54 protein-coding genes, 3 tRNA genes and 1 pseudogene (1 of these 58 only partly in view) are annotated in these 57057 nt (G+C 62.2%); 36 read left to right on the top strand and 22 right to left on the bottom strand.

Annotated features, from left to right (window positions below; genetic code table 11):
* Window positions 1-242 precede the first annotated feature (242 nt).
* Window positions 243-317, bottom strand: a tRNA-Asn gene (locus D0Y60_RS16065).
* 184 nt (window positions 318-501) lie between these two features.
* Between D0Y60_RS16065 and D0Y60_RS16070 the strand changes: the two genes are divergently transcribed.
* Together D0Y60_RS16070 and D0Y60_RS16075 are read left to right on the top strand one after the other, a co-directional pair.
* Entirely contained in the window at window positions 502-786 is a 285-nt protein-coding gene (locus D0Y60_RS16070) for a hypothetical protein (RefSeq protein WP_117370990.1), read from the top strand.
* Between the two features lie 63 nt (window positions 787-849).
* On the top strand, window positions 850-1326 hold the full coding sequence (locus D0Y60_RS16075) for a DUF2938 domain-containing protein (protein ID WP_117370991.1): 477 nt from the start codon (window positions 850-852) through the stop codon (window positions 1324-1326).
* A gap of 43 nt (window positions 1327-1369) precedes the next feature.
* Here the strand turns inward: D0Y60_RS16075 and D0Y60_RS16080 are convergent, their stop codons facing one another.
* From D0Y60_RS16080 to exbB, 11 genes are all read right to left on the bottom strand, one after another.
* Complete coding sequence (locus tag D0Y60_RS16080; RefSeq protein ID WP_117371176.1) at window positions 1370-1687, bottom strand: RcnB family protein; 318 nt, start codon at window positions 1685-1687, stop codon at window positions 1370-1372.
* Between the two features lie 147 nt (window positions 1688-1834).
* Window positions 1835-2098, bottom strand: coding sequence for a hypothetical protein (locus tag D0Y60_RS16085; RefSeq protein ID WP_117370992.1), 264 nt, complete (start codon window positions 2096-2098; stop codon window positions 1835-1837).
* 80 nt (window positions 2099-2178) lie between these two features.
* Entirely contained in the window at window positions 2179-2730 is a 552-nt protein-coding gene (locus D0Y60_RS16090; protein WP_117370993.1) for a hypothetical protein, read from the bottom strand.
* Window positions 2731-2790: 60 nt separating this feature from the next.
* On the bottom strand, window positions 2791-2991 hold the full coding sequence (locus D0Y60_RS16095; RefSeq protein WP_147324532.1) for a hypothetical protein: 201 nt from the start codon (window positions 2989-2991) through the stop codon (window positions 2791-2793).
* A 35-nt stretch (window positions 2992-3026) separates the two neighbouring features.
* The gene (locus D0Y60_RS24765; protein ID WP_158565499.1) at window positions 3027-3188 is read right to left on the bottom strand and encodes a hypothetical protein; all 162 of its coding nucleotides are present in this window, start codon (window positions 3186-3188) and stop codon (window positions 3027-3029) included.
* 139 nt (window positions 3189-3327) lie between these two features.
* Window positions 3328-3510 carry a hypothetical protein gene (locus D0Y60_RS16100; RefSeq protein WP_117370995.1) on the bottom strand — a complete coding sequence of 61 codons (183 nt, stop codon included), beginning with the start codon at window positions 3508-3510 and terminating at the stop codon, window positions 3328-3330.
* A 55-nt stretch (window positions 3511-3565) separates the two neighbouring features.
* Complete coding sequence (locus D0Y60_RS16105) at window positions 3566-4750, bottom strand: calcium-binding protein (protein ID WP_117370996.1); 1185 nt, start codon at window positions 4748-4750, stop codon at window positions 3566-3568.
* 435 nt (window positions 4751-5185) lie between these two features.
* Window positions 5186-6202 carry an alpha/beta hydrolase gene (locus tag D0Y60_RS16110; protein ID WP_117370997.1) on the bottom strand — a complete coding sequence of 339 codons (1017 nt, stop codon included), beginning with the start codon at window positions 6200-6202 and terminating at the stop codon, window positions 5186-5188.
* Between the two features lie 909 nt (window positions 6203-7111).
* Window positions 7112-7185: transfer RNA gene (locus D0Y60_RS16120), tRNA-Cys, on the bottom strand.
* Between the two features lie 130 nt (window positions 7186-7315).
* Window positions 7316-7744 carry a TonB system transport protein ExbD gene (exbD, locus tag D0Y60_RS16125; RefSeq protein WP_117370999.1) on the bottom strand — a complete coding sequence of 143 codons (429 nt, stop codon included), beginning with the start codon at window positions 7742-7744 and terminating at the stop codon, window positions 7316-7318.
* Window positions 7745-7748: 4 nt separating this feature from the next.
* Window positions 7749-8855 carry a tonB-system energizer ExbB gene (gene exbB, locus D0Y60_RS16130; RefSeq protein WP_245409207.1) on the bottom strand — a complete coding sequence of 369 codons (1107 nt, stop codon included), beginning with the start codon at window positions 8853-8855 and terminating at the stop codon, window positions 7749-7751.
* 325 nt (window positions 8856-9180) lie between these two features.
* Between exbB and D0Y60_RS16135 the strand changes: the two genes are divergently transcribed.
* From D0Y60_RS16135 to exoR, 6 genes are all read left to right on the top strand, one after another.
* Window positions 9181-9831, top strand: a complete 651-nt coding sequence (locus D0Y60_RS16135; RefSeq protein WP_117371177.1) for a protein-L-isoaspartate O-methyltransferase — start codon at window positions 9181-9183, stop codon at window positions 9829-9831.
* A 254-nt stretch (window positions 9832-10085) separates the two neighbouring features.
* Window positions 10086-11468 (top strand): TolC family outer membrane protein, encoded by a 1383-nt coding sequence (locus tag D0Y60_RS16140; RefSeq protein ID WP_245409208.1) that lies wholly within the window; start codon window positions 10086-10088, stop codon window positions 11466-11468.
* A gap of 173 nt (window positions 11469-11641) precedes the next feature.
* On the top strand, window positions 11642-12442 hold the full coding sequence (locus tag D0Y60_RS16145; protein ID WP_117371001.1) for a DUF2497 domain-containing protein: 801 nt from the start codon (window positions 11642-11644) through the stop codon (window positions 12440-12442).
* A 137-nt stretch (window positions 12443-12579) separates the two neighbouring features.
* A complete protein-coding gene (locus D0Y60_RS16150) occupies window positions 12580-15507 on the top strand; it encodes a valine--tRNA ligase (RefSeq protein WP_117371002.1) in 2928 nt (975 codons plus the stop codon).
* 358 nt (window positions 15508-15865) lie between these two features.
* On the top strand, window positions 15866-17116 hold the full coding sequence (locus D0Y60_RS16155; protein WP_117371003.1) for an OmpP1/FadL family transporter: 1251 nt from the start codon (window positions 15866-15868) through the stop codon (window positions 17114-17116).
* 351 nt (window positions 17117-17467) lie between these two features.
* Entirely contained in the window at window positions 17468-18271 is an 804-nt protein-coding gene (gene exoR, locus D0Y60_RS16160; protein ID WP_117371004.1) for an exopolysaccharide production regulator ExoR, read from the top strand.
* A 41-nt stretch (window positions 18272-18312) separates the two neighbouring features.
* Here the strand turns inward: exoR and xth are convergent, their stop codons facing one another.
* Window positions 18313-19116, bottom strand: coding sequence for an exodeoxyribonuclease III (gene xth, locus D0Y60_RS16165; RefSeq protein WP_117371179.1), 804 nt, complete (start codon window positions 19114-19116; stop codon window positions 18313-18315).
* 30 nt (window positions 19117-19146) lie between these two features.
* The gene (gene erpA, locus D0Y60_RS16170) at window positions 19147-19479 is read right to left on the bottom strand and encodes an iron-sulfur cluster insertion protein ErpA (protein ID WP_117371005.1); all 333 of its coding nucleotides are present in this window, start codon (window positions 19477-19479) and stop codon (window positions 19147-19149) included.
* Between the two features lie 218 nt (window positions 19480-19697).
* Here erpA and D0Y60_RS16175 point away from each other — a divergent pair, with 218 nt between their 5' ends.
* From D0Y60_RS16175 to D0Y60_RS16245, 15 genes are all read left to right on the top strand, one after another.
* Window positions 19698-20918, top strand: a complete 1221-nt coding sequence (locus D0Y60_RS16175) for a deoxyguanosinetriphosphate triphosphohydrolase (protein ID WP_117371006.1) — start codon at window positions 19698-19700, stop codon at window positions 20916-20918.
* Window positions 20919-20985: 67 nt separating this feature from the next.
* Window positions 20986-22746, top strand: coding sequence for an arginine--tRNA ligase (argS, locus tag D0Y60_RS16180; protein WP_117371180.1), 1761 nt, complete (start codon window positions 20986-20988; stop codon window positions 22744-22746).
* 63 nt (window positions 22747-22809) lie between these two features.
* Window positions 22810-25965 (top strand): SPOR domain-containing protein, encoded by a 3156-nt coding sequence (locus D0Y60_RS16185; protein WP_117371007.1) that lies wholly within the window; start codon window positions 22810-22812, stop codon window positions 25963-25965.
* A gap of 88 nt (window positions 25966-26053) precedes the next feature.
* Entirely contained in the window at window positions 26054-27073 is a 1020-nt protein-coding gene (nagZ, locus tag D0Y60_RS16190) for a beta-N-acetylhexosaminidase (RefSeq protein ID WP_117371008.1), read from the top strand.
* A gap of 74 nt (window positions 27074-27147) precedes the next feature.
* The gene (locus D0Y60_RS16195; RefSeq protein ID WP_117371009.1) at window positions 27148-27963 is read left to right on the top strand and encodes a ScpA family protein; all 816 of its coding nucleotides are present in this window, start codon (window positions 27148-27150) and stop codon (window positions 27961-27963) included.
* On the top strand, window positions 27956-28657 hold the full coding sequence (gene scpB / locus D0Y60_RS16200; protein WP_117371010.1) for an SMC-Scp complex subunit ScpB: 702 nt from the start codon (window positions 27956-27958) through the stop codon (window positions 28655-28657). The genes D0Y60_RS16195 and scpB overlap by 8 nt, the downstream gene beginning before the upstream one ends.
* Before the next feature lie 105 nt (window positions 28658-28762).
* Window positions 28763-29866 carry an ABC transporter ATP-binding protein gene (locus D0Y60_RS16205; RefSeq protein ID WP_117371011.1) on the top strand — a complete coding sequence of 368 codons (1104 nt, stop codon included), beginning with the start codon at window positions 28763-28765 and terminating at the stop codon, window positions 29864-29866.
* A gap of 42 nt (window positions 29867-29908) precedes the next feature.
* On the top strand, window positions 29909-30106 hold the full coding sequence (locus D0Y60_RS16210; RefSeq protein ID WP_117371012.1) for a twin-arginine translocase TatA/TatE family subunit: 198 nt from the start codon (window positions 29909-29911) through the stop codon (window positions 30104-30106).
* Between the two features lie 50 nt (window positions 30107-30156).
* Window positions 30157-30783 carry a Sec-independent protein translocase protein TatB gene (gene tatB, locus D0Y60_RS16215; RefSeq protein WP_117371013.1) on the top strand — a complete coding sequence of 209 codons (627 nt, stop codon included), beginning with the start codon at window positions 30157-30159 and terminating at the stop codon, window positions 30781-30783.
* The gene (tatC, locus tag D0Y60_RS16220) at window positions 30780-31610 is read left to right on the top strand and encodes a twin-arginine translocase subunit TatC (RefSeq protein ID WP_117371014.1); all 831 of its coding nucleotides are present in this window, start codon (window positions 30780-30782) and stop codon (window positions 31608-31610) included. The genes tatB and tatC overlap by 4 nt, the downstream gene beginning before the upstream one ends.
* 63 nt (window positions 31611-31673) lie before the next feature.
* Window positions 31674-32957: a serine--tRNA ligase gene (gene serS / locus D0Y60_RS16225; RefSeq protein WP_117371015.1), complete on the top strand. Its 1284-nt coding sequence runs from the start codon at window positions 31674-31676 to the stop codon at window positions 32955-32957.
* 4 nt (window positions 32958-32961) lie between these two features.
* A complete protein-coding gene (gene surE, locus D0Y60_RS16230) occupies window positions 32962-33732 on the top strand; it encodes a 5'/3'-nucleotidase SurE (RefSeq protein WP_117371016.1) in 771 nt (256 codons plus the stop codon).
* Window positions 33729-34385, top strand: coding sequence for a protein-L-isoaspartate(D-aspartate) O-methyltransferase (locus D0Y60_RS16235; protein ID WP_117371017.1), 657 nt, complete (start codon window positions 33729-33731; stop codon window positions 34383-34385). Before surE ends, D0Y60_RS16235 begins: the two co-directional genes overlap by 4 nt.
* A gap of 268 nt (window positions 34386-34653) precedes the next feature.
* Complete coding sequence (locus tag D0Y60_RS16240) at window positions 34654-35280, top strand: hypothetical protein (RefSeq protein WP_117371018.1); 627 nt, start codon at window positions 34654-34656, stop codon at window positions 35278-35280.
* Between the two features lie 138 nt (window positions 35281-35418).
* Complete coding sequence (locus tag D0Y60_RS16245) at window positions 35419-36996, top strand: peptidoglycan DD-metalloendopeptidase family protein (RefSeq protein ID WP_117371019.1); 1578 nt, start codon at window positions 35419-35421, stop codon at window positions 36994-36996.
* Window positions 36997-37055: 59 nt separating this feature from the next.
* Here D0Y60_RS16245 and ftrA read toward each other — a convergent pair whose 3' ends face one another.
* Window positions 37056-38051 carry a transcriptional regulator FtrA gene (gene ftrA, locus D0Y60_RS16250; protein ID WP_117371181.1) on the bottom strand — a complete coding sequence of 332 codons (996 nt, stop codon included), beginning with the start codon at window positions 38049-38051 and terminating at the stop codon, window positions 37056-37058.
* 117 nt (window positions 38052-38168) lie between these two features.
* Here ftrA and D0Y60_RS16255 point away from each other — a divergent pair, with 117 nt between their 5' ends.
* From D0Y60_RS16255 to D0Y60_RS16265, 3 genes and pseudogenes are all read left to right on the top strand, one after another.
* Entirely contained in the window at window positions 38169-38600 is a 432-nt protein-coding gene (locus D0Y60_RS16255) for a rhodanese-like domain-containing protein (RefSeq protein ID WP_117371020.1), read from the top strand.
* Window positions 38597-39070, top strand: a complete 474-nt coding sequence (locus tag D0Y60_RS16260) for a GNAT family N-acetyltransferase (RefSeq protein ID WP_117371021.1) — start codon at window positions 38597-38599, stop codon at window positions 39068-39070. Before D0Y60_RS16255 ends, D0Y60_RS16260 begins: the two co-directional genes overlap by 4 nt.
* A gap of 33 nt (window positions 39071-39103) precedes the next feature.
* A pseudogene (locus D0Y60_RS16265) lies at window positions 39104-39410 on the top strand (NIPSNAP family protein).
* A 39-nt stretch (window positions 39411-39449) separates the two neighbouring features.
* On the opposite strand, the gene D0Y60_RS16270 reads toward D0Y60_RS16265, so the two are convergent.
* Window positions 39450-40319, bottom strand: coding sequence for an ATP-binding protein (locus tag D0Y60_RS16270; RefSeq protein ID WP_117371022.1), 870 nt, complete (start codon window positions 40317-40319; stop codon window positions 39450-39452).
* A gap of 183 nt (window positions 40320-40502) precedes the next feature.
* On the opposite strand from D0Y60_RS16270, the gene yajC reads away from it, so the two are divergent.
* The 5 genes from yajC to D0Y60_RS16295 all read left to right on the top strand — a co-directional run bounded on the left by yajC (window position 40503) and on the right by D0Y60_RS16295 (window position 45255).
* Window positions 40503-40841, top strand: a complete 339-nt coding sequence (gene yajC / locus D0Y60_RS16275; protein WP_117371023.1) for a preprotein translocase subunit YajC — start codon at window positions 40503-40505, stop codon at window positions 40839-40841.
* Between the two features lie 143 nt (window positions 40842-40984).
* Window positions 40985-43489, top strand: coding sequence for a protein translocase subunit SecD (gene secD, locus D0Y60_RS16280; RefSeq protein ID WP_117371024.1), 2505 nt, complete (start codon window positions 40985-40987; stop codon window positions 43487-43489).
* Entirely contained in the window at window positions 43482-43868 is a 387-nt protein-coding gene (locus tag D0Y60_RS16285; RefSeq protein ID WP_117371025.1) for an Mth938-like domain-containing protein, read from the top strand. Before secD ends, D0Y60_RS16285 begins: the two co-directional genes overlap by 8 nt.
* A 15-nt stretch (window positions 43869-43883) precedes the next feature.
* Entirely contained in the window at window positions 43884-44735 is an 852-nt protein-coding gene (locus D0Y60_RS16290; protein WP_117371026.1) for a phytoene/squalene synthase family protein, read from the top strand.
* Window positions 44736-44811: 76 nt separating this feature from the next.
* Entirely contained in the window at window positions 44812-45255 is a 444-nt protein-coding gene (locus D0Y60_RS16295) for a hypothetical protein (protein ID WP_117371027.1), read from the top strand.
* A gap of 12 nt (window positions 45256-45267) precedes the next feature.
* Here D0Y60_RS16295 and trmFO read toward each other — a convergent pair whose 3' ends face one another.
* The 3 genes from trmFO to D0Y60_RS16310 form a co-directional block, all read right to left on the bottom strand.
* The gene (gene trmFO / locus D0Y60_RS16300) at window positions 45268-46677 is read right to left on the bottom strand and encodes a methylenetetrahydrofolate--tRNA-(uracil(54)-C(5))-methyltransferase (FADH(2)-oxidizing) TrmFO (RefSeq protein ID WP_117371028.1); all 1410 of its coding nucleotides are present in this window, start codon (window positions 46675-46677) and stop codon (window positions 45268-45270) included.
* A 155-nt stretch (window positions 46678-46832) separates the two neighbouring features.
* Complete coding sequence (locus D0Y60_RS16305; protein ID WP_117371029.1) at window positions 46833-46976, bottom strand: DUF1127 domain-containing protein; 144 nt, start codon at window positions 46974-46976, stop codon at window positions 46833-46835.
* 346 nt (window positions 46977-47322) lie between these two features.
* Entirely contained in the window at window positions 47323-47466 is a 144-nt protein-coding gene (locus D0Y60_RS16310) for a DUF1127 domain-containing protein (RefSeq protein WP_117371030.1), read from the bottom strand.
* A gap of 1068 nt (window positions 47467-48534) precedes the next feature.
* Here D0Y60_RS16310 and D0Y60_RS16315 point away from each other — a divergent pair.
* The 4 genes from D0Y60_RS16315 to tig all read left to right on the top strand — a co-directional run bounded on the left by D0Y60_RS16315 (window position 48535) and on the right by tig (window position 52122).
* Window positions 48535-49638 (top strand): DUF2157 domain-containing protein, encoded by a 1104-nt coding sequence (locus tag D0Y60_RS16315; protein ID WP_117371031.1) that lies wholly within the window; start codon window positions 48535-48537, stop codon window positions 49636-49638.
* Between the two features lie 3 nt (window positions 49639-49641).
* Window positions 49642-50232, top strand: coding sequence for a GDYXXLXY domain-containing protein (locus D0Y60_RS16320; protein ID WP_117371032.1), 591 nt, complete (start codon window positions 49642-49644; stop codon window positions 50230-50232).
* A 149-nt stretch (window positions 50233-50381) separates the two neighbouring features.
* Window positions 50382-50466 (top strand) — tRNA-Leu (locus D0Y60_RS16325).
* Between the two features lie 180 nt (window positions 50467-50646).
* Entirely contained in the window at window positions 50647-52122 is a 1476-nt protein-coding gene (gene tig / locus D0Y60_RS16330; protein WP_117371182.1) for a trigger factor, read from the top strand.
* Window positions 52123-52806: 684 nt separating this feature from the next.
* On the opposite strand, the gene D0Y60_RS16335 is transcribed toward tig, so the two are convergent.
* The gene (locus tag D0Y60_RS16335; protein WP_117371033.1) at window positions 52807-53436 is read right to left on the bottom strand and encodes a hypothetical protein; all 630 of its coding nucleotides are present in this window, start codon (window positions 53434-53436) and stop codon (window positions 52807-52809) included.
* 128 nt (window positions 53437-53564) lie between these two features.
* On the opposite strand from D0Y60_RS16335, the gene D0Y60_RS16340 reads away from it, so the two are divergent.
* Entirely contained in the window at window positions 53565-54692 is a 1128-nt protein-coding gene (locus D0Y60_RS16340; protein WP_117371034.1) for a DUF2336 domain-containing protein, read from the top strand.
* On the opposite strand, the gene D0Y60_RS16345 is transcribed toward D0Y60_RS16340, so the two are convergent.
* Together D0Y60_RS16345 and parE are read right to left on the bottom strand one after the other, a co-directional pair.
* Window positions 54689-55120, bottom strand: coding sequence for a hypothetical protein (locus D0Y60_RS16345; RefSeq protein ID WP_117371035.1), 432 nt, complete (start codon window positions 55118-55120; stop codon window positions 54689-54691). The two genes, D0Y60_RS16340 and D0Y60_RS16345, sit on opposite strands and share 4 nt — an antisense overlap.
* Window positions 55121-55202: 82 nt before the next feature.
* Window positions 55203-57057, bottom strand: partial view of a DNA topoisomerase IV subunit B gene (parE, locus tag D0Y60_RS16350; RefSeq protein ID WP_117371036.1) — the 3' portion only. Its footprint extends 212 nt past the window's final position; only the last 1855 of its 2067 coding nucleotides appear in the window; its start codon lies off the right edge, out of view; its stop codon occupies window positions 55203-55205.

Genomic DNA, 57057 nt, shown 5'->3' on the forward strand with positions numbered 1-57057 from the left:
GCTCATGAGCCCAAAACGACGAAGGAGAAAAGGAAGAGCTTGACCGCAACCACCGACCCGAACGACATCTAATAGGCGGGTCAATTCTCGGTGGAAATGCCGGGTCAGTTCTCAGTGGCAATCAACATCGACTCCAATAGGAGCCAACAGATGCAGCCGAAACGTCATTAGGAAAGAAATTAGGAGCCGGCTCAATCAAGAACCGACTCCTTCAATGTAATCAGCACTCTAGCTGAAGAAACTGGCTCCCCGGGCCGGATTCGAACCGGCGACCTGTCGATTAACAGTCGAATGCTCTACCGCTGAGCTACCAGGGATCATCCGCTTGCTGCTGTTTCCAGTCGCTCGCTGCGGAGTGAGCGCGTAATACAAATGCTGGATCGATTTGCCAAGCGCTTTTTGACAAAAAAATGCGCCAGACTTGATTGATTGTGGACAAGTCTCCAACTGGAAGCAAGACGATGCCCGGAAAACCGGGACTTGCAGCGAAATGAGCAATATATGGCGACGAAAAAAAACGATATGAAATTCGGTATCGACCCCCGCACTCGAGAGATCGTCGTCGGCTCTTTTCGTTTGAAGCTGCCGGAATCGCGCTGGTTACGCACGCTGATCGGCGTGCTGCTGGTCTTCGGGGGCCTACTGGGCTTTCTGCCGGTGCTCGGCTTCTGGATGGTGCCGCTCGGCCTTCTCGTGCTGTCACACGATTCCCACTTCGTGCGGCGCCAGCGCCGCCGCCTCGCCGTCTGGTGGGCGAGCCGCAAAGCGCGCCGCAGCGCGCGTTAATCCTCCTTGCACCGCTTCTGATGTCCTGATCTAACGCGATGGATATCTGTCGAGGGGAAGCATATGGAGTTGCTGGTGAAAGGGGCCGTAATCGGCTTTGGCGCGACGGTGCTGATGGATCTCTGGGCCGCCTTGCTCTGGAAGGCATTCCGACAGTCAAGGCCGAACTGGGCGCCGGTTGGCCGCTGGGTCTGGCATTTGAAGAACGGCACTGTCTTCCATGACAATATAGCCGCTGCAGAACCCTATGCACAGGAGCAGGTGCTCGGCTGGATCTTCCACTATGCGGTAGGTATTCTCTACGGCATCATTCTCGCCCTGTTTGCCGGAGCCCCCTGGTTCGCCGCGCCGACCTTTCTGCCGGCCTGGATTGTCGGCATCGTCACCGTCGGTGCGGGATGGTTCCTGCTGCAGCCGGGGCTCGGCATCGGTTTTGCGGCCTCGAAGCTCCCCAATGCCAATGCGGTGCGCATTCTCAATTTGGTGTCCCATACCGTCTTTGCGCTGGGCCTCTACGGAACGGCTCTTCTCATCCGTTGAAAAGGCAACGCCACCGCAGAGATTCTGCGGTGGCGTTTCCGGTTTAGCGGCCGGCGGCCACGCCGAGAATAAGACCTGTCGCGACGCTCATCAGAAGGTAGGAGTTGTCCACCTTCACCCATTGCTGGCCGCGGGCGGGCTTGCGCAGGCCGTGGCGGTGGTAGTCGCGCACGGCCGGACGACCCCGCCAATCGGAGTAGCGCTCGCCCTTGCGCCAGTTATGGCGCTTGACGATCACCTTTTTCTTCGTGGTGTGGGTATAACCGGGCTTGCGGTCGTGGCCGTAGTGCTGCTGGGCCTGTGCCATCGGTGCGGCGGCAAAGGAGAGGGCAACGGCGGCGAGAAGGGTGCGGGTGAACAGTTTCATCAGTTTGTTCCTCGTGATACGAGAAACCTAGGCGCGGTGCGATGAACCAAAACTGAATGATATGATTACAATTCTGTAATGAAAGCAGGCGCTTATCTTGTGTTCAACAGCGCCGCCGGCCCGCCCGCAGACGGTCTGCACCTAGTGCGTGGAAGGAACGTCGTCCTCTTCCAGGAAGGAATGGATGCCATCGCGGGCCACCGTGGCCAGAAACTCGTCGAACGCTTCCCTGTCGGTCGCAAAGGGGGCGTCCCATTCGAACAAATCTTCGTTCTGCGTCACTACCTCCAGTCGCCAGTCCTGCTGGGTGCCGGCCGGACGGTAGATATCGACGAGAACGGTAATGTCATCCTCGGTAAATTCGCCGGAGAGTTCGGAATGCTCGAGCTTGGGTTTCTTCGCCATGGGTAATTCCGTTTGAAATGTCTGGTCCGGCATATGCGCATGACCACACGCATCCGCAAGGTGCGCTCTATGGCATCGGGTCAATTCCCGCGGATGCGGACACACGCATCCCGCCATTGCATCAGCTTTTTCCCATCATCCTTTTGCGGCGCAAGCGAATAGGTCGTGCCGGCAATGGTGATCGTCGCGCCCTCGCTGGTCTCTTTGGAGAGCGTATCGAGCAACGGAGCCGTGTCATAGGTACCAAGACTGAGCATCCAGCCGCCGTCCATCTCATTGGCATCGACATGAATCATCGAGAACGGCAGATCGATTTTCTTTGCGCCGGCGGAAAGCGGAACGTTCGCATAGGTCGCGCCGGAAGACGCCTTGTTGATCAGATCGACCGCCGTTGTCTCTACGGGGCCGCTGAGGATGTTGATTTGTAGAGGCGGCGTCTGGGCGGGATCGCAGACAAGACTGTAGGCCACGCATTCGGAGACTTCATCGCCAGCGCAGAGGCTGAAGGTAAGATGCGCCGCCGGCTGCTCATTATTTTCGTAGAAATAAGCATGGAATTCCTCGCTCCACGCCGGTGCTAGGCCGAAGAAGAATACGGTGAAAATACCGGCAAGACGCGATGTGAATCTCATGAGACCCTCCTGTCGATGACGAGCCGCATGATGGCGCGACGGACGCTTTGTGCGCCGCGCTCAACCTGCCGGCCAGCCGAGTATTCGCATATCCACAGCGTTTGTCGACGGTTTGGTGGCGCAGGCCGGGCGGTCTTGCATGAAGCCGCGCGCCATCGCGATGGCGGCGATGCGCAGGCGGTCCTCAACCGCGTCCCGTTCAGCCAGCACGGTGCGGATGGCCTCAATCGCATCCCAATCGTGGAGGGCCAGGACAGCCATGGCTTCGTCTTTCTCTCGCTCGTAAGAGTGTAGGATCATTGCAGGCGCAACTCCAACTGCTTCTTGCTTTTAAGAACATAGAGTGGCCGAGGCGCGGCCTGCGTCTTCCGCAGGCGTTCCGCACGCTCCGCCGCGACTTTTTCTCGCCAGGCGCGGGATTCCGCGACCACAGCAAGGGCTCTTTCTATCGCGTCCATCTGCATGATCACCTTTAATTTGTTCGCTTTATGTTCTATTTTTGGTGCGGAAAGTCAATCGAATTTTTGTGAAAAACTGGTGAGATCTGGAGAGGATTACACGTGACCGGGCCGAAAAGGTGCCTTGAAGGAGCACGCACTATGCTTGAGTCGTCGGCTTTCCCATCGAACTGCCTGTGATCACGTAGCCGGGTTGGCCACTGGCCGCAACGGACACGATCGGCTTGCCGTTCGTACCTGAGAGCACGCCCCTGACATCGAAAGTCACATGCAGCGCACTGATGGCACTTAAAAAGATGCGCGACGATCCGATGGCCATCATCAGATGGCTTGCCAGCCTAGAAGCTAGCCAGGGAGGTGCGTGAGCAGCTAACCGCCTATAAAATGAAATCGGTACCCTTCATGACTAGGCTAACGTCTAACGCAATCGAGAAGTCAGCTTTACCGTCCCCGTTGATGTCACCAGAGATGAACGTATCGCCGGATTTTATCTCGTAGCGCAACTCTCCAGCTGCCTTATGAAAAGCCTGCGTATCAATGAATTTGAAAGCTTGGTCGCCGCTTTTGACCGAGTTTGCATCGATAAGCTTTAGGTCAATTTTCTCAGCATCAGCGCGAGAGAAATCTTTGATTGTGTCACGGCCAACACTAGAGACTGTGCTTTCTTTGATACTTTTAAATACGAATGTATCCTTCTCGGATCCACCGGTAAGCGTGTCTTTTCCGAGCCCGCCATAAAGCGTGTCAACGCCAGTGCCCCCCAAAAGAGTATCATTCCCATCATCTCCCTGGAGTGCATCATTGCCCGCATCCCCGGAGAGTAAGTCGTTTCCTTTGCCGCCATAGAGCTTGTCATTGTCTGCCTCGCCTTGGAAAGTGTCATTGTCAATTCCTCCGCGAAGAAGGTCGTTGCCGGCACCACCAAAGATCGTACCCGAAAGCCGGCCGTCGACACCGTTATAGACATCGTTGCCTGCGTCGAGACTTATTGTCCCGATTATCTTGCCGGTGTTTGTTATCTCCTCTATTGAAGATGCTTGAAAGCTAGTTGAAATGATGGAGTAATTTCCACCCTTTATTATTCCAGAGTTGAATATTTCGAGTGTTTCAGCCGCATTGGTGCCATGCCATACAGCTCTATCTGTCGCTTCAATTCTACCAGAGTTTATGACTTCCGAGGTTGTGGCCTCGGATGAACCGTTCATATACACGCCACGGCCGGTCGACCAGATTTTCCCTTCGTTCTCGACAACGCTACTGTAGCCATAGATCCATACCGCAGCATCGCTATTGTTTGTAAAGCTTTTAAGGCTGCCAGTTTCTCCAATTACAACGTGATGCAGGCGGTCTGTGGCCGGATCAATACCCAAATTGATCGCGTACGTGGAAGAGGCCACAATGCCATCCACATAGACGGAGCGGCCCGTTCCACTTCCGACGATCGCAGTCGTGTCGGTGGAGGAAACAACTACATTTTCCGCAATATATGCGCTGTCGCTCGTACCAAGATTAACCTGAACGCCGCTGCCATCCAAATTGGTAGTGATTGTCTTCAATGCCATGACAAACTCCCCCTTTTCTACGGTTAGATAGAATGACGTGCGAGGTCATTGCTATATTCTCATGAATGGCTGCTCAGGCGTGTTGGGACGGCGGTTTCTTGAATAAATTCGGGTAATTTGTTCTGATGGAGTTAGTATAGCGCTGGGTCCGGATCATCGCGCTGCGCCTGTTCGATCTGTGAGAGGATTCAGGCCGCTAGTTAAACGCGACGAGCAGTTTCCATCGGCGCACGGCCGGGGCGACGAGTTTGCCCGTGGTGGCGCGCCGGATTCGCGCCGGCGGCCGAAGGTGCCGGCAAGGGATATGTTCGTGGCCATTCCTCTTATCGATCGGCTGAAGGTGAAGTGCCGGAATTTTCACTGGCAAGTAGCCGTATCGCGATCGGACTTTTGTCGCGCCCGATCAGGCTCAGGCTTCTTCAGTTCGAAGGCGCGTCATTGTTGCCGCCGGCGCACCTTCGCCACCACTTCGTTGACAGCGTTGATTACCGCGTCGGGCCGCTCCAACTGCACGACGTGGCTTGAATCGCGCAATGTCTGGTGTGTGCTGTCTCGCGACCACGCCGCTTGTTCCTCTTGCATTTTAGCCCACGCATCTTCCCGGCGTTCGAATTGCTCTCGACTCATGCCAGCCGATGCTTGCTGATCTTTGGTGTAATCGCTCCATTTTTTGCCATGAGAGAGAACTGCCAGTGGACGGTCGTCCAGGTCGCGGAAGGTCCCTGCCTGCTGCAAGGTGGCAGGCATTGCAACAACCTCGTCAAGTGCAGCCTGCAACGATGGTATCTGATAAGCGGCAACCTCCGCAGCGACGTGGTCTGGCAACTCGGGAAGCTCCGGTGCGGGCAGGAGTAAGCGGGGCAGGCCAGTCCATGAGAGAGCTGCGATCGCTCGGAAGAGCAACGGTGCTGGATCGTCCTCAATTCCGGACGCCGCTTCGAGCCTTTTGATCTGGTCCGGATGTGCGCTATCGACAAGCACGACGCCGACAACGTCAGTCGGATGCCGCTTGGTGTAGAGCATCACGATAGGGCCGCCAAGCGATGCTCCTACCATGACATAGGGACCACGTTCCTTCGCAACCTCAAGCGTTTTCTGCAAATCGGCAATGATCGCCTCGCCATCGCGTGGAAGTGGCCCCGGGTCGCTCCACATGAGGCCGGCACGATCATAGGCGCAAACGCGGGTTGTCTCCGAAACGGTCTGTACTATGGGATACCACAATGTCGATCCGCTCGTGTCCGCGCCGGCCTCCAGAATGACAGTCGGCCAACCGCTACCGTGGCAATCGATGTGTATGCGTCGGCCGCCGATCTCTGCGAGTTCACCGGGCGGAGGGAATTCTCTAGCGGAAATACGCCGGGCAATGGCCTCGTATACTGTTCCTGCGGCGAGCATGATTGAAACCGCCAGCGCCACGCCCATACCGGTAAGGCGTACAATGTTGCCCATTCTCCAACAATCCCGTTGTTTCGTCAGATTCCCGTCCCGACTCACACTTCCGGTAATTGGTTTCCGGTGCGCCGCATAGAGCTGGTGATCTCGCCCCAATGACAATTTCACGCCTATGGTCGAGGGAGTAAGCAGGGGAAAGAATGCCAAGAAATTATGACCTACTTCGCTTCCTCTGTGCAAAGCCGGAGTTTTCACAAGTTGCACGGTCACAGCACATCTCTCTGTGTGTTCCTGTCACCAAGGTCACAACGTTTCATCCGGTAAGCCCAGTATCTGGCGTTGCAACAAATTATGTCCTCGAGGAAACGAGCCGCATGCAACCGCGACCGCAAATACTTTTCGATGTCGTCACAAAAACAGTCGCCATTTTATTCGAAGGCAACGTCATAACGTTGATGGGACCGTACTCGTCGCGCACCAGCGCAATGACTGCCGCGATGGACGAGTGCGCAAAGCGCGGTTGGCTCGATGTCTCGCACCCCGCGCTGGCGGGCCAAACGCGCTTGGACTGAGAGACCATGCACCGGAAAACAGCGGGTCTGACTTTAGCAATCTTTTTTCTGGGAACCGTACGGGCGGCGCTTGCAGGCTCGGTAAGCGGCGTCGTTGCTCAGGAACGTCAACGTCGAGGTTATCTATCAGACGTTCAATGTCGACCGTTTGCCGGGACGCTCTTCTCGCGTCAGCGCTTGGACGGTCGGTTAGGCGTTCCACCTTCTGGCACATCCACGGCGGCGTTCAACTGGAACGGTGCGGCACGTTTTGGGTTTTTAACGGCAGCAGGACCGTTTTAGGAACCGATTGCCACACGTAAATTGAGTGCGGCGGGACGGTAGAAGCCGAAACTGCCACACCTCCGAAATTCCGGTGTCGTCTCAGTATGTTGAAAACTTAAAGTGAAGGGGATGGAGGCCTCGCCGAGAATCGAACTCGGGTGCAAGGATTTGCAGTCCTCTGCGTCACCACTCCGCCACGAGGCCATCCGTTTGCTATAAAGCGTGTGGTGACGGGCGTTTAGAACGAATTCAGACAGGGTGCAAGAGGCTTTGCTGTCGATTGTAACGCTTTTTTGTGGGCAGGCGGCGCGCCCGTCAGGCGCGCCGTGCCGCATTATTGAGCCGGAGCGCCTTCGAGACCGACAAGGGCGATCTTGGCGTAACCCGCGCCGCGCAGGAGGTTCATGACATCCATGACGCTGCCATAGTCCACGGCCTTGTCGGCGCGCAGCAGGATTCGGGTGTCTTTGTTGCCTTCCGTTACGGCATCGAGTTCCGGGCCAAAATTGTCGCGGCCGATCGCGCCGTTGCCGATCGAGACCGTCAGATCCTTTTTCAGCGTCATGAAGACCGGCTTGTCTTCGCGCGGCGTCGGTTGCGCGACGGAGGAGGGCAGGTCGACATTGATGTCGACGGTCGCCAGCGGTGCAGCCACCATGAAGATGATGAGCAGAACCAGCATGACGTCGATGAATGGCGTCACGTTGATTTCGCTGTTCTCCTCGAGGTCGTCGCCGCCGCCTTCCTTGATCTTGCTGGCCATGGCGTCACCCGAGCTTCACGACGGAGGCGCCGGCGCGCTCGCCGCGCTGGGCGGCAGGATGGCGAACGGCGCGGCGCACGTCGAGGTCGCGACTGGCGAGACGCTCGATGGCGGCCGAGGCATCGGCGAGGTTCTGGCGGTAGCCGGTGATGGCGCGGGCCAGGAAGTTGTAGATCACGACGGCGGGAATGGCCGCGACGAGGCCGATGGCGGTGGCAAGCAGCGCTTCGGCGATGCCGGGCGCCACGATGGCGAGGTTGGTCGTCTGTGCCTTCGAGATGCCGATGAACGAGTTCATGATACCCCAGACGGTGCCGAACAGACCGACGAACGGGGCCGTGGAACCGATGGTGGCAAGCAGGCCCGTGCCCTTGGCGATGCGGCGGCCGCTGTGCACTTCCATACGGCCGAGGCGAGAGGCGATGCGTTCCTTCACGCCAACGTCGGAGACGTGGTCGAGCACGGTCTCGGAGGCCTCCATTTCTTCGCGGGCGGCGCGCGTCATGCGGGCGACGAGACCGCGGTTGCGGCCGAGCGCCTGTTCGCCGTCTTCCAGCCCGCGGGCGGCGATAAGGCGACGCACGGCATGGCTGGCCGAGCGCTGGGCGGCGCCGAGCTCGGCGATCTTGACCAGCAGCACCGTCCAGGTGACGACGGAGGCGAAGGCGAGGCCGACCATCACGCCCTTCACGACGATATCGGCCGCCATGAACATACCCCATGGCGACAGGTCGTGCGGCAGGCCAGCCTGGCGTGCGTCTGCCGCATCGTCGACCGCGTCGAGTTCCGTCGCGTCCCCATCGGCAGCCATGGTATCGGTTTCGGCCATCGTTGCCGGGTTGTCGGCGCCGCCTTCGGTTGCGGTCGGACGTGACGTCGTTTCGGTCGTCGTCGTTGTGGTCGTGCCGGTTGCGGTACTCGTCGGCTGAATCTCGCTGGACTGGGTCTGTGTGGCCTGCGTCTGTGTGGACTGGATCTGCGTCGATTGGCCGGCAATCGGCTGGCTGTCCGTCTGGACCGTAGGTGTCTCCTGGGTTTGCGCCGAAACGGCGTAGGGCGCGGTAAGCGCTACCAGGATCATCGCGAAGTGCAGTCGAGACCGTTTCAGCACGGCGTATTCCTCTTGTATGTCTGACTTTGAGTGCAGCCCGCTCGAGGACGGGCCGTCGGCGCGGGCGCAAGCACACCGCTAAAACCTGACTGTCCAATACGACATTATACCCCGGACAGGCAATAATATGTTGAGTAATAAATTCATGATAACGCGGAGTAACGAAGCCGATCCCGAAGCGGTGGCGTTACCGGTGGTTTTTGCGCGCAATCGGAAGGCGCCTATGGACACCCGCCCTGAAACCGCACTAAGAGAATTGCGATGCATCCGGCAGCGGGCCGGGCCTTTGCGCCGGTCTCGCCGTTTTATTCAAGGGCTAGAGATGATTGACTACAAAGCAGCGCGCACGAAGATGGTGGACAACCAGATCCGTACGACGGACGTGACGTCGCACGAGGTGCTCGACGCCTTCCTGACCGTCGCGCGCGAAGAGTTCGTGCCGGCCGCGGCAAAGCCGCTCGCCTATATCGATAACGACATCCAGCTTGCTCCCGGCCGCTACCTGATGGAGCCGTCGCCGCTCGCCAAGCTGATCCAGCTCGCCGAAATCACCAAAAGCGACATCATTCTCGAAGTCGGCTGCGGAACGGGTTACGCCTCGGCGATCCTGTCGCGTCTCGGCAGCTCGGTCGTGGCGCTGGAAAGCGATGCCGATCTTGCCGCGACGGCAACGGAAACGCTGTCGCGTCTCGGCTATGACAATGTCGCCGTCGTTTCCGGCGATCTCGAAGCCGGCTATGCGGCGGAAGCACCCTATGACGTGATCTTCGTGCATGGTGCGGTCGAGTTCGTTCCTGCCGCCCTTTTCGCGCAGCTGCGCAATGGCGGCCGCATGGTCGTCGTCGAAGGCTACGGCAATGCCTCGCAGGCCCGCATCTATATCAAGGAAAGCGGCCATGTTGCGGAGCGCAACGTCTTCAACACGGCCGTCAAGCCGCTACCAGGCTTCCGCAAGGCGAAAGAATTCGTCTTCTAAGACGGCTTAGCGGCTAAAGACAGGAAGGCCTGCTTTTGTTGCGCTTTGGCAACGGGCCTTTCCTATTGTCGCTGCCGGACCCGAGGGGACTGGTGCGATCCCTGTTTCCCAAGCAACTTAAACGCACTATTCGCAAGCGGTGCGGGAACCGCTCCGAGCGGATGCCGTGTGCCGAAAGCATGCGTGCCTCGCGGATGAAAATGTGTCAAAGGGCGGCTCAGTGGCGGGTCGATCCAGGATCGGAGTTTTGTACTGTGTCCATTCTTCGTCGAACCGCCCTTGCCGTTGCGCTCGCCTCCGCTGCCGTAATTCTCCCGCAGGGGGCAGGCGCAGAAACGTTGGCCGGTGCCATGGCCAAGGCCTATGAGAACAATCCCGACCTGAACGCTGCCCGCGCGGCCCTGCGCGCCATCGACGAGAACGTGACCATCGCCAAGGCGGGCTATCGACCGCGCATCAGCGCGGTCTCGGAATACGAAGTAACCGGCACCAAACTGGACAAGCGCCCCTTCTTCGGTCAGCGAAAGACCAAGCAGCTCACCTCCAGTCACGGCATCACCGTCACGCAGCAGATTTTCGATGGTTTCCAGACGCTGAACCGGGTGAAGGCCGCGGAGCTGAATGTTCTGGCAAGCCGCGAACAGCTGCGCGCCAACGAGATCTCCATCCTGCTGGCAGCCGTCGAATCTTACGCCAATATCGCCCGCGACCAGCAGGTCGTCGCCATCCGCAAGCAGAACCTCGCCTTCCTAAACGAGCAGCTCAACGCTGCCAATGCCCGTCTCGATGTCGGTGAAGGCACGCGCACGGATGTGAGCCTTGCCCAGGCCGAGCTTGCTGCTGCCAAGGCGCTTCTGACGGCAGCTGTCTCCCAGCTCAAGCAGAGCGAGGCGGCCTATGTGCAGATCGTCGGTGTCGCGCCAACGGGGATCAAGCAGCCCGCGGCCGCGAAGAAGGCGATGCCCGCTTCGCTCGATGCCGCGGTCGCGATGGGCTATCAGGAAAATCCGACCATCCTTTCGGCCATGCGCAGCGCCGACGCCGCCGGTTACAATGTGCGGGTGGCCGAAGGCACGATGCTGCCGGGGGTCTCGCTGCAGGGCGATCTTTACAAGTCCGTGAACAACGACGCCGGCCCTGCCGATAATCTCACCGGCGCGCTTTCGGCCCGTGTCGTGGTTCCGCTCTATCAGGGCGGCGCCGAATACGGCCAGATTCGCCAGGCCAAGGAACAGCTCGGCCAGCGCCAGATCCTCGTCGATTCCGCGCGGCTGGAAGTCCAGCGCACTATCGTTTCCGCCCATGCGCAATATGAAGCGTCTGTGGCGGCCATCGGGGCGATCCGCCAGCAGATCGATGCCGCCAACATGGCGCTGAATGGCGTCGTGGAAGAGCGCAATGTCGGCCAGCGCACGACGCTCGACGTGCTGAACGCCCAGCAGAACGTGCTCGACGCCAAGGAAAGCCTCGTGTCTGCCCAGCGCGACGCCGTCGTCGCCAGCTATTCGCTGATTGCGGCCATGGGGGCGCTGACGGTGCGCAGCCAGGGGCTGGAGGTCACGGAATATCGCGCCGAGCGCCATTACGAGAAGGTCAAGGACAAGTGGTTCGGCCTCCGCACGGTCGACAGCAACTGACCGGCTCGAGCCTCGTTCTTCGCCGTGCCCTTGTGGCGGCAAACAAATCTGTGCATCACTCGTAACACATGATTCGCGGCGATTTAGTTCGCCGTCGAACTCGCCTAGGGTTTTGCGGACGTCCGGCAGGTCTTCGTGCCATGCCGCGGACGCCGCAGAGAACGGGGATAGAAATGGCTCAGCCAAGTGTAGCGCGTGAACCGTCCATGGATGAGATCCTGGCGTCCATCCGCAAGATCATCGAGAACAACGAAGCTCAGCCGGATTTCGCCGCCGATGCGCAGGATGACGATGGCTTCGATATCTCGACGGAAAGGGATGCCACTCTCCTCGATCATCCCGTGGTCGTGGAGCAGTTCCATGCGGAGGAAACCCGCTCGGCCTCGGTTCAGTCCCCTGCGCTTGAATCCGTGCAGAGCGCCGGCCAGCCGGCACAGACTACTGGTCAACCCGCACTGTCGCTGGCGGATGTCGCAGCCCGTGTTCGCGCCGCGTCCGAGCGCCACGTTGCCGCCAACCGCGAACCGGTGGCCGAGCGCGAGGTGTTTGTTGCCGAGCCGGTACCGCCGGTTGTTGCGCGCGAGGAAAACCCTGTCGTTACGGCGCGTGTCGCCGCTACGGCAAGCCGCTTCACGCCGGTAAACGATCGTGTCGCGCCCATTGCCGAGAAGATGGAGCCCCCGGTAGCCAGCAACGAGCCTGTGCAGGCCACCGTTGCCGAGCCGATCGAAGACAGCCCTGTCGGCCGCGAGATCGCAGCCCTCGTCTCGCCCGCCGTCGGCGAGCGTGTCGCGCAGTCTTTCGATGCGTTGGCGGAAGCCGTCGATGCCGGTCCGCGCCGCTCCTTCGACGAGATCGCCGAGGACATGCTGCGCCCGATGCTGCAGGAATGGCTCGACGACAACCTGCCGACCCTGGTGGAGCGGTTGGTGCGAGAGGAAATCGAACGGGTGGCGCGCGGCCCGCGCCGCTGACCGACGCCGTCCTTCTACCAAAGATGGATAAAGCCGCGCCGGGCCACCCGGCGCGGCTTTTCTTCTGATATTGTTGACTCCATGCCGGCCATCCGGTTTACAAAACCCAACCGATAAACAGCAGGCCACGCACGAAAATGCTTGAAAAAACCTATGATTCCGCAGCGGTCGAGCCGCGCATCGCCAAAACGTGGGAAGAGGCGGATGCTTTCCGCGCCGGCGAGGGCGCAAAGCCCGGCGCTGCGACCTTCACTATCGTGATCCCGCCGCCGAACGTCACGGGTTCGCTGCATATGGGCCATGCGCTCAACAACACGCTGCAGGACATTATGGTCCGCTTCGAGCGCATGCGCGGCAAGGATGTGTTGTGGCAGCCGGGCATGGACCATGCCGGCATCGCGACCCAGATGGTCGTCGAGCGCAAGCTTGCCGCCGAAAAGCTGCCGGGCCGCCGTGAGATGGGCCGCGAGGCCTTCATCGAAAAGGTCTGGGAATGGAAGGCCGAATCGGGTGGTCTGATCTTCAACCAGCTGAAGCGCCTCGGCGCCTCCTGCGACTGGTCGCGCGAACGCTTCACCATGGATGAGGGCCTCTCCGAAGCCGTGCTCGAAGTCTTCGTCTCTCTCTACAAGGAAGGCCTGATCTACCGCGGCAAGCGTCTCGTCAACTGGGACCCTAAGTTCGAAACGGCGATTTCCGATCTCGAAGTCGAGAACAAGGAAGTCGACGGCCATATGTGGCACTTCAAGTACCCGCTCGCCGACGGGGCCACCTATACCTATGTCGAGAAGGACGCTGACGGCAACGTCACCTTCCAGGAAGAGCGCGACTATATTTCCATCGCGACGACTCGCCCCGAGACGATGCTGGGTGACGGCGCGGTTGCCGTTCACCCGACCGACGAGCGCTATGCGCCGATCGTCGGCAAGCTTTGCGAAATCCCTGTTGGCCCGAAGGAACACCGCCGCCTGATCCCGATCATCACCGACGAATATCCGGAGAAGGATTTCGGCTCGGGTGCGGTCAAGATCACCGGCGCGCACGACTTCAACGACTACCAGGTCGCCAAGCGCAACAATATTCCGCTCTATCGCCTGATGGACACGCAGGCCGCCATGCGTACCGACGGCGAGCCCTATGCGGTCTACGCCGCGCAGGCGCTCGAGATCGCCAAGTCCGGCCATGTTCCCGGTGAGGCCGAAGTCGACGACATCAACCTCGTTCCCGACGAATATCGCGGCCTTGACCGCTATGAAGCCCGCAAGCGCATCGTTGACGCCATCAATGCCGAAGGCCTTGCCGTCACCGTCAAGGACGGCGAAGGCAACGACATTCCGTACGTCGAGAACAAGAAGGTCATGCAGCCCTTCGGCGACCGCTCCGGCGTCGTCATCGAGCCGATGCTGACCGACCAGTGGTTCGCCGACGCCAAGACGCTGGCGCAGCCGGCCATCCGCTCCGTTCGCGAGGGCCGCACCAACTTCGTCCCGAAGAACTGGGAAAAGACCTATTTCGAATGGATGGAAAACATCGAACCGTGGTGCATTTCGCGCCAGCTTTGGTGGGGCCATCAGATCCCGGCCTGGTATGGTCCGGATGGCCAGGTCTTCGTCGAAAAGACCGAGGAAGAGGCGCTGCACGCCGCCATCCAGCATTACATCGCCCATGAGGGCCCGTGGAAGGCCTGGGTCGAGGAGAAGCTGGAGAACTTTGCGCCGGGCGAGATTCTGACGCGCGACGAGGACGTGCTCGATACCTGGTTCTCCTCCGCGCTCTGGCCGTTCTCGACGCTCGGCTGGCCGGAAAAGACGCCGGAACTGGCGAAATACTATCAGACCGACGTGCTGGTCACCGGCTTCGACATCATCTTCTTCTGGGTCGCCCGCATGATGATGATGGGCCTGCACTTCATGAAGGATGAGCTCGGCAACCCCGTCGAGCCGTTCCATACCGTCTATGTCCACGCCCTCGTGCGCGACAAGAACGGGCAGAAGATGTCGAAGTCCAAGGGCAACGTCATCGATCCGCTCGAACTCATAGACGAATACGGTGCGGACGCGCTGCGCTTCACGCTGGCCGTCATGGCTGCGCAGGGTCGCGACGTGAAGCTCGATCCGGCCCGCATCGCCGGTTATCGCAATTTTGGCACCAAGCTGTGGAACGCCACGCGCTTTGCCGAAATGAACGGCGTCGCCTCCGATCCGAAGTTTGTGCCGGAAGCCGCCTCGTTGACGATCAACCGCTGGATCCTGACGGAGCTCGCCCGCACGGCGCGCGACGTCACCGAAGCGATCGAGACCTACCGCTTCAACGATGCGGCCGGCACGCTCTACCGCTTCATCTGGAACCAGTTCTGCGACTGGTATCTGGAACTGCTGAAGCCGGTCTTCTCCGGTGAGGATGAGGCGGCCAAGGCGGAATCGCAGGCCTGCGCGGCTTATGTTCTGGAAGAGACCTACAAGCTCCTCCATCCCTTCATGCCCTTCATGACGGAAGAGCTGTGGGCGCATACGGCGGGCGAGGGCAAGACCCGCGACAGTCTGATCTGCCACGCCGAATGGCCGGCACCCGCCTATGGTGACGATGCGGCGGCCGACGAGATCAACTGGCTGATCGACCTCGTATCCGGCATCCGCTCGGTTCGCGCCGAGATGAACGTGCCGCCGAGCGCCACCGCGCCGCTCATCGTGGTGGGTGCGAATGCGCTGACTCAGAAGCGGCTTGCAACACACGACAGCGCGATCCGTCGCCTGGCGCGTGTCTCCGAGATCGGCCTCGAAGACGCGGCCCCCAAGGGGGCGGCGCAGATCGTCATCGGCGAGGCAACGGCCTGCCTGCCGCTCGGCAACCTGATCGATCTCGGCGCCGAAAAGGCCCGCCTCGAAAAGGCGATCGAAAAGGCGAAGGCGGAAGCCGGGCGCATCCAGGGCAAGCTCTCGAACGAAAAGTTCGTCGCCAACGCCAAGCCCGAAGTGGTGGAAGCCGAGCGCGAACGCTTCGCCGAGCTGGAACAGCAGCTCGCCAGCCTCGCCGTGGCGCTGACCCGGGTCAGCGAAGCCGGCTGATTCCACGCACTGCGTGTGAAAATGACGACAAAGCCGCGCCGGTGACCCCGGCGCGGCTTTTTATTCGCCTAGTGGCTGCAAAATTCCCATTGTGGTCGAAATGTGACATGATGTCGCCGGTGTGGAATATCATTCCTGATATCGGGATTGATTTTTGTCATTTTAGTATTTTGTTTCATTCAGCCTCTTTGCTGAGGTGCTTCAGAAAAATCTTACGTAATTCTGCGGGCGCACACCGGAAATCACGGGCAAGAACTGGGGTTTGCCAAGCCGGCGTGCGTCTTCGATAGTCATCGTCGGAGAGGCGCGGGACAGAGGCAGCCGTGCCTGCGCAAAACTTATTCAGGGGAGGTTTTGCATGTTTGGTACGAAAATCAATCGAGGGCTTGTGGCGGCAGGCGCGCTTCTGGCTGCAACGTCTGCCCACGCCGGCGGTTTGGAACGCGGTGGCTACAATATCGATCTGCTGTTCGATCCGTCGGACTATGCATTCGAAAGCGCGGTGACCTATGTCAACCCGCAGCGTGAACTCGACAATGTGACGGATATCAATCCGCTGGACGGCGACCTGAATGGCCGGCCGTCCAATGGCATCGGTGATACCGAAGGCTATTGGGTGCCGCGCATCGGCTTCAAGGCGAAGCTCGCGCCGGCCATCAACTGCATGGTCGACTATTCTCAGCCCTGGGGTGCGCATAGCAATCCGGGCAGCAACTGGGCTGGCGCCAACGACAATATCGAAACCAAGATCGAGAGCCACAACTACGCTGGCACTTGCTCCTATTCGTTCGATGCAGGCCCGGGCCAGTTGCGCCTTATCGGCGGTGGTTTCTATCAGGAGGTTTCCGGCTTCAAGGACCGCCTGGTCTTTGCAGTGCCCGATGGTCTGCCGATCAACGGCGTCGGCCGTCTGGAACTGGAAGGCGAAGGCTGGGGATGGCGCGCTGGCGTTGCCTATGAGATCGAGGAATACGCCCTGCGCGCAAGCCTTGTGTACAACAGCGCCGTCAAGCTCAACGACATTACAGGCACGATGGACCTGACGCAGGTTCCGGCCGCCGTCAATCCGCTCGCGGGTATCGTGACGCCGGTATTCGGTTCCGCTGAAATGCCGGATTCGCTCGAACTCAAGGTCCAGACGGGGGTCGCGCCCGATTGGCTGGTGTTCGGTTCGGTCAAGTGGACGGACTGGAGCCAGCTCCAGAGCCTGCCATTCTGCCCGAAGGCAACACGCGGCATCGCCTGCACCACCAGCGGCCCGACCGAAGTCACGTCGCTTGACCTGCTCTATCGCGACGGCTGGACCGTTTCGGGCGGCGTCGGCCATAAGTTCAACGACAAGCTGAGCGGCGCGGCCAGCATCACCTGGGACCGTGGCACCAGTACCGGTATCGGCACGCAGACCGACACATGGACGCTTGGCGCCGGCGTTTCCTACGCTGCGGCCGAAAACATCGAACTGCGCCTCGGCGGTGCGGTCGGTATTCTGACCAGCGGTTCCTCCGGCCAAATCGTCAAGGATGGCCGCACCTTCGGCCAGCGCGTAAGTTACGATTTCGGCACGGATGTCGTGACGGCGATCTCGACCTCGCTCAAAGTTAAGTTCTGATCGGCGGACCAGAAGCATCGAAAAAGGCCCGGCGTCATCGCCGGGCCTTTTTTCTTGGTTAACACTTCGTTGCGTTGCCGCCTGCCTTTTGGGGAAACCACAGCGAAGCCTGAAAATATGTGACGGAATCGCAACACATTTTTTTCCAGAGTTTGCTACACCCCTAGGCAAGCGCCCAAATGTCCATTTCCCGCCACAAACGGGGCGCAGCGATAGGACATATAGACGCGTGGAACCGCGCTTAAGGAAACGATGAGCCAGCCGATGTCATTGCCGCCGGAAACACGCACGGACTCCGTGCCATCCCGGTTTGGCCTATGCCGGAAAGCCAGGCGCGGAATTGTAGAGTCGATGCCGAAGTCCGAGTTGATGCCGATGAAGCTGTTGGTAATGGGCCTGTGTCTTTCGCTTTCCTCCGGGATGGCGTCCCAGGCCTTCGCATTTGACACACAATCCGGCGTCAGCCGGGAAAGCGGTCCGTTCGACCTTTTCAAGTTTGGCTTCTTCTCCTACAAGGAAGGCCGCAAAAGCGATGCTGTCGAGGCTTACCGCTACGCTGCGGAAAAGGGCCATACCGGATCGCGCTGGGCGCTCGCCAACATGTATGCCGATGGCGATGGCGTACCAGAAAACGATCTCGAAGCCTTCAAGATCTATAGCGAGATCGCCCAGGCCGGGGTGGAGCCGGGCTCGGAAGATACCGGCTACTTCGCCAATGCGCTGATCGCGCTTGCTGGTTACTATCGCCGCGGCATTTCGGACAGCCCCGTCAAGATCGATCTCGCCCAGGCCCGCCAGCTCTATTTCCAGGCCGCATCCGCCTTCGGTATTCCAGAAGCGCAGTTCCAGCTCGGTCGCATGATGCTGACCGGCGAGGGCGGCTCCGTCAGCGTGCACCAGGCCAAGAAGTGGTTGAACCGTGCGCGCAACAACGGTCATGCTGGCGCGCTCGGCCTGTTCGGCAACATCATCTTCCAGGAAGGCGATACGGCCCGTGGGCTTGCCTTCATGACCGCCGCTCTCGACCATTGCCCGCCGAAGGATTGCGCCTGGTTGCAGGCGACGCAGGAAGAGGCTTTCTCGGTGGCGAGCGAAGAGGACCGCCGCAAGGGCGTAGCGCTCGCGCAGAATATCCGCTTCAATTCGGGCGAATAACAATCTTGACATCAGGGCAGGGCGCTTGGTCGCCCCGCGGGCTACGCCGCCGTTGACAGCGCGTAGTCGAGCACGGCTACGACCGGCACGTGGTCGGACGGCTTTTCCCAGTTGCGCACGTGCTTTTCCACATCCGTTGAAACGAGCCGGTCGGAGGCTTCGGCCGACAGCATCAGGTGGTCTATTCGGATACCGTTGTTCTTAGGCCAGGCGCCGGCCTGATAATCCCAGAAAGTATAGAGCGGCGTCGCATCGGATGAGGCGCGCACGGCGTCGGTGAGGCCGAGATTTTCGAGGCGGCGGAAAGCCTGGCGGGTCGGCGGCAGGTAGAGCGCATCGCGCTCCCAGACCTTTACGTCCCAGCAATCGTGCGGCTCGGGAATGACATTGTAGTCGCCTGCAAGAATCAGCGGTTCTTCAAGCGCTAGACGGTCCTCCGTGAAAACGACGAGGCGATCCATCCAGGACAGCTTGTAGGGGTACTTGACCGGATCCTCCGGCGGGTTGCCGTTCGGCAGATAGAGGCAGCAGAAGCGGATTGCGCCACCCTCGACGGAAAACACGCCCTCGATGAAACGGGACTGTTCGTCGCCCTCGCCACCTGGCAGGCCACGGTTCACTTCGTCCGGGCGGATTTTGGAGAGCAGCGCGACGCCGTTGAAACCCTTCTGCCCATGCGTCTCGATGTGATAGCCGAGCGCCTCGATCTCGGCGCGCGGAAAGCCCTCGTCGACCGTCTTGATTTCCTGCAGGCCGACGATATCGGGGTTCGATTCCTTCAGCCACGCAACGAGATTGTCGATGCGCGCCCGCACGCCGTTGATGTTCCAGGTGGCAATCTTGATCGGCATGCGGGGTTCCCGTGATATTAAATATTAGATCGAGAAGCTGGTGCCGCAGCCACAGCTGGCGACGGCGTTCGGGTTCTTGATCTGGAAGGACTGGCCAAGCAGGTTGTCGATGAAATCGATCTCCGACCCGTCCATATAGACGAGGGAGAGCTGGTCGATCAGCACCTTGGCATTGTCCTTTTCGAGCACCATGTCGTCGTCCTGTTGGTCCTCGACGAGGTCGAATTTATAGGAAAAGCCGGAACAGCCGCCGCCTTCGACGGACACGCGCAGCGCCTGTTTTTCGGGTGCTGCACCCAGAATTGATGCGATGCGCCGGGCGGCGGCATCGGAGATGGTAACGGACTTGTCGGTCATATCTGCCTCCTGCCGGGGTCAAGAACCGGAGAGAATCGCTTCCTGTGCGGATGGCGGCGGTTTGGCCGCCTTTCGTCCCGCTGCTCCAGGCTGTCTGGACAAATCCCTGAAAAGACTTGTTTTTCAAGCTCTGCTTGCAGCCGGACTTGCCGCTGTGCACACTATAGGTATGAAGGCATTGAGGCCGCGTCAATGGGCGGCGTGACTGCAGGTGACGAATGACGTTTGACAGACATGCGCTTGGGTTCGGCGCTGGGCAACGGGCGATCTATGCGTCTGACCCTTGGACGACCCGCGGACGGCTTCATGCCGAGAGCGATAGCCCGACCCGCTCGGACTTCCAGCGCGACCGCGACCGCATCGTGCACACTACCGCTTTCCGGCGCCTCAAGCATAAGACGCAGGTCTTCATCGCCGCCGACGGCGACCATTATCGCACGCGTCTGACGCATACGATCGAAGTGGCGCAGATCGCCCGCGCGCTGGCCCGCGCCCTGAAACTCGACGAAGACCTCGCTGAGGGCGTGGCGCTTGTGCACGATTTCGGCCACACGCCCTTTGGCCACACGGGCGAGGACGCACTGGACGCGGTACTGAAACCCTTCGGTGGCTTCGACCACAATGCTCAGTCACTGCGCATCGTCACCAAGCTGGAGCGGCGCTATGCGGAGTTCGACGGGCTGAACCTGACCTGGGAAAGCCTGGAGGGCCTCGTCAAGCACAATGGCCCGTTGATCGGCCCGACGGGCGAATGCACCCATGGCGAGGACGTGCCGCGCCCGATCCTCGAATATTGCGCGATGCATGACCTCGAGCTCGGAAGCTTCGCCAGCATGGAGGCGCAGGTTGCGGCGATCGCCGATGATATCGCCTACAATACCCATGACATCGATGACGGGCTGCGCTCCGGATACCTCACCTTCGAGATGCTAGAGGAGGTGCCGTTCCTCGCCGGCCTGATGAAGGAAGTTTCTGATAAATATCCGGGTCTGGAAGCGCCGCGCTTCACCCACGAGATCATGCGCCGACAGATCACCCGCATGGTCGAGGATGTCATCGGCTATGCGCAGGCGGCTATCCGCGAGGAGCGGCCGGAAAGTGCGCAGGATGTGCGCAAGGCTCACCGTTGCCTCGCGACCTTTACCGAACAAATGTCGGTGACGGACAAGCAGATAAAGAAGCTCCTGTTTTCACGCATATACCGACACCCTGACGTGATGCGTGTGCGGGCCAGTGCGGCAGAGATTCTGACGGACCTCTATCATGCCTATATGGATGACCCGAAACTCATGCAGGGGCACTACTGGGTCGATCGCATCGCCAGCATGCCGGAATCTGCGCGGGCCCGTCATGTCGGCGATTATCTCGCCGGAATGACCGACAATTACGCGATCGACACGCATCGGCGGCTGTTTGACCATACCCCGGATTTGCGATAGTCACCCGCCGAACCGAACTACTTCGCAGGATAGGCCGTGAATTGGCCGCCGCGAGCGGATGGATGAGATGAACCTTTTTACAGACTTCGATAAAAGAATCAAAAACGTACTCGAAGGACTTGAGATCGTGCGCGAGAAGCGTGCTGATGTCGATTTCGGCCGTATCAGCGTTGAACCACCGCGCGATGCCAGCCATGGCGACGTCGCGACCAATGCCGCTATGGTGCTGGCCAAGCCGCTCGGCCTTAATCCACGCGCGCTGGCCGATCTCATCGTCGCTGAACTGAAGAACGATCCCGAAGTCGCCGATGTCAGCGTTGCCGGCCCCGGCTTCATCAATGTGCGTCTGTCGGTCGCCTATTGGCAGAAGCTGCTTGCTGCCATCGTTTCAGCGGGCACCAATTATGGTCGCGGTTCGCTTGGCGCCGGCCGCAAGGTCAATGTGGAATATGTTTCCGCCAATCCTACCGGCCCTATGCATGTCGGCCACTGCCGCGGCGCCGTCGTCGGCGATGCGCTCGCCAATCTGCTGGCCTTTGCCGGCTATGCGGTGACGAAGGAATATTACATCAACGACGCCGGCTCGCAGATCGATGTGTTGGCCAAGTCCGCTTTCCTGCGTTACCGCGAAGCGCTCGGCGAGGTGATCGGCGAAATCCCGTCGGGCCTCTATCCGGGCGATTACCTCGTTCCGGTCGGAGAGGCGCTGGCGGCCGAGCACGGCACGACACTGCGCGCCATGTCGGAAGCGCAATGGATGCCGATCGTCAAGGAAAAGACGATCGAGATGATGATGGCGATGATCCGCGAGGATCTGGCGGCGCTCAACGTCAAGCACGACGTGTTCTTCTCCGAGCGTTCGCTGCATGCCGGCAATGGCGCGCCGATCCGCACCGCCATCAACGACCTGACCTTTAAGGGGCATGTCTACAAGGGCGTGCTGCCGCCGCCGAAGGGCCAGCTGCCGGAAGACTGGGAAGACCGCGAGCAGACGCTGTTCCGCTCGACGGAAGTCGGTGACGACATCGACCGCCCGCTGATCAAATCGGATGGCTCCTACACCTATTTCGCCGCCGACGTCGCCTACTTCAAGGACAAGTTCGACCGCGGCTTTGACGAGATGATCTATGTGCTCGGCGCTGACCATGGCGGTTACGTCAAGCGACTGGAAGCGGTGGCGCGCGCCGTGTCGGAAGGCAAGGCGAAGCTGACGGTGCTGCTGTGCCAATTGGTGAAGCTCTATCGCGACGGCGAGCCGGTGAAGATGTCGAAGCGCTCCGGCGATTTCGTCACGCTGCGTGATGTTGTCGATGAAGTCGGCCGTGATCCGGTGCGCTTCATGATGCTCTACCGGAAGAATAGCGAGCCCCTCGACTTCGACTTCGCCAAGGTGACCGAGCAGTCCAAGGACAATCCGGTCTTCTATGTGCAGTATGCCCATGCGCGGTGTATGTCGGTGTTCCGCCAGGCGGCTGAGGCCTTCCCGGATATCGACATCGCCGGACTCGATCTCGCCGGTGCGATCGAAGGCAATATCTCGGATCCGAGCGAGCTTCAGCTTCTTGCCAAGCTCGCAGAATATCCACGTGTCATCGAGGCTGCGTCACTGGCGCAGGAGCCTCATCGTATCGCTTTTTATCTCTATGATCTTGCCAGCGCGTTCCATGCGCATTGGAATAAAGGCAAAGAACAAACGGAATTACGGTTTGTTAACGATAAAAATAGAGAATTGAGTATCGCCAGACTTGGGCTGGTGCACGCGGTTGCCTCTGTTTTGAAGTCTGCTCTTGCCATTACAGGTACGGCAGCGCCGGACGAGATGCGATAACGTCACCATTTGCCCACAATAAGCTGGCAAACGCGACTTTGTAGCTTTTGAGTGGGAAGCAGTATGGCAGACAAGAACTTCGCGCGAAGCGGAACCGCGGACACGGATCTCTTGGCGGATGATGATCCGCTGAGCGAGCTTGCCCGCCTCGTCGGCTATGAGCCGCGTCCGGTCAAGGATGCGGCCCAGTCCTACGCAAAGTCCTCCTCGGAGCCTCTCGATACTGTGCCAAGGCGGGAAAACCCCGTCCTGGCCCTCGAAGACGAGCTCATGCGCGCTTTCGAGCAGTATGACGCGCCGCGCCGTTCTGGCGAAAAACCTGCCGCCCGCCATGTCGAACCCGTCTTCGATGAGCCTGCGCCGGTTGCCGAAGACCGTGCCGCTCTCATCGATGAGGCGCCCATGCGCGACGGCGCAACGCCGGTTGTCGCTCATCGTGAGCTGTCCTTCGCCGAAACCGTCTTTGATGCGCCCGCGGAAGCGGAGCCCACCTTCGATGTCGATTCGTCGCTGCTGCTTGCCGACGAATTGGAGGCGGCCGTCAACGAGGTGCCCGCAGTCGAGGCCGAGTCTGTCGTTCATGCTGGCCGCCAGTTCGCCGATCGCTTTGAGCCGCGCTTCGAGGCGCCGGTTCGTCAGGAGCCGGTTGCGGATGTAAGGCCTGTCAGCCGTTCCGCTTCCGAGGCGCGCCAGCCGGAATTCCTCGGTTTCCAGCCGATGGCCGCCGATGACGTCCGCATGGACGATCTGAGTCTGGATCTGGAGCGCGAGCTGGAGCTTTCGATAGGTGACGGTTTTGCCGACGATCTCGTTGCCGACCTCCGTCCTGTTGCCGAGGCAACCTTCGTCGAGCCGACGCCTGTTGTTATCGAGACGGTGCAGAGCAATGTCGAGCCGACCTTGCAAGAGCTGGTCGCTGCGGAGGTGGACGCGGAGCCTTTCCAGGCTGAAGCCGCCTATACCTCGGACGAGCCGCATTTCGTCGCCGATCTCGTCTTCGACAGCCGCGAAGAGCGTGCCCGTGTCGCCGCTGAGGTGGAAAGCCAGTGGCAGGCCGAAGAGCCCGTCTTCGATACGGCCCCGGACTATCGCGTCGAATCCGTCGAAACCGTTATCGACGACCGCGACGCCCTGCTGGCCGATGTGGAGCGTTTCCCGGTTCCCGAAGCGCGCACGCCATTCTCCGGCGAATCCCGCAATCCGGCCAATATCGCCTCGATCTTCGGCCGCCGTGCGACGCCGACGATGAACCAGCAGCGTGACCCGGTCTTGTCCGCGGTCGCGACGCCGGTCGTCCAGAAGCCCGTCGAAAAGGTCGAGCCTGCACCGGTCGCAGAGGTCCGCCCGGTCATCGAAACCCGCTCCGCCGCCGTTGCCGAGCCGGAGATCGATTTCGATTCGATGGAGTTCGATCTCTCGGATATCGAACTGGACCTGTCCGATATTGTGCTGGATGAGGTTCCGGCCAAGGTCGAGGCCAAGCCCGCAGCGGTCAAGCCCGTCGAGGCAAAGCCGGTCGAAGTGATGGCCTCTGTCGAAAAGCCCGTCGAGGTTCCGACGCCCGTGCGCCGCGAGCCCGCCGTCGCCGTGCCGGTTTCCACCTATACCGCCGTCCCGCAGCCTGTCGTCGCCGAGATGGCCGATGGTTCGCTGCCGTTCGATCCGGCGATGATAGCCGATACCGACGAGGGTGTTTCCCCGGTCACCGAACTCGACGTGCCGCAGCTACCGGTCATCGAGAAGGAAAAGCCTCCGGTCGTTCAGCCGGATTATGAATTCGACATCGACGCCGAAATGGCCCAACTCTTCACCGAGCCTGCCGCCAAGCCGACGCGCCGCGAAAGCCTGCAGGCCGGCGTTTCCGCCGCTACGGTCGCCGCCGCCGCCCAGCCTGCAGCGCAGATGAACGATGTCGACGATTTCGAGCGCGCGCTGGAAGAGGATTTCCGTCGCTCACTCAGCCAGCCCGAGCGCATGGCGATCCCGGTCGATCCGGGCCAGGCGACGCAGCTCTACAGCGGTGACGGCTATGATGACGAGTCGTCGCGCCCGCGCCGCGGCCTGCTGATTGCCGCGTCGATCGCCGGCCTGCTCCTGGTCGGCGGCGGTGGCGTCTATGCCTGGAGCGCCTTCACAGGCGGCGGTGTCGCCGGCTCCGGCGAGCCGCGCGTCATTCTCGCCGACAAGGATCCGGTCAAGGTCGTGCCTGCCGAAAAGGGCGGCAAGACCGTGCCCAACCAGGACAAGGCGGTCTATGACCGCGTTGCCGGCGACAATGCCGGCACGCCGCAGCAGGAACAGCTCGTCACCTCGACGGAGGAGCCCGTCGATGTCGTGCAGCGTACGCTGACACCGGAAGCCCTGCCGGACGACGGCGTCGACAGTCCCGCCACGGCCGAGGACGACAACAGCCGCCTGCTGCCGGGTGTCGACGAGCCGGAAACCGCGACAACGACTGCCGACGGCAAGCCGCTCGTCTCGCCGCGCAAGGTGAAGACAATGATCGTCAAGCCTGACGGCACACTCGTCGCCCGCGAAGACATCGTGAGCGAACCGGCGACCGAGACCGCCGGCCTCGACGCCAAGGCGACCGCAACGACGGCCGCCACGTCGGGTGAAGCATCCGCGACCGCGAATGCCACCCTCGACGCCGACGCCTCGCTGCGCGCCGAACAGAACGCGACGGACGGCCAGCCGCGCTCGGCGCTTGCCGAAGTGGCGACCGCCGAAGTCGACGACACCGCCCCTGTGCGCACTGTCAAGACGACGACGATCGGCGCGACGACCGAAGGCGCCTCGACCGAGGGCACGACAACCGACGGTAAGGCGCCGGTTCCGGTTACCCGCCCGGTCGACCAGCCGGTCACCGTTGTCGGCACCGTCACGGAAAACGGCAATGTCGCCGCGACCGAAACTGCGTCGGCAACGCAGACCCAGCAGACGGCGGAACAGACGCAGGTCGCGGCGGTGGCGCCCGGCAGCTACGTCATCCAGATCGCCTCGGTGCCTTCGGAAGCCGATGCGCAGAAGACCTACAAGAACCTCTCGGCGAAATTCGGCAGCGTCATCGGCGGCCGCGGCGTGGATATCAAGAAGGCGGAAATCCCCAACAAGGGCACGTTCTTCCGCATTCGCATCCCGGCCGGCTCGCGTGAAGAAGCAAACGCGCTGTGCAGCCGCTATAAGGGCGCCGGCGGCAGCTGCCTCGTCACGCGCTGAGGTCGAGACCCGATTTTTGGGAAGGCGCGGGACGGGTTCCGCGCCTTTCTCTTTGCCCATCCAACGCCAAACCTCTGAGATTGCCGACATGAGCGAATCGAAATCCTTCATTTCGGGCTGCAAGGGCCTGAGCCTCACCGAAGACGAAAAGGCCTTCTTCCGCAGCGAGCGGCCCTGGGGCTTCATCCTGTTCGGCCGCAATATCGGCGATCCCGCCCAGGTCGCGAACCTGACGGCGGAAATGCGCGACTGCATCGGCGGCGGCAGCGATATTCCCGTGCTGATCGACCAGGAGGGCGGCCGCGTCCAGCGCATCAAGCCGCCGCATGTCCAGCAATATCCGAATGCCGCCGCACTGGGCGCCATCTACCGCGCGGATGCGGAAAAGGGCCTGCGCGCCGCCTGGCTGATGTCGCGCCTGCACGCCTTTGATCTCTATCGGCTCGGCATCAATGTCGATTGCCTGCCGGTGCTGGATGTCGCCGTGCCTGGCGTGCACGATGTCATCGGCAACCGCGCCTATGGCCAGGAGCCGGAGATCGTCTCGGCCATGGGCAAGGCAGCGGCCGAGGGCCTGAAGGCGGGCGGCCTGCTGCCGATCATGAAACATATGCCGGGCCACGGCCGCACCATGGTCGATTCCCATCATGACCTGCCGGTGGTGCATGCCGGCCGCGAAGAGCTCGAAGCCTGCGACTTCGTACCCTTCCGCCGCATGAAGGACGAACTGATGGGGATGTCCGCCCATATCGTGTTCACCGCGATCGACGCGGACAATCCGGCGACGACCTCGGCCAAGGTGGTGCGCGAGATTATCCGCGGCCATATGGGCTTCGACGGCCTGCTCATGTCCGACGACGTGTCGATGAACGCGCTGAAGGGCGATATTGCCGAAAGAACCCGGGGAATCATCGCCGCCGGCCTCGACATGGTGTTGCATTGCCATGGCATCATGGACGAAATGATCATGGTGACCGAAAACGCGCCGCCCCTGACCGGCGAAAGCCTGCGGCGCGCCAAGGCGGTCCGTGCGGCCTTCACGACGCCCGACGGCGCGGACGAACAGGCGCTGCGCGAAGAGTTCAATGCCATGATCGCGGTGTCCTGAAGCGCCGCACAAGGAGCTGCGTGTTAGGACCTGGAAGCAAGCCACAGAAGAACGACCGCGGCGCGGCAGCACCGATGGACGATCTGTGGCAGGATGGCGGCGAGGGGCGGGGGCTTTCTGAGGAGAGCCTCGTCGTCGATCTCGCCGGCTTCGAAGGCCCGCTCGACCTGCTACTGCATCTCGCCCGCACGCAAAAAGTTGATCTCACACGCATCTCCGTGCTGGCGCTCGCCGAGCAGTACCTCGCCTTCATCGACAAGGCGCGGAAGATCCGCATCGAGCTAGCCGCCGATTATCTCGTCATGGCGGCGTGGCTCGCCTATCTCAAATCCCGCCTGCTGATCCCCAAACAGGCCAAGGACGATGGTCCCTCGGGCGAGGAAATGGCGGCGAGCCTTGCCTTCCGCCTGAAGCGGTTGGAGGCGATGCGCGATGCCGCGACGCGTCTCGTCAATCGCAACCGCCTCGGCCGCGACGTCTTCGCCCGGGGCATGCCGGAGCATATCCCGACGGAGCGCCGCTCTGCCTTCGAAGCCTCGCTATACGATCTGCTCAACGCCTATTCGTCGCTGCGCCAGCGCCACGCGATCACGCAGGTTACCATCGAGAAGCGCAATGTCTGGTCGCTTTCCGATGCCCGCGAAATCCTGTCGCTGCTCGTCGGCGGCTTTGCGGATGACGACTGGACGGCGCTCGACCATTTCATGATGCGCTACCTGACCGATCCGACCGAGCGCACCACGGCGATCGCCAGCGCGTTTGCCGCAACGCTGGAACTGGTGCGGGAAGGGCGCCTGGAGCTTCGTCAGGACGGCGTGTTCCAGCCGATCTATCTGCGCCGCGGCCCGAAGCCCGATGGCAACGACGAGGGGAACGCCGATAATGGCTGACGGGGACGACGAGATGGACGGCGGCACGATCGTCGATCCGCGCCGGCTGCATGAGGCCGCGCGCATCGCCGAGGCGCTGGTCTTCGCCTCCGCCGGGCCGGTGTCGCAGAGCTACATCGCCGAGCGCCTGCCGCGCGGCGTCGATGTGTTGCATGTCATGCGTGAACTGAAGGGCCTCTATGCCGGGCGCGGCGTCAATCTCGTACAGGTCGATGACGGCTGGGCTTTTCGCACGGCGCCGGACCTGTCCTTCGTGATCCGCACCGACGAGACGGAGGTGCGCAAATTGTCGCGCGCCGCGCTTGAGGTGCTATCGATCATTGCCTACCACCAGCCGGTCACGCGCGCCGAGATCGAGGAGATCAGAGGCGTGCAAACCTCCAAGGGCACGCTCGACGTGCTGATGGAGGCGGGCTGGGTGCGCTTTCGCGGCCGCCGCCGCACGCCCGGCCGCCCCGTCACCTTCGGCACGACGCGCGATTTCCTCGATCATTTCGGCCTCGAGGAACTGCGCGATCTGCCCGGTCTCGAAGAATTGAAGGGCGCCGGCCTTCTTTCCGGCCGCATTCCCTCCAATTTTCAGGTACCCCTGCCGCTCGGCGAGGACGAACTGGCGGAGGACGAGGACCCGATTACCCAGCTCGACCTGGAGGAGCTCGGTCTCTTGACACCTGGTGGGAAAGAAGACGAATAGGCGAAGGTATGGGCTGGGCCCATGCGCTTCCGCGGTAAGCGAATAAAAAAATCGGTTCAGGCAGGACTGTGGCCGGCCCCGCCGGTGACATGGAAAGATTTGGCAATGGCTTCGGACCCCTCGGGCTCCAGCGATATAGAGACGAGACGGGCATCGGCGGTGACCTTCGCGGCGCGCTTGGCCTTTGAAGACATCCATCACAGCTACCAGAACAAGCAGACGATCCGCGGCATCTCGCTGACGGCTGAGCCCGGCGAAGTGCTCTGCCTGCTCGGCCCTTCCGGTTCCGGCAAGACGACGCTTTTGCGCATCGCCGCTGGCATCGAGGCGCAGACCGCAGGCCGCGTCCTGCTCAACGACCGCGAGATCGCCGGCCCAAGCACCTTCCTGCCGCCGGAACGGCGCGGCGTCGGCCTGATGTTCCAGGATTTTGCGCTCTTTCCGCATATGTCGGTGCTCGACAATGTGCGCTTTGGCCTGACGGCGCTGCCGCGCGCCGAAGCGGAGGCTGAGGCCGAAGTGGCGCTGGAGCGCGTCGGCCTGTCGCACTATGCCCAAAAGTTTCCGCACATGCTGTCGGGCGGTGAGCAGCAGCGCGTCGCTCTGGCCCGCGCGCTCGCACCGCGCCCTTCCGTGCTGCTGATGGACGAACCGTTTTCCGGCCTCGACTCACGCCTGAAGGATTCCATACGCGCCGACACGCTGTCGATTTTGCGCCAGTCGCGCGCCAGTGCCATCGTCGTCACGCATGATGCCGAGGAGGCAATGCGCATGGGCGATCGGATCGCGCTTTTGAAGGACGGCTGCCTCGTGCAGGTCGGCACGGCGGAAGAGCTTTACCTTCATCCGAAGGACATTTTTGCCGCGGCGTTTTTCTCCGAGATCAACGAGTTTTCGGGTCATGTACGCGGCGGTGTCGTGGAAACGCCACTCGGCAATGTGGACGGAAGCCGCTTCCGGGACGGCCAGAAGGTGCATATCGCCGTGCGGCTCTCCGGGCTTCGGGTTTTGGAGACGGGCGGCGAAATTCCGGCGCGCATATTGTCGCGGCGGTTTCTCGGCGTCGTGGAGCTGCTGAACCTCGCCATACCCGGCACCGACAGGCCGGTTCGGGCGCGCGTGAGGGCAGACCAACTGGCGGCCGGATTGCGTGACGTCACGCTTTCGGCTAACCAGCGGGATATTCTAGTGTTTGAAAAAGACAACTGAACGTCTTACATCGGGGTAAGGGTTCGTAAGGGAGCAAGGAAAATGGGTTCTTTCAGCATCTGGCATTGGCTGATCGTTCTGGTGGTTGTGCTGCTGCTGTTCGGCCGCGGCAAGATTCCGGAACTGATGGGCGACGTGGCCAAGGGTATCAAGAACTTCAAGAAGGGCATGTCCGACGAGGAGGCCGCTGCCGCCGACCAGGCGAAGACGGTCGATCACAAGGCCGACGAGGTCAAGTGACCGGCATCCGGCCGTGGACTTCTGGTTCCGGCCTATGAGGACAGTTTTCTATGCTTGATGTCGGCTGGACCGAGATACTCGTCATCGCCATCGTTCTGATCATCGTGGTGGGTCCGAAGGACCTTCCGCAGATGCTTAGAACATTTGGCCGCATGGTCTCCAAGATGCGCGGCATGGCGGGCGATTTCCGTCAGCAGTTCGATGAGGCATTGCGCGAGGCCGACCTGGACGACGTGCGCAAGACAATCGGTGAAGCGCAGAAGTTGAATCCGCTCAACACGATCCGGGATGCGGTCAATCCGCTGCGCCAGATGGGCGACGACTTGAAAGCCGATCTCCACAAGGCAACCAGTTCCGTCACGACACCGACGCCTTCGGCTAACCCGGCCGAGAGCGTGTCCAGCGCGCCGGTTGCCGTTCCTGCCGAGGTGGCGAAGCCCGCTTCCGCCGAACCCGTCGCCGCCGTGCCGCTCAAGGCCGGCCCGGTCCGCAAGACGGCGAAGAAGAAGGCCGATGACGGCGCCGCCCCGGTGGCAAAGCCGCGTAAGACGGCCGCGAAGGCCGAGGCCGAGCCGAAGAAGGCTGCCGCCAAGGCGCCCGCGGCCAAGAAGGCGGCTCCCGCCAAGGCGGCGACCGCCAAAACCAAGACTGCGAAGACCAAGAAGGGCGAGGCATGAGCGGCGACATTGACGACAAGCCCCAGCCGCTGATCGAGCATCTGATCGAACTGCGCCGCCGCCTGCTTTGGGCCGTCGGTGCGTTTTTCATCGCTTTCCTGGTCTGTTTCTATTTCGCCAAGCAGCTCTTCAATCTGCTCGTCCTGCCCTTCAAATGGGCGGTGGAATGGGCTGGGCTGACACACCGAAATGTCGAGCTGATTTATACGGCGCCACAGGAATTCTTTTTCACGCAGATCAAGGTCGCCATGTTCGGCGCTCTGGTCATCGCGTTCCCTGTTATCGCCCAGCAGGTCTACAAGTTCGTGGCGCCCGGCCTCTACAAGAACGAGCGCGCCGCCTTCCTGCCGTTCCTGATCGCGTCGCCGATCCTGTTCCTCATCGGCGCGGCGTTGGTCTATTTCTTCTTCACGCCCATGGTCATGTGGTTCTTCCTCGCCATGGAGCAGGGCGGCGGCGAAGGCCAGGTATCGATCCAGCTCCTGCCGAAGGTGTCCGAATATCTCAGCCTCATCATGTCGCTGATCTTCGCCTTCGGACTGGTGTTCCAGCTTCCAGTGATCTCGTCGCTTCTGGTGCGCGCCGGTTTCATCACGTCGCAATCGCTGAAGGACAAGCGTAAATACGCAATCGTCATCGCCTTCGTCGTGGCCGCCGTACTGACGCCGCCGGATCCGGTTTCCCAGATCGGCCTTGCACTGCCGGCCATCCTTCTCTACGAGATTTCCATCTATACGGCCCGACTCATCGAACGGCAGCGGGCGAGCGTCTCGAACGCGCAGGATGCGGAAAACGAGGTCGCTGCAACGCAGGGCGAAGCCGACTGAGGCTTCGCCGGCGGGTCGCTGCCGGGCGGGATGGGCTCCATCCACGCAACGCCTGGAACGACAATGCTTGATATCAAATGGATCCGCGACAACGCTGCCGCCCTTGACGCCGCCCTGGCCAAGCGCGGCGCGAGCCCTCTTGCCCAGAGCCTCATCGATCTCGACGAGAAGCGTCGCAGCGTCATCCAGAAGGCGCAGGACATGCAGTCGCGCCGCAACGCTGCCTCCAAGGAGATCGGCGCGGCCATGGCCGCCAAGAACAGCGAGCTTGCCGACAAGCTGAAGGCCGAAGTCTCGGCCATCAAGGATCAGCTCCCGGCCGCCGAGGAAGAAGAGCGCCAGGTCACCGCCGAGCTCAACGACGCCCTGTCGCGCATCCCGAACATTCCGCTTGATGACGTGCCGGTCGGTTCGGACGAGACCGGCAATGTGGAAAAGCACAAATGGGGCAGCAAGCCCGGCTGGAACCACAAGCCGCTGGAGCATTACGAAATCGGCGAAGCCCTCGGCTATATGGATTTCGAGGCAGCAGCAAAAATCGCCGGTTCACGCTTCACCGTGCTGAAGGGCCAGCTGGCGCGTCTGGAACGCGCGCTCGGCCAGTTCATGCTCGACGTGCATACGCAAGAGCACGGCTATACGGAAGTCCATGCGCCGCTGCTCGTGCGCGACGATGCCATGTTCGGCACCGGCCAGCTGCCGAAGTTTTCCGAAGATCTCTTCCGCACCACGGATGGCCGCTGGCTGATTCCGACCGCCGAAGTCTCGCTCACCAATCTCGTGCGCGAAGACATTCTCGATCAGGAAAAGCTGCCGCTGCGCTTCACCGCGCTGACGCCGTGCTTCCGCTCGGAGGCCGGCTCGTCGGGTCGAGACACGCGCGGCATGCTGCGCCAGCACCAGTTCATGAAGTGCGAGCTCGTCTCGATCACCGACGCCGAAAGCGCCATCGACGAGCATGAGCGCATGACGGCCTGCGCGGAAGAAATCCTCAAGCGCCTCGGCCTGCATTACCGCGTCATGACGCTCTGCACCGGCGACATGGGCTTTGGTGCCCGCAAGACCTACGATCTGGAAGTCTGGCTGCCGGGACAGGATACGTTCCGCGAAATCTCGTCCTGCTCGGTCTGCGGCGATTTCCAGGGCCGCCGCATGAATGCGCGTTATCGCGGCAAGGACGACAAGGCGACGAAGTTCGTGCACACGCTGAACGGCTCGGGCACCGCCGTCGGCCGCGCTCTGATCGCTGTTCTGGAAAATTACCTCAATGCCGACGGCTCGGTCACTGTGCCGGAAGTCCTGCTGCCCTATATGGGCGGCCTGACGAAGATCGAGAAGGCCGCGTAAGTTCATGCGCATCCTGCTGACCAATGACGACGGCATCCACGCCGAGGGCCTCGCGGCCCTCGAGCGGATCGCCCGCGAATTGACCGACGACGTCTGGATCGTGGCCCCGGAGACGGACCAGAGTGGCCTTGCGCATTCGCTGACCCTTTCGGAACCCTTGCGTCTGCGCAAGATCGACGAGAAGCGTTTCGCCCTGCGCGGCACGCCCACCGACTGCGTGATCATGGGCGTGCGGGAAGTTCTGGACAGGAAGCCGGACCTCGTTCTCTCTGGCGTGAATGTCGGCGCCAACATGGCTGATGATGTGACCTATTCAGGCACGGTTGCCGGCGCCATAGAAGGCACGCTGCAGGGCATCAAGTCCATGGCATTGAGCCAGGCCTACAACCATGCCGGCGGCCGCGTCGTACCGTGGGAAGTGGCCGAAAGCTTCGCGCCGAAACTCATTCGCCAGCTGATGGATGTGGAACTGCCGGACTGGACGTTCTTCAACATCAATTTCCCTAACTGTGCGCCGTCCGATCTACAAGGCGTTGAAGTCACGGCCCAGGGCAAGCTCGATTTCGGCCTGACGATCGAAGAACGCGCCGATGGTCGTGGCTTCCCCTATTACTGGCTGCGCTTCGGCGAGCGGAAGGGCGATTTCCGCGCCGGCACGGACATCCATGCCGTGAAGAACCAAAAGATCTCCGTCACGCCGCTGAAGCTCGACCTGACGGATTATTCCGTGCTCGACCGCGTGCAGCGTGCGCTCAGTGGTGGAGACACGGATTGAGCACGGGACGGGTGATCGAGAAGGAAGGTTTTGCGGCTCTGGCGCTGCGCCTGCGCGGGCAGGGCATCAACAATATCGAGCTTCTGACCGCCGTCGAGCAGACGCCCCGAACGCTGTTCGTGCCGCCGCAATTTGCTGGTGAGGCCTATTCGCGCCGCGTGCTGCCGCTCGATTGCGGCGCCTTCATGGAGGGCATCGATCTCTCGGTGCGCATCCTGCATCTCCTGAACCTCAAGGCCGGCCAGCGCATTCTCGAAGTCGGCACCGGCAGCGGCTTCACCGCCGCCGTCATGGGCCGTATGACCGAGCGCGTGTTGACCGTCGATCGCTACCGTACGCTCGTCACCAATGCGCAGGCCTCCATCGACAAGGCGGGCATCCGCAATGTCATCGTGCGCCAGGCCGATGGCAGCAATGGGATGCCGGGCGAGGGGACCTTCGACCGCATCCTCGTCACCGCTGCCTTTCAGGCCTTGCCGCGCTTCTTTGCCGAACAGCTCGTCTCCGGCGGCATGCTGATTGCGCCCGTCATGGTCAGCGAAACCGAGTGTCGCATGCTGAAGCTGGTCAAAACCGGCAGCCGCTTCGATCGCGAGGACCTCTTCGAGGTGCCCTATCTGCCGATCGTGCCGCAAATGGCGCAGGCGCTTTAAGCCCGCCAAACCCTTTCCGAAATCCATATTTTGCGGCTCGGCCGGCCTTCGGCCGCTGAGTCTTGCGGCATTTCTGCGACAAAACGGGACCTTTGCCGCAGCCCGCCACACGCGGGGCGCGAATTCCTCTCGCAAATACAGCGCGTTAATGATTTGTTAACTTTGGTAAGCTTCGCGCAAGCTTCGGGGCGTAGGCCGATTACGAAGCACAAATTCCAAGCAGAACGACGGTTTTCCAGTGGTTTCCGAAGTTCCGATGGAGAGGGCAATGTACGTTTCGAACAGGATCGCCAGCAGCTCGACCAATGACAGCCTCGCTTATCTCGCGACCAAGGCTGCAGGGAAGACGACTGAAGAAAATGCTGAGGCCGCGTCGACTGCGCACCTCGCTGGCGGCAGCTATGATCCGTCCGCCCATGTCGGCCTGTCCGTCGATGCACTCCTCGTGCTCAGCGTCGCCAAGGAAGAGACGACTTACAGTCAGCCGTCGCTGACGGAGGCCGAGCGCAACAATCTCGATACGTTGGACCTCGAGAAGCGCGAATACGCGGCCTATGGCCACTTCCTCGAGAATGACGACCGTAAGAGCTACTACCGCGCTTACATCGAGTATTTCGACAGCATGCCGGTCGAAGACCAGCGCAGCGGCCGTTATGCTGGTACCCGTGAACCTGCCGTCTCGGCGCTGCGTGCGATTGCCTACAATGAAAGCGCTCTCGAGATGACGACGCCGGATGCCGCCCTCGAGAATGCAACAGCCAACGGCGACCGTAACCAGCGTCGCGCGACGCCGATCTCGGCGATCTTCCAGCCGAGTGCCGGCGATTATGAGAACGTCGCCCGTGTCTCCGGCCGCATTTCGCGCGCCGACAGCATGTACGCAACCGGCTTCTGACGCGTGGCCGCCTGCGCTGGCGTGCCATGGTTATCAATTTATCAAAAAACCGTTGCAGATAGCTTGGTTTTAACCGGGCAGTAACTCTAACGCGCTTTAATCGGCCTACATCAAGTAGCGTACCGATTGGGTAGTCTCATGCGTAAGAGTGTATCGCCGAGTTTTGCTAGGACTGCGACCCGTCTGATGGCGGCCGCCCTGCTAGCCAGCGTTGCGACCGGGTGCAGTTCGGACGTTTCTCGTTTTGGCGGCCTCTTCTCCAGCTCCGGTTCTGACAATATCACCACGAATTCGGTTCCACGCCGCACGCTTCTGGGTGGCGATCCGGTTCCGCGCGGCACGGTCGGCAATGGCCAGGTGGCGCAGGTCAATCCGATGGGTGGCTCGCGCGACGAGGCGCTGAACCAGCCGTTCCCCGATCAGGGCAATGTCTCCTACGATCCGATCAACACGTCGACGACGAACGGCTCCGGCACGCGTTTCGCGACGACGCCGATGACCGTTCAGCGCGGCGAGCTTTCCGACCCGACGGCCGGTGCCCGTGCCGACGCCGAGCGCCAGGTCGCCATGGCGCAGGAACTGCCGCAGCGCAAGGCGAAGGCTATCGTCGACGAAGCTGACGCTACGGCGAAGAACGTCAAGAGCAAGGCCGGCTGGTCGACGAACAATGCGCCCGTCGTCATGCTGCGCCAGGGCGAAAGCGTGAAGACGCTCGCCAACCGCTACGGCGTGCCGGAAAAAGAAATCCTTGCTGCCAACGGCCTGAAGCGCTCCTCGGATGCCGAGCCGGGCCAGAAGATCGTTATCCCGACCTTCTCGACGACCGCCAGCGCCGCCAAGGCCTCGACCGATCATACGCTGAAGGTCGATGGGAAGCTGCCGACGCCAGAGCAGAAGGGCGAGAAGAACGTCGCCATCCTGCCGGGCACATCGAGCCGCGACAAGCAGAAGTCGGAGAACGGTCAGACGACGTCGAACGTCGCCGATGCCGGCGAAGGCAACGGCAAGGGCGGTTACGAAGTGCAGCCGGGCGATTCGCTTGCCAAGATCGCCCGCAGCAACGGTGTCTCGGTCGAGGCGCTGAAGAAGGCGAACGGCATCAACACGGCCTCCATCCGCATCGGCCAGAAGCTGGTGATCCCGGCCGGCGGCAGCGCCGAAGTGGCTGAAAAGGCCACCACCGACAAGACGACGACGGCCTCGGTTCCGGTCAACAAGGAAAAGAAGGTCGAGACGGCGGAAAAGAAGCCTGAAGCCTACAAGGCGCCGGTGAAGACGGTTTCGGTCACCGAAGCGACGGAAAAGTCCGACGTGACGGATGATGCACCCGAATCGACCGGCATCGGCAAGTATCGCTGGCCGGTGCGCGGTGCGGTCATTGCCGGCTACGGCGCCAATGTCGATGGCAACCGCAATGACGGCATCGATATCTCGGTTCCCGAGGGCACGCCGATCAAGGCTGCCGAAAACGGCGTGGTCATCTATTCGGGCTCGAGCCTGAAGGAACTCGGCAACGCGGTTCTCGTCCGCCACGACGATGGCACCGTCACGGTCTACGGCAATGCCGGCGGCTTGAACGTGCAGCGCGGCCAGAAGATCCAGCGTGGCCAGACAGTTGCGACCTCGGGCATGAGCGGCAACGCCACCCGTCCGAAGGTTCACTTCGAGGTGCGCAAGAACGCCACCCCGGTCAACCCGATGACCTTCCTGGAATAGGCGGATACCGGATATCCGAGTGAAATAACGCGGGTGGCCATTGGCCGCCCGTTTGCGTTTCACGACCGGCTTACCGCCTGCCGTCCGAAGGCCTCGCGATAGGCGGCCGGCGTCGTCGACAGGTGCAGACGGAAATGATGGCGCAGCGTGCCCGTCGTGCCGAAGCCGGACAGGGCCGCGATCTCTTCGACTGAGGCATTCGTCTCTTCCAGCAGGTCGCGTGCCTTGCCGAGGCGCTGGGCGAGCAGCCAGCGGGCCGGCGTCATGCCGGTGGCCGATTCGAAACGGCGCAGGAAGGTGCGGTCGCTCATGCCGGCGCGGCGGGCGAGTGCTGCGACGGTATGGTCGGCACCAAGGTCTTCGCGCATATGGTCGAGCAGCGGTCCGAGCCGGCTGCTTTCATGCGTGCGCGGCACGGTCTGGCGGATGAACTGTGCCTGGCCGCCATCGCGATGAGCCGGCATGACGAGGCGCCGGGCGACGAGATTGGCCGCCTCCGTGCCGAAATCCCGGCGGATGAGGTGCAGGCAGAGATCGAGCCCCGCCGCCGTACCCGCCGAGGTCAGCACGCTGCCGGCATCGACATAGAGCACATCCGGCGTCACCGCGATGGCGGGAAAACGCGCCGTCAGCGTATCCGTATAGCGCCAATGGGTCGTGGCGCGGCGGCCATCGAGCAGCCCTGCTGCGGCGAGCACGAAGACGCCCGAGCAGAAGGAGAGGATGCGTGCGCCGCGCGCATGCGCCGCCTGCAGCGCGTCAATCAGCACCTGCGGCACCGGCGCATCGATGCCGCGCCAGCCGGGAATGATGATCGTGCCGGCCTCCGCCAGCAGGTCGAGCCCCCCGTCCACGGCAAAGCGCAGCCCGCCCGTCAAGCGCATTTCACCCTCATCGAGGCCGGCGACGGCAAAGCGGTACCAGTTCGGCCCCATTTCCGGCCGGGCAAGGGCGAAAATCTCAGTCGCGATGCCGAATTCGAAGGTGCAGAGCTGGTCATAGGCGACAGCCACGACGAGCGGATTGGCAAGCGGGAGTGAAAGCGGGTTTGTCATGATCTTGATGATATATGGCAATCATGCCATCTGCAAGCGTCGCTCTGTTCCGGCTACATCTCTCTCGTTCCAACAAGGTCCATTCTAGCAAGGCCCAATCCAACAAGGAGAGACACCATGAGCTTCGTCACCGATTATCCGGCCGCTTCCCCCGCCGTGGCCATCGCGCATTTCCAGAAGTTGCTGTCCGTCGAAACCGACTGCGCTGACGTTGCGGTGGCGCTGAAGTCCGGCGATCAGGATTTCGTCCTGCTCCATGTCATCGGCTCACCGGAAGCCTATGCCCGCCAGCATGTGCCGGGTGCCATCCACCTTCCGCACCGGCAGATCAGCGCCGAGCGCATGGCTGAATGGCCTGAAGACACCGTCTTCGTCGCCTATTGCGCCGGCCCGCATTGCAACGGCGCGGACCAGGCCGCCCTCAAGATCGCCCGCCTCGGTCGCCCGGTGAAGATCATGATCGGCGGCATCATGGGCTGGGAAGACGAGGGCCATGGTTTTGCGACCGGCAGCGAGCCGGGCAGCCTGCTGGCGATTGCCGCCGAATGAGCGCGGACGGCCTTCATGTCAGGCCCTTCACGCACGATGACGTGGAGGCCGTCTGGGACCTCATGCGGGCGCTGGCAATCTTCGAAGGTTATATCGATGCTTTCGCCGTCACGCCCGATGATCTCAGGCTTCACGGCCTTGGTGCCACTCCCGCCTTCGGCGTCTTCGTGGCGGCGAAGGCGGAGGCGCTTGCCGGCATCGCTGTACATTACCGCATTCCCTGGACCTATGATCTCAAGCCCGTCGTGGTGCTCAAGGAACTCTATGTCGCGGAGGCGTTTCGCGGTCAGGGCGTGGGGCAGGCGCTATTTGCGCATCTGCGCGCCCATGCCGTCGAGATCAGCGCCTCCGCTCTGCGCTGGACGGTCCTGCCGGACAATGCGGCGGCGCAGCGATTCTATGCGGGGCAGGGTGGCGCGTGTGACGCGGATTGGCAGCATTGGACCCTGCCGCTGCAGACGCGAATCTGAAATGGTCCGCCCATTCAAAGACGGAGTATTCCCTTGATCACCTGCTATCTCAGATATGTCATCGACCCGCACAAGCTCGCGGAATTCGAAGCCTATGCCCGCGCATGGATCCCCATCGTCAACCGCATGGGCGGCCAGCATCACGGCTACTTCCTGCCGAGCGAGGGCGCAAACCAACATTGCGCTGGCGCTGTTCAGCTTCCCGAGCCTTGCGGCCTACGAAGACTACCGCACGCGCATGGTGAGCGATCCGGAATGCATCGCCGCCTTCGACATGGACAAGCACAATCGCAGCATCATCAGCTACGAGCGCAGCTTCATGCGGCCGGTCTTCTCTTAAAAGGCAAAACGCCGGCCCGTTTCAGGGCCGGCGCTCGTCTTACTTGTTGAGCGCGACGCCAAGGCGTCCCGCCAGATCCTGCACATATTGCCAGGCGACACGGCCGGAGCGCGAGCCGCGCGTCGTCGCCCATTCCAGCGCCTCGGCATGCAGCTGTTCCTGTGGGACATCCAGGCCGAAATGCTTGGCGTAGCCGTCGATCATCTCGAGATATTCGCTCTGGCTGCACTTGTAGAAGCCGAGCCACAGGCCGAAACGGTCCGACAGCGACACCTTCTCTTCCACCGCTTCCGACGGATTGATCGCCGTCGACTGCTCGTTCTCGATCATGTTGCGCGGCAGGAGATGCCGGCGGTTCGAGGTGGCATAGAGCAGCACATTGTCCGGCCGCCCCTCGACGCCGCCGTCCAGCGCCGCCTTCAGCGACTTGTAGGACGTGTCGTCATGGTCGAAGGACAGGTCGTCGCAGAAGATGATGGACGGGAAGGGCGCGTCCTTCAGGATTTCCAGGAGCTGCGGCAGCGTCGCGATGTCCTCGCGGTGCACCTCGATCAGCTTCAGCCCGCTTGCCGTTTCCTTTGCCGCCAGCGCGTGCACCGATTTCACCAGTGAGGACTTGCCCATGCCGCGTGCGCCCCAGAGCAGCACGTTGTTGGCCGGCAGGCCGCGGGCGAAGCGCACGGTGTTGTCGACGAGAATGTCGCGCACATGGTCGACACCGCGGATCAGGTCGATCTCGATGCGGTTCGGCCGCTTGACGGGCTGGACATGCTGGCGGGCCGGCGACCAGACGAAGACGTCGGCGGCATTCCAGTCGTTGATTGCGGGGGCGGGGCCGGCCAGGCGCTCGAGTGCCGCGGTGATGCGGCCGATTTCGGCCAGCAGAAGCTTGACGTGATCTTCCTGCACTGTGTCTCTCCTCATGCGTGAATGCCGGGTAGCATGCGGCGGGCGGTCGCGAAAAGGGGGAAAGCGCTTGAAAACAGCGGGGTTGACGCGCTCGTGTGTTGCATTCAAGGCCCGCTTGCCTATATTCCGGCAACCGAAATGGCCGCTCAGGCCGCGCAAATTCAAGATTTCAAGGAGTAGCTGATGTTCATTACCGAGGCCTTCGCCCAGACGGCGGCACCTGGCGGGGCAGCGGGCGGCGCTGACATTCTCATGTCGATCCTGCCGTTCCTGCTGATCTTCGTGGTGATGTATTTCCTCATCATCCGTCCGCAGCGCGCCAATATGAAGCGTCGCGAAGAGCTCCTGAAGAACATTCGCCGCGGCGATCAGGTCGTCACCGGTGGCGGCATCGTCGGCAAGGTCACCAAGGTCGTCGACGACGCAGAACTCGAAGTCGAAATCGCCGAAGGCACCAAGGTGCGCGTCGTGCGCAGCGGCATCAGCGAAGTCCGCGTCAAGGGTGAACCCGTCAAGGAATAAGCTTGGCTTGCCGTCCGGCTGGGGTAAACTCGGCCGGGTGGCCCGACTGGTTTTCAGCCGGCGTCCCGCCGCGTTGTTTTTTGGTTCACGCAATTCCGGCAGAATGGTTTGGCCCCTTCCGGAATTGACGTAGCGAGACCCTGATGCAGCAATCCGCCCGCTGGAAGACCCTTGCCCTCTGGCTCGTCCTCTTGGCGAGCCTTCTTGTCCTTCTGCCGAGTCTTTTGCCGGCCCGCATGGCCGCCGGCCTGCCGAACTGGATGGCGGCGCACCGCCTTGTTCCTGGCCTCGACCTGACCGGCGGTTCACGCCTCGTTCTCGAGGTTTCCCGCGCCGATATCGCCGCAGATCGCCTACGCGCCGCCGTGGAGACCATCGGCAATACGTTGCGCGCCTCCCGCATTCCCCACAGCGATCTCAACGGCGCGGAAGACACTGTCGATGTCACCGTGACGGCGAGTGACCGCGTCGATGCGGCCCGCGAGGCGCTGGCTGGCCTTGATCTCGGCACGCTCAGCGAGCCGCAACCGGGCCAATTCACCATCGTGCTGTCTTCCGCCGCGATCGAAGAGGCCGTGCAGGCCGCGTCGCTCGGCGCCGTCGATGCCGTGCGCCGCCGCGTCGAAAGCCTCGATATTCCTTCTCTTTCCGTCAGCCGCGGCGAGCGTGACCGCATCGTCGTGGCCATGCCCGGCCTGACCGATCCGCAGCGCGTCAAGGACCTGCTGTCGCAGGCCGGCAAGTTGTCCGCCCGGCTGGTCGACGACAGCATGCCCGTGAACACTGCGATCGAGGACGGCGCGCCGGCCGGTTCCGAAGTGCTTTATTCCACGGGCGAGCCGCCGGTCGGCTATCTCGTGCGTCGCGACGATCTCTTCACCGCGGCGGATGTCGCTTCGGCGGAGCCGGCGGCCAATAACGAGCCCTTTATCGAATTCGTGCTGCGCGCCGAGGCTGCCGAGCGATTGGCCGCCTTCACCCGAAACAACAGCGGCCGCACCATCGCCATCCTGCTCGACGGCCAGGTGATCTCGACCTCGCAGATCCAGGGCGCCATCATCGACGGCGTCGGCCGCCTCTCCGGTGATTTCGACGCGGAAGGGGCAGCAAACCTCGCTCGAATCGTTGCAAGCGGTCCGCTGCCGGCACCGGTGACGATCATTGAGGAGCGCTCGATCGAGCCGGCATTGGGCGCGACTTCCACGGGCACCGTCGTCGTCGCGCTTGCCGTGGCCGTTCTCGCCGTGGTCGCCTTCATGACCTTCTTCTACGGCGTGCTCGGCGTCATCGCGTCGCTGTCGCTGTTCTTTAACGTCACACTGACCTTCGCGATCCTCGCGCTCATCCGGACACCACTATCGCTCTCATTGATCGCCGGCATCGTTCTGACCGTTGGCATTGCCGTCGATGCCAGCGTGCTGATCTTCGAGCGCATCCGCGAGGAAACCAAGGCCGGTCGCTCGCTCGACGAGGCCGTCGATACGGGATTCAACCGCGCTCGTGCCACGGTTCTGGATGCATCGGCGACCATGCTCATCGCCATCGCCGTGCTCTTCCTGTTGTCCGCCGCCCCCGTGCGTGCCTTTGCGCTCGCCGTCGGTATTGGCATGCTGGCGACGCTCTTCACCACCTTCGGCCTCACGCAGCGCCTTGTGCGCGCCTGGCTCGGCCGCAGCCATATCACGCATCTGCCCAAGGGCGTGCGTACCGGCCTGTTCGACCGCCTGAACCTGCGCTTCATGGCGGTGCGCAACGGCGTCTTCCTGCTGACGGCGGTTCTGTCGATTGCCATTGCCGGCCTGCTCTATGTCGGCAAACTGCGGCTCGGCATCGATTTCACCGGTGGTGCCGCGCTCGAACTCCAGGCTAAGACCGGCAATGCCGATCCCTTCGAGATCGCGGCGCGTCTGACTGACACGGGCGTCGACGTCCAGAGCGTCGATGCGACGCTCGATCCGCGGCGCGCGCTCGTGCGCCTCACCGCCCAGGGCGAGGGAGAAAACGCCGAGCAGACCTCCGTGCTCATCGCCCGCGGCGAACTCGAGGACGATTACGATTTCCGCCGCGTCGAGGTGGTCGGGCCGGCCATATCGGGCGAGCTGATCGATACGGCGACACTCGGCTTCGTCGCTGGTCTGCTGGCGCTCGTCGCCTATATCTGGATCCGCTTCGAATGGCATTTCGCCATCGGCGCCATAATCTCGCTGGCGCATGACGTGTTCTTCACGCTCGGTTTCCTGGCGCTCGCCAAGATCGAGTTCAACATTAGCGCCGTCGCCGCACTCCTGACGGTCGCCGGCTATTCGCTGAACGACACGATGGTCGTCTATGACCGCATCCGCGAGAACCTGCGTCATTTCAAGCAGATGCCGCTGCCGATCCTGATTGACGACGCCATCAACCGCACGCTGTCGCGCACCGTGCTGACCTCGGCGACGACGCTGATTGCGCTTGCAGCGCTGGCCCTGCTCGGCGGCGAGGCGATTCGCACCTTCGCGCTGACGCTGCTCTTCGGGGTGGCGATCGGCACCATATCCTCTATCTACATTGCCGGACCGATCCTCATTCTGTTCCGCCTCCGGCCGGAGCGCTACCGCCCCGGCAAGGGCGGCGCTGGGGCGGTCCCGGAGACGGGAGCCAATGGCTAAGGGCATCGAAATCCGGGAGGCGCATTTCCCCGGACGTGCGCCGATCGACGCATATGGCAATGGCGGTTTCCGCTTCGCCGACATGTCGCATCGCGGCTCTATCCTGTGCCTGCCTTCAGGCATCCACGGGTGGGACAAGGCGGAAGACACGCCGCTTACGCTTGACGATATCACGCGCGTGCTGGACGAGGCCGGCGAGATCGAGGTTTTGCTCGTCGGCACCGGCAAGGAGATCCGTCCGCTGCCGGCCGAAATCAAGGCCGCGCTGCGAGAACGCCACATCCGTTCCGACCCCATGAGCACGGGCGCGGCCGTGCGCACCTTCAATGTCATGCTGGCCGAAAGTCGCGCGGTTGCCGCCGCTCTCATCGCTGTGTGACGCGAAAGACCTGACGTGACCGAGACCAAGGACAATTATGCGCACTGCCTGGCAGTGCTCCGCGACACCGATCGCGACCGTTATCTCGCCTGCCTGCTGGCGCCGGCGGAGAAACGCGGCCCGCTTGCCGCGCTCTATGCGTTCAACGCCGAAATCGCCCGCGTGCGCGATTCCGTGCGCGAAGCGCTGCCCGGCGAAATCCGCCTGCAATGGTGGCGTGACCTGCTGGAAGGCGAGGCGGACGGCGACGCCATGGCCAACCCGCTTGCCGCGGGCCTTATGACCTGCGTCAAGGAATACCGGCTGCCTGTGGCCGTGCTGACGGACATGATCGAGGCGCGCATCTTCGACGTCTATAATGACCCGATGGAAAGCCGCGCGGCGCTGGAAGGTTATGCCGGCGAGACGGCGTCTGCGCTGATCCAGCTCGCGAGCCTTATTCTCGACCCGGAAAACGCCCCGAAATCCGCCGAGGCTGCCGGCCATGCCGGCGTCGCGCAGACCGTCGCGGGTGCACTGCTCCTCCTGCCGATCCACCGGCGGCGCGGCCAGGTCTATCTACCGGCCGATCTCATGGCGGCAACGGGCCTGACGCCGGAAGCGCTGCTCGCCGGCAACGACCCGGCTGCCGCCGCCCGTGCCGTAGAAGCCTTCGTCGGGCTCGGCCGCGACCATCTCGCCAAGGCGCGCACGGCCAATAGCGTGTCCGTTGCGAATCGCGCCGCCTTTTTGCCAGTCGCGCTCGTCGCCCCTATATTGAAGGCAGCGGAGAAAGCGGGCGCCGGCGCGCTTGACGGCGCGCTCCAGCCCGCCCAGTGGCGGCGGCAATGGTGGATGTGGCGTGCCCTTCGGCGTGGCCCTTTCTGAAAACCTGACAGGACGCAAAACTGGCGCAAGCCTTGTCCGCTACAGCGGCTGAACGTATTTTGCGGGAGGAGAGTCGATGTTCTGGACCATCATCATCGCCGGTCTGTTCGTGGCCGGCCTGATCTTCCGCCATAAATTTCGCAGCGACGATCGTCAGGAAGAGGCGGGCGAGGATGCCGGCCTTGCCATTGTGGAGTTCGGCCGGGCCTTCCCGGAGGAGGCCATCCGCGCCGTCGTGACCACCAAGGACCGGCGGACGGTCTTCCTTCGTCTGCATGACGGCAAGGCGGGCTGCATGCAGGCCCATGGCCACCACTATGCCTGCCACCTGATCGAGCCGGGTACCGTGCGCGTCAACAGCGCCGGCCCGCGACGCCTGACTGTGGAATACGCCAATGCCGCCTTCGAAGGCGGCACCTATGAATTCCGCGACGAGAAGGAGGCCGCTGAAGTCTCCCTCTGGCTGCTTGGCAGCTTCATGCCGGGCGCTGCAAACCTCAACGCCCAGCCAGCCGGCTAATTCATCTGACGATCAGCGCCCGAGCCAGCGGGCGCAATCTTCCAAGGCGCGTGCGGCGGTTGCCTGCTTCTTGGCGACCGCCTTGTCCTTGCCGCGAAAGCGCTTCAGCCCCTCGGGCCGGACGACCGCGCCGGGCTCCAGCGGCGGGAAGAGGCCGAAATTAATATTCATCGGCTGGAAGGAGCGCTTGCCCGGCTCGTCGTCGGAGACGATGTGGCCGCCGGTGATGTGGTTCAGCAAGGCGCCGAAGGCTGTCGTTTCAGGGGGAAGGGACAGCGTTTGCCCGAGCCGCTCGGCAGCGGCGAAGCGGCCGGCGAGCAGGCCGATGCTGGCGCTTTCCACATAACCTTCGCAGCCGGTGATCTGGCCAGCGAATCGGAGACCCGGACGGCCCTTCAGCGTCAGCGAGCGGTCGAGCAGCGTCGGCGAATTGATATAGGTGTTGCGGTGCAGGCCGCCGAGGCGGGCAAATTCCGCGTTTTCCAGACCGGGAATCAGCCGGAAGATTTCGGCTTGCGCGCCATATTTCAGCTTCGTCTGGAAACCGACCATGTTGTAGAGCGTGCCGAGCGCATTGTCCTGGCGCAGTTGCACGACGGCATAGGCCTTGACGGTCGGGTTATGCGCGTTTGTCAGGCCCATTGGCTTCATCGGGCCGTGGCGCAGCGTCTCGCGGCCGCGCTCGGCCATCACCTCGATCGGCAGGCAGCCGTCGAAATAGGGCGTGCCTTCCCATTCCTTGAAGCCCGTCGTGTCGCCGGCGATCAGGGCGTCGACGAAGGCATTGTACTGTGCCTCGTCCATCGGGCAGTTGATGTAATCCTTGCCCGTGCCGCCGGGGCCGACCTTGTCGTAGCGCGACTGGAACCAGCAGATATCCATGTCGATGCTGGCGGTGTGCACGATCGGGGCGATCGCATCGAAGAAGGCCAGCGAATCGGCCCCTGTACGCGCCTGGATCGCGGCGGCAAGCGAGGGTGCGGTAAGCGGGCCGGTCGCGATGATCGCCTGGTCCCAGTCTTCCGGCGGCAGGCCGGCCACTTCCTCGCGGGTGATCGTGATGAGCGGATGGCTTTCAAGCGCTGCGGTCACGGCGGCGGAAAAGCCGTCGCGGTCGACGGCGAGCGCGCCGCCGGCCGGCACCTGATTCGCATCGGCCGAGCGCATGATGAGCGAGCCGGCAAGCCGCATCTCGGCATGCAGAACGCCGACGGCGTTCGAGGTGGCGTCATCCGAGCGGAAAGAGTTGGAGCAGACGAGCTCTGCGAGGCTGTCCGTCTTGTGCGCATCCGTGCCGCGCACGCCGCGCATTTCATGCAGAATGACGGGAACGCCGGTTTCGGCGATCTGCCAGGCAGCTTCCGAGCCGGCAAGGCCGCCGCCGATGACATGGATGGGAGTGTGGGAAGAGGTCTTGGTCATGGGTGGTTGGTTATCATGGGCAACGGCGCATTTCCAAGGAAAAGCATTGGGGCGGGGCATCATGCCCCTGGAATCAAAAACGGCACCAGATGGTGCCGTTTGATCGTTCCTCGCGCTGGCCGTTTCCGGCCGCTGCGGCGGAAACCGGCTATGTCTTAGCGGAAGGAACGGGCTGCGATGTCGCGGATGTCGTAACGGGTCAGGCCGATGTCGGACAGCGTGTGGTTCGACAGGTTGCCGAGTTCGTTCATCGTGCGGCGGTAGGACATCCAGTTCTTGGCAATGCGGATCGGGTTCATGGTCTTTTCCTCGAAGTGTTGGCCGGAAGGTCTCTCTCACCGGTTTGTGACGCCCATATACGCGACATGCTTGTTAATGTGCAGTGCAAAGAAAATGCAGCTGCTATGCATTTGTGCAATAAGACGATGACGGATCAGGCAGATGCCTGTGCTGCATGCGAAATAACCAGAAAGTGCTGCTATTCGAGGCATGTGGCCGGAAGGATCCAGTGCTGCTGCCGTCCCGCACAATGTCGCAGCTGAGGAATTGCGACATTGTGCGCCGCAAAAGGACGCGCAAACGAAAACGCCCTCCGGTGGGAGCCGGAGGGCGTTCGAATTGCGACCCGTAAGGGGTCCGTTCGGCTTAGATCGAAGCCTTGCGAGCGATGTACGGGATATCGCTGCGGCCGATGCCGAGGTCGCGAAGTTCGCGGTCGGTCATGCGGCCGAGTTCGCTGACGGTCTGACGATACTTGCGCCAGTTGTTAAAAGAGCGTGCCAGGTTCATGTCATTTACCCCTTTCGTGGGCTTGCGTACTGGGCGGCCGCTCGTCTTTGGCGCCGCCCTGATCTGATGGATTGGAATATACGCTGCGCCGCGAAAAAGGACAGCGCAATTGCTGTATGGCACCTATGCGTTTTATGCATGTCAAGCGGAAATTTAGGCGAAATTCTGGCCAAAATCCGGGCTCGGCGCCACAAAGGTAAAGAAGCCATGCGGGATTGCTTGGTTGCAGTGCAAAAAGCAACGCCCGCCGGGGGAGGAGATCCGGCGGGCGTTGCTGATAGCTATTGGCAGTTTGGGAGGAGGAGGGGCTGCCAATCCTTGTCGGGGACGTTGGGAGGAGGAGATCGTCACCCGAGCTATGAGAAAGATATAGCCTGCCCGAACGATGGGCAAAAGCGCGCGATTGGAATGGCACCCATGCACGAGCCGCATGCGTTCGATTTGACTGTGCTGAATGCGGCGAATGCACAGGTATGCAGCCGGCGGTCATGAAAGATTTTTGATCGTGGGGTGTGGTTTGCCAGGTGCCGGCGAAAACAATAACGCCCGCCGGGGGAGGAGGTCCGGCGGGCGTCATTAAGAGTGATTGGCAACTGGGAGGAGGAGTGTTGCCAATCGTATCGGAGGAGCGCTGGGAGGAGGAGTGCGCCGCTCCGAATTCCTGTTCGATACCGTCTCCGGCATCGGGTCTGTCGGCATCATGCCGGGCGTTCGACCATTCCGCCCTCCGGTCTGCCCGTCGCCTCCGCGGCGCCTTGGTTTCCGGTCCGAACCATCTCTGATCCGATGACTGCAATCTAACCCGATCCCTCGATTTTGTGCAGTGCAATATGGGAATGGATGATATGCGCCCGCTGCATGCCCGAAATCGAAACGCCACCGGCGTCTTGTTGCTAAATCTGCCAGGAATTTCTTTATTTCCCGTTAATCATCGCGCCGGTCGCATCGCACTTGGCCCGAATGGGCGGATTGTTGCGTCGATTGCGAATTTATGGCGGCGCTATACCGTTTCTGCTGACAGGGTATGCGCGGCACGAATCGTGCGCGTTTTGAAGAGAGGCGGGACGAATGTATCGGGGCAGGTTGGAACGCGATCTCAAACTGTGGACGCAGCAGGGCTTGCTCGATGCGCCGACCGCCGATCGCCTCCTGAAGGAATATGATTCCCGCGAAAGTTCGTTCAGCCTCGGCCGCGTGTTGATGATGATCGCGGCTCTGCTGATGTCGGCCGCCGTACTGCTGCTGGTCGCGGCCAATTGGGAGGCGATCCCGCGCCTCGTGCGGGTCGTCGGCATCGTCGCGCTGATCTGGGGCGCCTATCTGGCTGGCGGGTTGCTGACCCAGCGCGGCGCGCCGCGGCTTGCGGCGGCGTTCCTTGCGGCCGGCACGCTGTCCTTCGGCGGCGCCATCGCGCTGATCGGGCAGATGTACCATCTCTCCGGCGATGCGGTTCAGGCGATGCTTGTCTGGTTCGCAGGCTCCGTGATCGCGGCGGTTCTCTTCCGCTCCGGCGCGGTCACGGCCATCGCCGGTTTCCTTGCCTTCGCCGTCGCCTGGACGGACTGGAGCGAGGCCTACCATGCCAGCGACACGCTGCTGCTCTGGCTGATGCCGCTCATGGCCGTCATCATCATCCTGCTGGTACGCTATACCGATGCGGGGCGCGTGCGCCATATCGCCTATCTGCTGCTCGTCGCCTGGCTCGCCTTCATATATGGCGAACACGATACGCCGACGACCGCGATAGCAATCGCATCGCTCGGCGCGCTCGCCTATCTGCTGGCCGCCGTGCCGCAGTCGCCGCTCCATGCGCTCGCCCGCAGCGCCGGCGCCGCTCCTGCCTTTTATTCCTATCTCGTGCTGCTGCTCGGCCTGCTTGTCCTTCATTTCGAATACGACGCCGTGGGGGATCGCCTGATGCTCGGCATCATCACGCTCGTCGTGGCCATCGGCGGCATCGTGCTGTCGGGCAAGGAAAACGGCGCGGTGCGCTATCTCGGCTATGCGACCTTCGCGGCTGAAACGCTCTATCTCGCCTCCGAAACCATCGGCTCGATCATCGGCACATCCGGTTTCTTCCTGATTTCCGGTCTGGTGGTCGCGCTGATCGCCTGGGCCGTGATCGTCGTCGAGCGCCGTTTTTCCAAGGCTGAAACCAAGGCGGAGGCCTGAGCCATGTCGACACTTTCTACTTTCCGCATTCCGCCGGTCGCCGCCGCCATCATCGCGGCAGCGCTCCAGACGGCCGTGCTTGGCTATATGGTCGAAGGCCGCGCTTCGATCCTGCGCAACGGCGCGGATATCAGGCTGAAGACGCTGCCGGTCGATCCGCGCGACCTCTTGCGCGGCGACTATGTCATCCTGTCCTATCCGATCTCGACGATCCCGAAGAGTATCGTCACCGGCGAGGTGCCGAAGGTGAACGGCCGTGAGCGGCTTGTCGTGCGCCTGAAGCCCGGTACGGATGGGCTGTGGGCGGCGACCGAGGCGAGTTTCGGCACGCTGGCGCCGGAGGAGGGCAGCGTTCTCCTGCGCACGCAGCCCTTCGATTATTATTCCGTCACCGACGGGGTGCTGCCGGACAGCCTCTTTGTCAGCTACGGGCTCGAGCGCTATTATGTGCCGGAGGGCGAGGGCAAGGTGCTGGAAGACGCCCGCAACCAGGAGGAGCTCGAAGTGGAGGCGCGCGTGTCGAAAGACGGTACGCCGCAGATCGCCCGGCTCATCCTGCGCGGCGAGCCGGTCTATGACGAGCCGCTTTATTGAGCGTAACGGCCGGGAGAACGGTCGTTTGCCTGTCATTTTTCCTTTGATCCGCCGAAAACGGGTGATATAGAGACGCCGCGCTCGGAAGGCGTCATGGGAGCGGCCCCGGGGAAGAGACCCGGTCGCCCGTGGCAACGAGGTTTCTGAGAGCGGGTATGGTGAAATTGGTAGACACGCCAGATTTAGGTTCTGGTGCCGCAAGGCGTGGGAGTTCAAGTCTCTCTACCCGCACCAGAGCCACAAAACGCGAAAACAACGGGTTTTCGCGCGGCGTGGAGCATTTCAGCGCGCCATTTTGCTTGCCAAAAGGCCACCGAATTCAGTAAAGCCACTGCCGGCAAATGGACCGGCGGGGCGCTCGCCATAACCGGAAGACCGGTTTGAGCGCCGCCAACTCGAAATAAAGGTTTGAACATGCAGGTTATCGAAACGCTCGCTGAAGGGCTGAAGCGCGAAATCAAGGTCGTCATCCCGGCCAAGGACATGGAAGCTCAGATGAACGAGCGTCTTGAGGACGTGAAGGGCCGTGTCCGCATCAACGGCTTCCGTCCGGGCAAGGTGCCCTTCGCCCATCTCAAGAAGATGTACGGCAAGTCCGTCATGGCCGAACTCGTCAACGAGATCGTCCGCGACCGTCCGACCGCGATCCTTTCCGAGCGCGGCGAAAAGTCGGCCACGCAGCCGGAAGTCGCAATGACCGAAGACCAGGCCGAAGCCGAGAAGATCCTGAACGGCCAGGCCGATTTCGAATTCACGCTGTCCTACGAAGTCATCCCGGCAATCGACCTCAAGGACAATTCCGGCATCGCCGTCACCCGTGAAGTCGTCGATATCGACGCCAAGGAAGTTGACGAGCAGATCCTCAAGATCGCCGAAAGTGCCCGTTCCTACGAAACCAAGAAGGGCAAGGCCGAAAACGGCGACCGCGTCACCATCGACTACCTCGGCAAGGTCGACGGCGAAGCCTTCGACGGCGGCAAGGACGAGGACGCAGAACTCGTTCTCGGCTCCAACCGCTTCATCCCGGGCTTCGAAGAGCAGCTCGTCGGCCTGAAGGCTGGCGACGAGAAGGTCATCACCGTCACCTTCCCGGCTGAATACCCGGCTGCAAACCTCGCCGGCAAGGAAGCCACCTTCGACATCAACGTCAAGGAAGTCGCTGCTCCCGCCGAAGTCGAGATCAACGACGAACTCGCCACCAAGCTCGGCCTCGAATCGGCTGACAAGCTGCGCGAAATCGTCCGCGGCCAGATCGAAAGCCAGTACGGCTCGGTCACCCGCCAGAAGGTCAAGCGCCAGATTCTCGACCAGCTCGACGAGATGTACAAGTTCGAAACCCCGGAGCGCCTGGTCGAAGCCGAGTTCGAAAACATCTGGCGCCAGATCAACACCGATCTCGCCCAGTCCGGCAAGACCTTCGCTGACGAAGACACGACCGAAGAAGCCGCTCGCGAAGAATACCGCAAGCTTGCCGAACGCCGCGTCCGTCTCGGCCTCGTTCTCTCGGAAATCGGCGAAAAGGCCGGCGTCCAGGTTACAGACGAGGAAATGCAGCAGTCGCTCTACCAGCAGCTGCGTCAGTTCCCGGGCCAGGAAAAGCAGATCCTCGAATACTTCCAGAAGACCCCGGGTGCCGCCGCTTCCCTGCGCGCGCCGATCTTCGAAGAAAAGGTCGTCGATCACCTGCTCGGTGAAATCAAGGTAACGGACAAGACCGTTTCCAAGGAAGACCTGCTCGCCGACGACGAAGACGGCGACGACAAGGGCTCCAAGAAGGCTGCGCCGAAGAAGAAGGCTGCTGCCAAGGCCGAAGCTCAGGAAGGCGAAGACGCCGCTCCCAAGAAGAAGGCCCCGGCCAAGAAGAAGGCCGCCGAAGGCGACGCCGAGTAATCGATTCGATACGATCAAACCTCACAAAGGCCGCCCATCGGGCGGCCTTTTTCGTTGCCGTGGGCACTTCGCTACCGACGCGCATCTGCACCAATATCCACGCAGCGGCTTCGCCGCCCGTGGGTTTTCAAAGAGCATTTCGGACGGGGCGCTGGAAGCTGCCTCGACTGAAATAGTGTATGTGGCACCTTTCAGCGCCCCGTTCAGCGGTTTTTGCCCGCGACTCCGGTCCCTCTGCAAAGGCCGGGATGGCGGATGTCGTTCGCCGGTTTCCGGAAGGGAACAGCGCCGTTTTGACATCGCGACCACACGCTCTGGCGATCGCGACGGAAGGTTTTCACCTTCCAGCGTGTTCCCATCCGGCGGACGATGCCGACGCATCCGCCAGTCCCGGCCTCCTTGCGTGCCGCACAGACACATCCGGCGCGCCGTCTGGGGCATGAAACGACAGGGCTGGTCCGACACCCCATCGCTTCCCCCATGTCGCCGGAGGGAGACCATTTTCCGCAGGCCCGGTGCGTGAGGTCTTGCGTCTCTTCCCCACACCCCGCGCCGATCCCGCCTCGCTGCCACGCCTGGCAGTGTATCCGCGGCGGGATGGGAGGATTGTAAGCACAAATTTGAGGGGTGGGGAAAATGCAGGGGATGATGACGCGGCGTAAAGACGGGCAAGCGACGCCGTGCCTATCGTCCTTCGAATGCGGTCTGTGCTGCCGTGGCGGTGATCAGGCCGAAGAAGCCTTCGCCAGGGGACAGTTTGTACGCCCGGGCAAAAGCTTCATCGTCAAGGTCAAAAGCCGAATCGTAGGCGGGCACGGCGGCTGCTGCCGCAGTTAACAGCGTGGCAGCGCGAGCGGTGGAGAAAGCAGGGAGCCATTCGCCGGATTGCGTTCGTGTCCATGTCGCACCGAGCGTCGAGACAAGGCATTTCTGGTCCCACACCAGGCCGGCGAGGCGCTTCGTTTTCCCCGCAAGGCCTTCCCGTGCGCCCGGGGCCGGGAGGATGCCGTCGGTCATGGCAAGAATCGATGTGCTGCCTTCCGGGCAACCAACCTCCGCTTCGGCGACCGACAGCAATGTGGCGAGGCGCTGGAGATCGGCGCCGGTGCGGCAGCCGGCGAGCGCGATCATGGCGGCGCCGGCGGCGAGGGCTTTTTGCAGCGTCGCGATATCCGAGTCGGTCTCGACTACGACGATGGCGCCATGGATCTCCGCTTCACCGATCCGCGCGGCGGGGACCAGCACGCCGCGCCGGTCGGCGGGGATCGCATGCTCGGGAGGGAGGGCGAACAAGGCGTGGGGCAGCGGTGTCATGGCTTTTCATAGGGCTTCGCGGCCACCTTTGGCAATGACCGCCCGGTTAATGGATATGGTGAACTAATCTTAAACACTTTGGCGCTAGCGTGTTTTCAGTAGCGTAGTGCAGGCGTTTGGGGCGTCCTTTGATCGTTCATGCTTTTCTCCGTTGGGTCGAGACCGCGCGGGCAGCCGACAGGGCGAAGGCTGCCAGTGTGTTGGCGAAGGCTTACGCAAAGGCGCGCATCGCGCCCGACGATCGTCGTGCCGCCGAAATGGCGATGATATTCCTGCTCGACGACCCGGCGCCGAAAGTGCGGCTGGCCCTGGCCGAGGCACTTGCCGACTGCGAGGATGCGCCGCGCGCAGTCATCCTGCCGCTCGCCGAAGACCAGCCGGAAATCGCCGCCCGGATCATCCTGTGTTCGTCTCTGCTGACGGACGCCGATCTCGTCGATCTCGCCGCCAAGGGCAGCGATGCGACGCGCATGCTGATTGCCCACCGCAGCTATGTTTCGCGCGCCGTCTGCGCCGCCATGGCGGAGATCGGCGAAGCGCCCGACGTGCTGGCGCTGCTCGAGAACGAAGGCGCGGTGCTGTCGCGCCGCAGCCTGTGCCGCATTGCCGAGCGTCTCGGCGACGACGCGGAGATCCGCGCGCTGCTGCTCGATCGCGACGACCTGCCCAGCGATGCACGCCAGGCATTGGTGGAGAAAATCGGCACGGCGCTGGCCGGTTTCGGGCTCATCCAGGCGGCAATCGGCGAAAACCGAGTCGAGCGCATCACCCGCGAGGCCTGCGATGTGGCGACGATCGGCATGGTGACGAATGTGACGGCGATGGAAATGCCTGATCTCGTCGAACATCTGCGCCTCACCGGACGCCTGACCCCGGTTTTCCTGATGCATGCGCTGTGCACCGGCCGCGTGGAATTTTTCGCCGCCGCCATCACCAATCTTTCCGGGCAGGCAGAGCGGCGGGTCCGCTCCATACTCTCCGACGGCCGTGAGGTGGCCGTGCGTGCGCTCTACGAAACGGCGGGGCTCGGCCGGGATATCAGCGCGCTCTTCACCGAGGCGACCCTGCTCTGGCGACGTGAGGCGAAGGGCGGGGAGAGCGATGTTTCCGTGTCCGAACTGCTTCTGTCGCGGGCACGTGCCGCCGGCAATGCGGCCTGCCAATCCATGCTGGAACTGGTCGAGCGGCTGGCGATCGCCGAACAGCGGCAGACGGCGCGCAGCTATGCGCTCATCGCGTCGCGGGAAGCGGCTTAATCGGCGAAGCGCTTTATGACCCAGCTATAGCCGTCCTCGGCGTAGCGCACGGGCTTGACGACCGCGGCCTTCAGGGAGGCGGCGTCCGGAATGGCCTTCTTGACGAAATTCAGGGTGCGGGCCGCAAGGCCTTGCCGCGCTTCCGCCGTCTCCTCAGGCACGGGGATTTCGGCCTGCGCGGCCGTTTCCGCCGGCTTTGCCTCCGGTTGCGGATTGGCCACATCGGCGGTCATGCGGTCGTTGTTGCTTTCGCAGACCGCGACTATAACAGGATAGTTCTTGTCCTGATGCCGGTTGATATAGGTCTCGGCCTGGGCGTCGCACAGCGCTACGGTCTGCCAGCTCTTCGGCACCGTATCGATATAGTGGCACTGGGTCGCGCTGTCGTCGCAGCCCATGATCGTCATGACGATGAGCGCTGCTTTCATGGCTGTCCCTTTCGCATTGAACGATGCCGGTTAGAGGTGGCCATTGCTGCGAAAATAAGGCGCCGGCCCGGCCACAACCCCGTCAGATGTCGAGGTTGTCGGCGAAGACGGCGCGCTCCTGGATGAAGCGGAAGCGGGCCTCCGGCTTGGTGCCCATCAGGTCGTCGACGGCCGTGCGCGTGCCCTCGAAGTCGACGTCGTCGATCATGACGTTGAGGATGGTGCGCTTGGCCGGGTCCATCGTCGTTTCCTTGAGCTGCGCCGGCAGCATCTCTCCGAGGCCCTTGAAACGGCCGATTTCGACCTTGCCGCGGCCGTTGAACTCGGTGCGCATCAATTCCTCGCGGTGGCCATCGTCGCGGGCATAGAGCGTCTTGCCGCCCTGGCTGAGACGGTAGAGCGGCGGTACCGCGAGGTAGAGATGGCCGCCGCGGATGAGGTCGGGCATCTCCTGATAGAAGAAGGTGATGAGCAGCGAGGCGATATGCGCGCCGTCGACGTCGGCATCGGTCATGATGATGACGCGCTCGTAGCGAAGGTCTTCCTCACGATATTTCGTGCGCGTGCCGCAGCCGAGCGCCTGCACGAGATCGGAGATCAGCTGGTTGGCGCCGAGCTTTTCGCGGCCGGCGCTGGCGACGTTGAGGATTTTGCCGCGGAGCGGCAGGATCGCCTGGTTGGCTCGGTTACGCGCCTGCTTGGCGGAGCCGCCTGCCGAATCGCCCTCGACGATGAAGAGTTCGGCACCCTCGGCGGAGTTCTGCGAGCAATCGGCGAGCTTGCCGGGCAGGCGCAGCTTGCGCACCGCCGTCTTGCGGGAGACTTCCTTTTCTTTGCGGCGGCGCATGCGCTCTTCCGCGCGCTCTATCACCCATTCGAGCAGCTTCGCCGCTTCGGCTGGGTTATCGGCCAGATAGTGGTCGAAGGGATCGCGCAACGCGTTTTCGACGATGCGCTGCGCCTCGACCGAGGCAAGCTTGTCCTTCGTCTGGCCGACGAACTCCGGCTCGCGAATGAAGACCGAGAGCATGCCGACCGCCGAGATCATCACGTCGTCGGTGGTGATGTCCTTGGCGCGCTTGTTCTGCGTCAGCTCCGCGTAGTTCTTCAGGCCCTTGGTGAGCGCGATGCGCAGGCCCGCCTCGTGCGTGCCGCCATCGGCCGTCGGGATGGTGTTGCAATAAGAGTGGATCAGCGAATCGCCGCCATACCAGGTGACGGCCCATTCCAGCGAGCCGTGGCCGCCGGACTTCTCGCTCTTGCCGGCGAAGATTTCGCGGGTGACGGTATATTCCTTGCCGAGCGTCGCCTGCAGATAGTCCTTCAGGCCGCCGGGGAAATGGAAGACGGCCTTTTCCGGCGTTTCCGAACCCTCGGGCAGCAGCGACGGGTCGCAGCTCCAGCGGATTTCGACACCGCCGAACAGATAGGCTTTCGAGCGGGCCATGCGGAAGACGCGCGCCGGATCGAAACGGGCATGCGCTCCAAAGATCTCCGGGTCGGGATGGAAGCGCACCTTGGTGCCGCGACGGTTGTGCACGTCGCCGAGCTCTTCGAGCCCGCCGACCGGCTTGCCGCGCGAAAAGCGTTGGCGATAAAGCTTCTTGTTGCGCGCAACCTCGACTTCCAGCTGATCGGAGAGCGCGTTGACGACGGAGACGCCCACGCCGTGCAGACCACCCGAGGTCTCATAGGCCTTGCCGTCGAACTTGCCGCCGGCATGCAGCACCGTGAGGATGACTTCGAGCGTGGACTTGCCCGGCATCTGCGGGTGGTTTTCCACCGGGATGCCGCGGCCGTTGTCGGTGACCGTCAGAAAACCCTCGGCGTCGAGATTGACGTCGATGAAATTGGCGTGGCCGGCCACGGCCTCGTCCATCGAGTTGTCGATGACTTCGGCGAAGAGGTGGTGCAGCGCCTTCTCGTCCGTGCCGCCG

The organism is Shinella sp. WSJ-2 (assembly GCF_003432075.1).
Taxonomy (GTDB): Bacteria; Pseudomonadota; Alphaproteobacteria; order Rhizobiales; family Rhizobiaceae; genus Shinella.

Coding starts and splice junctions, on each gene's coding strand:
- D0Y60_RS16305 (WP_117371029.1), bottom strand. CDS start 46,976: ATGAACCCGATCCGCATTGCCAAGAACTGGATGTCCTACCGCCGCACG.
- erpA (WP_117371005.1), bottom strand. CDS start 19,479: ATGACCGACAAGTCCGTTACCATCTCCGATGCCGCCGCCCGGCGCATC.
- tatC (WP_117371014.1), top strand. CDS start 30,780: ATGAGCGGCGACATTGACGACAAGCCCCAGCCGCTGATCGAGCATCTG.
- D0Y60_RS16315 (WP_117371031.1), top strand. CDS start 48,535: ATGTATCGGGGCAGGTTGGAACGCGATCTCAAACTGTGGACGCAGCAG.
- D0Y60_RS16070 (WP_117370990.1), top strand. CDS start 502: ATGGCGACGAAAAAAAACGATATGAAATTCGGTATCGACCCCCGCACT.
- D0Y60_RS16095 (WP_147324532.1), bottom strand. CDS start 2,991: ATGGCTGTCCTGGCCCTCCACGATTGGGATGCGATTGAGGCCATCCGC.
- D0Y60_RS16255 (WP_117371020.1), top strand. CDS start 38,169: ATGAGCTTCGTCACCGATTATCCGGCCGCTTCCCCCGCCGTGGCCATC.
- D0Y60_RS16195 (WP_117371009.1), top strand. CDS start 27,148: ATGGACGATCTGTGGCAGGATGGCGGCGAGGGGCGGGGGCTTTCTGAG.
- ftrA (WP_117371181.1), bottom strand. CDS start 38,051: ATGACAAACCCGCTTTCACTCCCGCTTGCCAATCCGCTCGTCGTGGCT.
- D0Y60_RS16240 (WP_117371018.1), top strand. CDS start 34,654: ATGTACGTTTCGAACAGGATCGCCAGCAGCTCGACCAATGACAGCCTC.
- tig (WP_117371182.1), top strand. CDS start 50,647: ATGCAGGTTATCGAAACGCTCGCTGAAGGGCTGAAGCGCGAAATCAAG.
- scpB (WP_117371010.1), top strand. CDS start 27,956: ATGGCTGACGGGGACGACGAGATGGACGGCGGCACGATCGTCGATCCG.
- D0Y60_RS16085 (WP_117370992.1), bottom strand. CDS start 2,098: ATGGCGAAGAAACCCAAGCTCGAGCATTCCGAACTCTCCGGCGAATTT.
- D0Y60_RS16310 (WP_117371030.1), bottom strand. CDS start 47,466: ATGAACCTGGCACGCTCTTTTAACAACTGGCGCAAGTATCGTCAGACC.
- D0Y60_RS16145 (WP_117371001.1), top strand. CDS start 11,642: ATGGCTCAGCCAAGTGTAGCGCGTGAACCGTCCATGGATGAGATCCTG.
- D0Y60_RS16210 (WP_117371012.1), top strand. CDS start 29,909: ATGGGTTCTTTCAGCATCTGGCATTGGCTGATCGTTCTGGTGGTTGTG.
- D0Y60_RS16295 (WP_117371027.1), top strand. CDS start 44,812: ATGTTCTGGACCATCATCATCGCCGGTCTGTTCGTGGCCGGCCTGATC.
- D0Y60_RS16320 (WP_117371032.1), top strand. CDS start 49,642: ATGTCGACACTTTCTACTTTCCGCATTCCGCCGGTCGCCGCCGCCATC.
- D0Y60_RS16075 (WP_117370991.1), top strand. CDS start 850: ATGGAGTTGCTGGTGAAAGGGGCCGTAATCGGCTTTGGCGCGACGGTG.
- D0Y60_RS16090 (WP_117370993.1), bottom strand. CDS start 2,730: ATGAGATTCACATCGCGTCTTGCCGGTATTTTCACCGTATTCTTCTTC.
- D0Y60_RS16155 (WP_117371003.1), top strand. CDS start 15,866: ATGTTTGGTACGAAAATCAATCGAGGGCTTGTGGCGGCAGGCGCGCTT.
- yajC (WP_117371023.1), top strand. CDS start 40,503: ATGTTCATTACCGAGGCCTTCGCCCAGACGGCGGCACCTGGCGGGGCA.
- D0Y60_RS16100 (WP_117370995.1), bottom strand. CDS start 3,510: ATGATGGCCATCGGATCGTCGCGCATCTTTTTAAGTGCCATCAGTGCG.
- D0Y60_RS16185 (WP_117371007.1), top strand. CDS start 22,810: ATGGCAGACAAGAACTTCGCGCGAAGCGGAACCGCGGACACGGATCTC.
- serS (WP_117371015.1), top strand. CDS start 31,674: ATGCTTGATATCAAATGGATCCGCGACAACGCTGCCGCCCTTGACGCC.
- argS (WP_117371180.1), top strand. CDS start 20,986: ATGAACCTTTTTACAGACTTCGATAAAAGAATCAAAAACGTACTCGAA.
- nagZ (WP_117371008.1), top strand. CDS start 26,054: ATGAGCGAATCGAAATCCTTCATTTCGGGCTGCAAGGGCCTGAGCCTC.
- surE (WP_117371016.1), top strand. CDS start 32,962: ATGCGCATCCTGCTGACCAATGACGACGGCATCCACGCCGAGGGCCTC.
- D0Y60_RS16205 (WP_117371011.1), top strand. CDS start 28,763: ATGGCTTCGGACCCCTCGGGCTCCAGCGATATAGAGACGAGACGGGCA.
- D0Y60_RS16110 (WP_117370997.1), bottom strand. CDS start 6,202: ATGGGCAACATTGTACGCCTTACCGGTATGGGCGTGGCGCTGGCGGTT.
- exoR (WP_117371004.1), top strand. CDS start 17,468: ATGCCGAAGTCCGAGTTGATGCCGATGAAGCTGTTGGTAATGGGCCTG.
- D0Y60_RS16245 (WP_117371019.1), top strand. CDS start 35,419: ATGCGTAAGAGTGTATCGCCGAGTTTTGCTAGGACTGCGACCCGTCTG.
- D0Y60_RS16260 (WP_117371021.1), top strand. CDS start 38,597: ATGAGCGCGGACGGCCTTCATGTCAGGCCCTTCACGCACGATGACGTG.
- tatB (WP_117371013.1), top strand. CDS start 30,157: ATGCTTGATGTCGGCTGGACCGAGATACTCGTCATCGCCATCGTTCTG.
- D0Y60_RS16285 (WP_117371025.1), top strand. CDS start 43,482: ATGGCTAAGGGCATCGAAATCCGGGAGGCGCATTTCCCCGGACGTGCG.
- D0Y60_RS16345 (WP_117371035.1), bottom strand. CDS start 55,120: ATGAAAGCAGCGCTCATCGTCATGACGATCATGGGCTGCGACGACAGC.
- exbD (WP_117370999.1), bottom strand. CDS start 7,744: ATGGCCAGCAAGATCAAGGAAGGCGGCGGCGACGACCTCGAGGAGAAC.
- D0Y60_RS16175 (WP_117371006.1), top strand. CDS start 19,698: ATGACGTTTGACAGACATGCGCTTGGGTTCGGCGCTGGGCAACGGGCG.
- secD (WP_117371024.1), top strand. CDS start 40,985: ATGCAGCAATCCGCCCGCTGGAAGACCCTTGCCCTCTGGCTCGTCCTC.
- trmFO (WP_117371028.1), bottom strand. CDS start 46,677: ATGACCAAGACCTCTTCCCACACTCCCATCCATGTCATCGGCGGCGGC.
- D0Y60_RS16335 (WP_117371033.1), bottom strand. CDS start 53,436: ATGACACCGCTGCCCCACGCCTTGTTCGCCCTCCCTCCCGAGCATGCG.
- D0Y60_RS24765 (WP_158565499.1), bottom strand. CDS start 3,188: ATGGACGCGATAGAAAGAGCCCTTGCTGTGGTCGCGGAATCCCGCGCC.
- D0Y60_RS16105 (WP_117370996.1), bottom strand. CDS start 4,750: ATGGCATTGAAGACAATCACTACCAATTTGGATGGCAGCGGCGTTCAG.
- D0Y60_RS16150 (WP_117371002.1), top strand. CDS start 12,580: ATGCTTGAAAAAACCTATGATTCCGCAGCGGTCGAGCCGCGCATCGCC.